General features: G+C 68.8%; 46 protein-coding genes, 6 tRNA genes and 6 pseudogenes (2 of these 58 running past the window's edge). 21 read left to right on the top strand and 37 right to left on the bottom strand.

The genetic code is table 11. The annotated features are described in order from the left end of the window. The 3 genes in view from D5R93_RS08605 to D5R93_RS08615 are tightly spaced (at most 5 nt apart) and all read left to right on the top strand, a layout consistent with a single transcriptional unit that may run on beyond the window. Positions 1-99: the final stretch of an ABC transporter ATP-binding protein gene (locus tag D5R93_RS08605; protein ID WP_243106679.1), read on the top strand. 621 nt of this gene lie to the left of the window's left edge; only the last 99 of its 720 coding nucleotides appear in the window; its start codon lies beyond the left edge, outside the window; its stop codon occupies positions 97-99. Further along, entirely contained in the window at positions 96-869 is a 774-nt protein-coding gene (locus tag D5R93_RS08610; protein WP_120204753.1) for an ABC transporter permease family protein, read from the top strand. Before D5R93_RS08605 ends, D5R93_RS08610 begins: the two co-directional genes overlap by 4 nt. Positions 870-874: 5 nt before the next feature. Then, positions 875-2,596, top strand: a complete 1,722-nt coding sequence (locus D5R93_RS08615) for an FtsX-like permease family protein (RefSeq protein ID WP_120204755.1) — start codon at positions 875-877, stop codon at positions 2,594-2,596. 67 nt (positions 2,597-2,663) lie between these two features. On the opposite strand, the gene D5R93_RS08620 is transcribed toward D5R93_RS08615, so the two are convergent. Further along, the gene (locus tag D5R93_RS08620; RefSeq protein WP_120204757.1) at positions 2,664-4,181 is read right to left on the bottom strand and encodes an NAD(P)/FAD-dependent oxidoreductase; all 1,518 of its coding nucleotides are present in this window, start codon (positions 4,179-4,181) and stop codon (positions 2,664-2,666) included. 178 nt (positions 4,182-4,359) lie between these two features. Then, positions 4,360-5,541: an ROK family transcriptional regulator gene (locus D5R93_RS08625; RefSeq protein WP_120204760.1), complete on the bottom strand. Its 1,182-nt coding sequence runs from the start codon at positions 5,539-5,541 to the stop codon at positions 4,360-4,362. A 215-nt stretch (positions 5,542-5,756) separates the two neighbouring features. On the opposite strand from D5R93_RS08625, the gene D5R93_RS08630 reads away from it, so the two are divergent. From D5R93_RS08630 to D5R93_RS08645, 4 genes are all read left to right on the top strand, one after another. Beyond that, the gene (locus D5R93_RS08630) at positions 5,757-7,955 is read left to right on the top strand and encodes an alpha-galactosidase (protein WP_120204762.1); all 2,199 of its coding nucleotides are present in this window, start codon (positions 5,757-5,759) and stop codon (positions 7,953-7,955) included. 132 nt (positions 7,956-8,087) lie between these two features. Continuing rightward, positions 8,088-8,993, top strand: coding sequence for a carbohydrate ABC transporter permease (locus tag D5R93_RS08635; RefSeq protein WP_119836114.1), 906 nt, complete (start codon positions 8,088-8,090; stop codon positions 8,991-8,993). A 13-nt stretch (positions 8,994-9,006) separates the two neighbouring features. After that, the gene (locus D5R93_RS08640) at positions 9,007-9,990 is read left to right on the top strand and encodes a carbohydrate ABC transporter permease (protein ID WP_120204763.1); all 984 of its coding nucleotides are present in this window, start codon (positions 9,007-9,009) and stop codon (positions 9,988-9,990) included. A 9-nt stretch (positions 9,991-9,999) separates the two neighbouring features. After that, positions 10,000-11,454 carry an ABC transporter substrate-binding protein gene (locus tag D5R93_RS08645; RefSeq protein WP_119836116.1) on the top strand — a complete coding sequence of 485 codons (1,455 nt, stop codon included), beginning with the start codon at positions 10,000-10,002 and terminating at the stop codon, positions 11,452-11,454. Positions 11,455-11,582: 128 nt separating this feature from the next. Here D5R93_RS08645 and D5R93_RS08650 read toward each other — a convergent pair whose 3' ends face one another. The 12 genes and pseudogenes from D5R93_RS08650 to D5R93_RS08705 form a co-directional block, all read right to left on the bottom strand. Then, complete coding sequence (locus D5R93_RS08650; RefSeq protein WP_120204765.1) at positions 11,583-12,101, bottom strand: regulatory protein RecX; 519 nt, start codon at positions 12,099-12,101, stop codon at positions 11,583-11,585. Beyond that, positions 12,101-13,396 (bottom strand): annotated as a pseudogene (gene recA / locus D5R93_RS08655) (recombinase RecA). The gene D5R93_RS08650 and the pseudogene recA overlap by 1 nt, the downstream one beginning before the upstream one ends. Before the next feature lie 225 nt (positions 13,397-13,621). After that, positions 13,622-13,867: a DUF3046 domain-containing protein gene (locus D5R93_RS08660; protein WP_119836119.1), complete on the bottom strand. Its 246-nt coding sequence runs from the start codon at positions 13,865-13,867 to the stop codon at positions 13,622-13,624. Positions 13,868-14,018: 151 nt separating this feature from the next. Then, the gene (locus D5R93_RS08665) at positions 14,019-14,426 is read right to left on the bottom strand and encodes a helix-turn-helix domain-containing protein (RefSeq protein ID WP_279221425.1); all 408 of its coding nucleotides are present in this window, start codon (positions 14,424-14,426) and stop codon (positions 14,019-14,021) included. Between the two features lie 280 nt (positions 14,427-14,706). After that, on the bottom strand, positions 14,707-15,228 hold the full coding sequence (locus D5R93_RS08670) for a CinA family protein (protein ID WP_119836203.1): 522 nt from the start codon (positions 15,226-15,228) through the stop codon (positions 14,707-14,709). A 44-nt stretch (positions 15,229-15,272) separates the two neighbouring features. Continuing rightward, positions 15,273-15,890, bottom strand: coding sequence for a CDP-diacylglycerol--glycerol-3-phosphate 3-phosphatidyltransferase (gene pgsA / locus D5R93_RS08675; protein ID WP_120204767.1), 618 nt, complete (start codon positions 15,888-15,890; stop codon positions 15,273-15,275). Positions 15,891-16,055: 165 nt separating this feature from the next. Beyond that, the gene (locus D5R93_RS08680; protein ID WP_120204769.1) at positions 16,056-19,079 is read right to left on the bottom strand and encodes an FtsK/SpoIIIE family DNA translocase; all 3,024 of its coding nucleotides are present in this window, start codon (positions 19,077-19,079) and stop codon (positions 16,056-16,058) included. A 98-nt stretch (positions 19,080-19,177) separates the two neighbouring features. Then, the gene (locus D5R93_RS08685) at positions 19,178-20,101 is read right to left on the bottom strand and encodes a PfkB family carbohydrate kinase (protein WP_119836204.1); all 924 of its coding nucleotides are present in this window, start codon (positions 20,099-20,101) and stop codon (positions 19,178-19,180) included. Between the two features lie 8 nt (positions 20,102-20,109). Beyond that, a complete protein-coding gene (locus D5R93_RS08690) occupies positions 20,110-21,792 on the bottom strand; it encodes a ribonuclease J (protein WP_120204771.1) in 1,683 nt (560 codons plus the stop codon). Positions 21,793-21,895: 103 nt separating this feature from the next. After that, a tRNA-Glu gene (locus D5R93_RS08695) sits at positions 21,896-21,968 on the bottom strand. A 119-nt stretch (positions 21,969-22,087) separates the two neighbouring features. Beyond that, positions 22,088-22,160, bottom strand: a tRNA-Glu gene (locus D5R93_RS08700). Positions 22,161-22,201: 41 nt separating this feature from the next. Next, positions 22,202-22,273, bottom strand: a tRNA-Gln gene (locus tag D5R93_RS08705). 192 nt (positions 22,274-22,465) lie between these two features. Here D5R93_RS08705 and D5R93_RS08710 point away from each other — a divergent pair. Beyond that, positions 22,466-23,254, top strand: a complete 789-nt coding sequence (locus tag D5R93_RS08710) for a hypothetical protein (protein WP_147392859.1) — start codon at positions 22,466-22,468, stop codon at positions 23,252-23,254. Positions 23,255-23,330: 76 nt separating this feature from the next. Here D5R93_RS08710 and gltX read toward each other — a convergent pair. Beyond that, a pseudogene (gltX, locus tag D5R93_RS08715) lies at positions 23,331-24,819 on the bottom strand (glutamate--tRNA ligase). Positions 24,820-25,084: 265 nt separating this feature from the next. Here gltX and D5R93_RS08720 point away from each other — a divergent pair. Next, complete coding sequence (locus D5R93_RS08720; protein WP_310732072.1) at positions 25,085-26,329, top strand: MalY/PatB family protein; 1,245 nt, start codon at positions 25,085-25,087, stop codon at positions 26,327-26,329. Here the strand turns inward: D5R93_RS08720 and D5R93_RS08725 are convergent. From D5R93_RS08725 to D5R93_RS08745, 5 genes and pseudogenes are all read right to left on the bottom strand, one after another. Next, positions 26,319-27,146, bottom strand: a complete 828-nt coding sequence (locus D5R93_RS08725) for a fumarylacetoacetate hydrolase family protein (protein ID WP_119836124.1) — start codon at positions 27,144-27,146, stop codon at positions 26,319-26,321. The genes D5R93_RS08720 and D5R93_RS08725 overlap by 11 nt on opposite strands. Positions 27,147-27,261: 115 nt before the next feature. Next, positions 27,262-28,795 (bottom strand): annotated as a pseudogene (locus tag D5R93_RS08730) (alanine/glycine:cation symporter family protein). Positions 28,796-29,104: 309 nt separating this feature from the next. Continuing rightward, positions 29,105-30,631 (bottom strand): alanine/glycine:cation symporter family protein, encoded by a 1,527-nt coding sequence (locus tag D5R93_RS08735; RefSeq protein ID WP_120204774.1) that lies wholly within the window; start codon positions 30,629-30,631, stop codon positions 29,105-29,107. A 140-nt stretch (positions 30,632-30,771) separates the two neighbouring features. Continuing rightward, positions 30,772-32,235 (bottom strand): alanine/glycine:cation symporter family protein, encoded by a 1,464-nt coding sequence (locus tag D5R93_RS08740; RefSeq protein ID WP_243107069.1) that lies wholly within the window; start codon positions 32,233-32,235, stop codon positions 30,772-30,774. Between the two features lie 112 nt (positions 32,236-32,347). Beyond that, positions 32,348-33,844, bottom strand: a complete 1,497-nt coding sequence (locus D5R93_RS08745; protein ID WP_119836127.1) for an alanine/glycine:cation symporter family protein — start codon at positions 33,842-33,844, stop codon at positions 32,348-32,350. Between the two features lie 160 nt (positions 33,845-34,004). Here D5R93_RS08745 and D5R93_RS08750 point away from each other — a divergent pair, with 160 nt between their 5' ends. Then, entirely contained in the window at positions 34,005-36,707 is a 2,703-nt protein-coding gene (locus tag D5R93_RS08750) for a DEAD/DEAH box helicase (protein WP_205570031.1), read from the top strand. 148 nt (positions 36,708-36,855) lie between these two features. On the opposite strand, the pseudogene D5R93_RS14120 reads toward D5R93_RS08750, so the two are convergent. Both D5R93_RS14120 and mmuM read right to left on the bottom strand, forming a co-directional pair. Next, positions 36,856-36,948, bottom strand: a pseudogene (locus tag D5R93_RS14120) (homocysteine S-methyltransferase family protein); the annotation flags it as partial. Between the two features lie 5 nt (positions 36,949-36,953). Further along, a pseudogene (gene mmuM, locus D5R93_RS08755) lies at positions 36,954-38,126 on the bottom strand (homocysteine S-methyltransferase); the annotation flags it as partial. Between mmuM and D5R93_RS08760 the strand changes: the two are divergent. Continuing rightward, a complete protein-coding gene (locus tag D5R93_RS08760) occupies positions 38,083-39,423 on the top strand; it encodes an amino acid permease (protein ID WP_119836209.1) in 1,341 nt (446 codons plus the stop codon). The pseudogene mmuM and the gene D5R93_RS08760 overlap by 44 nt on opposite strands. Before the next feature lie 97 nt (positions 39,424-39,520). Here the strand turns inward: D5R93_RS08760 and D5R93_RS08765 are convergent, their stop codons facing one another. From D5R93_RS08765 to D5R93_RS08780, 4 genes are all read right to left on the bottom strand, one after another. Beyond that, complete coding sequence (locus D5R93_RS08765; RefSeq protein WP_120204777.1) at positions 39,521-39,913, bottom strand: YccF domain-containing protein; 393 nt, start codon at positions 39,911-39,913, stop codon at positions 39,521-39,523. 57 nt (positions 39,914-39,970) lie between these two features. After that, positions 39,971-40,384 (bottom strand): hypothetical protein, encoded by a 414-nt coding sequence (locus D5R93_RS08770; RefSeq protein ID WP_120204779.1) that lies wholly within the window; start codon positions 40,382-40,384, stop codon positions 39,971-39,973. A 1-nt stretch (position 40,385) separates the two neighbouring features. Then, on the bottom strand, positions 40,386-41,015 hold the full coding sequence (locus tag D5R93_RS08775) for a hypothetical protein (protein ID WP_182911359.1): 630 nt from the start codon (positions 41,013-41,015) through the stop codon (positions 40,386-40,388). Positions 41,016-41,138: 123 nt separating this feature from the next. Then, positions 41,139-42,059 carry an ATP-grasp domain-containing protein gene (locus D5R93_RS08780; protein WP_120205963.1) on the bottom strand — a complete coding sequence of 307 codons (921 nt, stop codon included), beginning with the start codon at positions 42,057-42,059 and terminating at the stop codon, positions 41,139-41,141. 374 nt (positions 42,060-42,433) lie between these two features. Between D5R93_RS08780 and D5R93_RS08785 the strand changes: the two genes are divergently transcribed. The 7 genes and pseudogenes from D5R93_RS08785 to D5R93_RS08815 all read left to right on the top strand — a co-directional run bounded on the left by D5R93_RS08785 (position 42,434) and on the right by D5R93_RS08815 (position 46,032). Continuing rightward, a tRNA-Lys gene (locus D5R93_RS08785) sits at positions 42,434-42,509 on the top strand. A 40-nt stretch (positions 42,510-42,549) separates the two neighbouring features. Beyond that, positions 42,550-42,625, top strand: a tRNA-Lys gene (locus D5R93_RS08790). A 428-nt stretch (positions 42,626-43,053) separates the two neighbouring features. Further along, positions 43,054-43,386: a hypothetical protein gene (locus tag D5R93_RS08795; protein WP_119836131.1), complete on the top strand. Its 333-nt coding sequence runs from the start codon at positions 43,054-43,056 to the stop codon at positions 43,384-43,386. A gap of 161 nt (positions 43,387-43,547) precedes the next feature. Further along, positions 43,548-44,041, top strand: a pseudogene (bcp, locus tag D5R93_RS08800) (thioredoxin-dependent thiol peroxidase). Between the two features lie 47 nt (positions 44,042-44,088). Beyond that, positions 44,089-44,170: transfer RNA gene (locus tag D5R93_RS08805), tRNA-Leu, on the top strand. Positions 44,171-44,308: 138 nt separating this feature from the next. After that, positions 44,309-44,857, top strand: coding sequence for a cyclophilin-like fold protein (locus D5R93_RS08810; protein ID WP_120204782.1), 549 nt, complete (start codon positions 44,309-44,311; stop codon positions 44,855-44,857). Between the two features lie 71 nt (positions 44,858-44,928). Next, positions 44,929-46,032, top strand: a complete 1,104-nt coding sequence (locus D5R93_RS08815; RefSeq protein ID WP_120204784.1) for a hypothetical protein — start codon at positions 44,929-44,931, stop codon at positions 46,030-46,032. Between the two features lie 90 nt (positions 46,033-46,122). On the opposite strand, the gene D5R93_RS08820 is transcribed toward D5R93_RS08815, so the two are convergent. After that, positions 46,123-46,416 carry an antibiotic biosynthesis monooxygenase family protein gene (locus D5R93_RS08820; RefSeq protein WP_120204787.1) on the bottom strand — a complete coding sequence of 98 codons (294 nt, stop codon included), beginning with the start codon at positions 46,414-46,416 and terminating at the stop codon, positions 46,123-46,125. Between the two features lie 171 nt (positions 46,417-46,587). Here D5R93_RS08820 and rph point away from each other — a divergent pair, with 171 nt between their 5' ends. Together rph and rdgB are read left to right on the top strand one after the other, a co-directional pair. Further along, entirely contained in the window at positions 46,588-47,427 is an 840-nt protein-coding gene (gene rph, locus D5R93_RS08825; RefSeq protein ID WP_243106680.1) for a ribonuclease PH, read from the top strand. A gap of 3 nt (positions 47,428-47,430) precedes the next feature. Beyond that, complete coding sequence (gene rdgB, locus D5R93_RS08830) at positions 47,431-48,123, top strand: RdgB/HAM1 family non-canonical purine NTP pyrophosphatase (protein WP_120204792.1); 693 nt, start codon at positions 47,431-47,433, stop codon at positions 48,121-48,123. Positions 48,124-48,220: 97 nt separating this feature from the next. On the opposite strand, the gene D5R93_RS08835 is transcribed toward rdgB, so the two are convergent. From D5R93_RS08835 to clpS, 6 genes are read right to left on the bottom strand one after another with little or no spacing between them, the layout of a single operon-like run. Beyond that, positions 48,221-48,778 (bottom strand): DUF3054 domain-containing protein, encoded by a 558-nt coding sequence (locus D5R93_RS08835; RefSeq protein WP_341466814.1) that lies wholly within the window; start codon positions 48,776-48,778, stop codon positions 48,221-48,223. Then, entirely contained in the window at positions 48,775-49,572 is a 798-nt protein-coding gene (locus D5R93_RS08840; RefSeq protein ID WP_120204794.1) for an MBL fold metallo-hydrolase, read from the bottom strand. The genes D5R93_RS08835 and D5R93_RS08840 overlap by 4 nt, the downstream gene beginning before the upstream one ends. Beyond that, positions 49,563-50,432, bottom strand: a complete 870-nt coding sequence (gene murI, locus D5R93_RS08845) for a glutamate racemase (protein WP_120205968.1) — start codon at positions 50,430-50,432, stop codon at positions 49,563-49,565. The genes D5R93_RS08840 and murI overlap by 10 nt, the downstream gene beginning before the upstream one ends. A 30-nt stretch (positions 50,433-50,462) precedes the next feature. Then, on the bottom strand, positions 50,463-50,756 hold the full coding sequence (locus D5R93_RS14125) for a DUF2017 family protein (protein WP_243106681.1): 294 nt from the start codon (positions 50,754-50,756) through the stop codon (positions 50,463-50,465). Positions 50,757-50,799: 43 nt separating this feature from the next. Further along, complete coding sequence (locus D5R93_RS14130) at positions 50,800-51,180, bottom strand: DUF2017 family protein (RefSeq protein WP_243106682.1); 381 nt, start codon at positions 51,178-51,180, stop codon at positions 50,800-50,802. Continuing rightward, positions 51,180-51,509, bottom strand: coding sequence for an ATP-dependent Clp protease adapter ClpS (clpS, locus tag D5R93_RS08855; RefSeq protein WP_120205971.1), 330 nt, complete (start codon positions 51,507-51,509; stop codon positions 51,180-51,182). Before clpS ends, D5R93_RS14130 begins: the two co-directional genes overlap by 1 nt. Before the next feature lie 191 nt (positions 51,510-51,700). Between clpS and D5R93_RS08860 the strand changes: the two genes are divergently transcribed. After that, the gene (locus D5R93_RS08860; protein ID WP_259390701.1) at positions 51,701-53,134 is read left to right on the top strand and encodes a nicotinate phosphoribosyltransferase; all 1,434 of its coding nucleotides are present in this window, start codon (positions 51,701-51,703) and stop codon (positions 53,132-53,134) included. Between the two features lie 114 nt (positions 53,135-53,248). Here the strand turns inward: D5R93_RS08860 and D5R93_RS08865 are convergent, their stop codons facing one another. The 4 genes from D5R93_RS08865 to D5R93_RS08880 form a co-directional block, all read right to left on the bottom strand. Beyond that, positions 53,249-55,003 carry a DEAD/DEAH box helicase gene (locus D5R93_RS08865; protein ID WP_479722556.1) on the bottom strand — a complete coding sequence of 585 codons (1,755 nt, stop codon included), beginning with the start codon at positions 55,001-55,003 and terminating at the stop codon, positions 53,249-53,251. 68 nt (positions 55,004-55,071) lie between these two features. After that, a complete protein-coding gene (locus tag D5R93_RS08870) occupies positions 55,072-55,461 on the bottom strand; it encodes a DUF3039 domain-containing protein (RefSeq protein ID WP_182911361.1) in 390 nt (129 codons plus the stop codon). Positions 55,462-55,620: 159 nt separating this feature from the next. Continuing rightward, on the bottom strand, positions 55,621-56,358 hold the full coding sequence (gene nagB / locus D5R93_RS08875; RefSeq protein ID WP_119836142.1) for a glucosamine-6-phosphate deaminase: 738 nt from the start codon (positions 56,356-56,358) through the stop codon (positions 55,621-55,623). 265 nt (positions 56,359-56,623) lie between these two features. Beyond that, positions 56,624-57,237 carry the final stretch of a transporter gene (locus tag D5R93_RS08880; RefSeq protein ID WP_243106683.1) on the bottom strand. The gene runs 1,063 nt beyond the window's last position, so the window shows 614 of its 1,677 coding nt (coding positions 1,064-1,677); its start codon lies beyond the right edge, outside the window; the stop codon is at positions 56,624-56,626.

Here is a 57,237-nt window from a genome sequence, read left to right on the forward strand (position 1 = left end):
ACGCGCGAGACCATACAGGAGCCGACGCAGCGTGCCGTGCTTGAGGCGCTCAGCAGGCTGGAGCCTGACGACTCTGGCGACGAGGAGCACACCTCATGAACCAGGTGCTGCTCTCCTCTGTTGGGGCACACGTCGGTCGGCTGATTGCGACTGGTATCGCGGTCACGCTGTCTGTTGCCTTCGTCGTGACGACTCTGCTCCTGTCCTCGTCCTACAGGCAGACAATGGTTGACGGCCTGACTGCCCAGATGGACCAGGCGGACCTCCAGGTCGCTGTCACCGACGACAGTGCTGAGCTTGCTGACGTCGACGAGCAGGTCGCTACCGCTCTGGACGGTCTGGACAGCCTGGAGGGGGTTGCGGCGGCAGACGCGCAGCGGTCGTCCTATGTGCAGGTCGCCTCCGGTGGGCGACGCGCCAACGCGAGCGTGGAGCCGCTGCTGTCAGCGCAGAACCGGTGGCAGGAGCTGTCGTCGGGGGACTGGCCGAGTGCCCGTGGGGAGGTGACGATGGACGAGGTCAGCGCTGAGGCCCTGGGCGTCACAGTGGGCGACACCCTCCGTGTGACGGACGTGGTCGGCGACGGCGACTCCTCTGACCTTGCCGTCGTGGGGCTCACCTCGACGGCCAACGCTGGTTTCAGCCAGGGGACCCCGACGCTGATCACGACTGAGACGACGTTCGAGGCGCTTGGGCTGCTGGCTGTGACCACGGGGATACTTGTGAGCGCCTCGGAGGGGGTCTCGCCCGGGACGCTGTCGGCCCGTGTCGCCGAGCACGTCGTGTCGGCTCATCCCTGTCAGTCTTCACGCGTGAGGAGGCTGTCGAGCACCAGGTTGCCCAGCTGTCGGGCACCAGCACGCTGCTGACCAGCATGGTGCTCGTGTTCGGGGCGGTGTCACTGCTCGTGTCCGGGTTTGTCATTGCCAACACGTTCCGTGTGCTCGTCGCCCAGCGGACTGGAGAGCTTGCCCTCCTTCGGTGCATCGGGGCAGGCGTGGCCCAGGTGTACCGCTTGATCCTGCTGGAAGCGGGCATCGTGGGGCTGGTCTTTTCAGCCGCTGGTGCCGCCATCGGCGTTGGTGTGGCAGCAGCACTGGTGTCAGCAAGCGCCTCGGGCGGCGCCGGACTACCGCTGTCGGCCTTGTCCGTACCACCGTTGATGGTGGTCGGGTCGATCGCGTGCGGCACCGTCGTGACCACGGTCTTTGCACTGGGACCGGCCCGCAATGCCACCAAGGTACGCCCCATCGTCGCCCTGCGGCCTCTTGAGGCTGTCTCCACGAGACGGGTATCGACTGCGGCGGCCGTCATCGGACCAGGGCTGACAGCTCTTGGCGCAGTCGCAATGGTGTACGCGGCAAGACGGGGATCAATTACTGTGGCCGTGGCTGGTGGCCTCCTCGCCGTCCTTGGAGTTCTCGTGGCCTCGTCGGTCCTGCTTCCAGGGATCATGAGGCTCCTGGGACTGCTCGTCTCGCCCGTGTCCGCGCCCATGCAGCTGGCCGTAGCAAACGTCAATCGCAACAGGCGACGCACCGCCGCGACCGGGGCCGCCCTCCTTATTGGCAGCATCCTGCTCGCGATGCTGACAACGGGCGTCAGCTCGGCACGTGAGTCCGTGGTCGCCCAGATCGACGACCGACGCCCGATTGACCTCGTCGCTGAGACAGCGCCCGGCCAGCCGATTGACACGGAAACGATCGCAGCCATCACACATGTGCCAGGCGTCGTCGCCAGCGCGGAGGTCCTTACAGGGGCCGTGGACCTGGAGAGCGCCTCGAGCGTTGTGCAGCAGGCCGTAGCAGAAGGCGTGGACCAGCAGGCCACGAGCAATGTCGCCCACTCAGAGGTCTCTGTCCCGCAGGCAGGCAGCGTCCACGTGAGCCCGAACGACCCGGCCGCCCGGTACGACAGCCAGCACATCACCGCGCGCGGCGCTGACGGTGAGACGACGCTGGAGGTCGTCGTGGATGAGAACGTGCCTGAAGGCATCGTGCACGTCGCGTCGTCCGACCTATCCAGCATCGACTCCAGCCCAGATGTCACTCGGCTGCAGCTCCGGCTGGAGGACGGGATGAGCTCCACCGACATCCAGTCAGTCATGACTGACATCTCCTCCTTCGACGAGGACATCAACGTCTCCGGAGGCGCCCAGGAGCGTGCGTACTACAGCCAGATCCTTGACACCATGCTCATGGTGGTGCTCGCCCTGCTGGCTGTCGCGGTCGTCATCGCCTTCGTCGGTATCGGCAACACGGCCGCACTGTCGGTGATCGAACGGCGCCGGGAGTCCGCGCTCCTTCGCACAGTAGGCCTAGGCCGAGGACAGCTCATAGCCATGATCTGCACTGAGGCCGGGCTGACGGCCATCGTGTCAACCGCGCTCGGCCTGGTGGCCGGGGTCCTCCTCGGATGGGCTGGCGTCACCACACTCGGGCAGTCAGCATCGGAGGTCGAGATGACCCTGCACGTACCGTGGGGACAGCTGGCCGCCATCCTGGCTGGGGCCGCCGTCGCCGGTACGCTCGCCGCCCTCCTGCCCGCATACGCAGCGTCACGTCGGCGCCCTGTCGAGGACCTAGCGGCTACCTGAGCCTGGTCTCCTCAGCCGCAGCGGGACCGGAACCCGCCCTTCCGCTGCCTTCTCCCGCCTCCCGGTCTCAGCCCGGCTGCTGGCGCCGGGAGGCGATCCGGGCGTCGTTGGCGGTGGCCTGGGCGAAGGCCGCCCCCGGCACCGCCACGGAGCCGAAGGAGGCCAGGTCACGACGGAACACCACGGCGGCGAACCAGTCCATCATGATGCGCACCTTCCGGTTCAGGGTGGGCACGGCGTAGACGTGGTAGCCACGGTGCGCCGTCCAGGCCAGGAACCCGCGCAAGTTGTGTCCGAGGATGCGCGCCACCCCCTTGCCTATCCCCAGGGAGGCCACGGTCCCGAGGTTCTCGTGGGCGTAGGAGGCCAGCGGGGGCTCCTGGCCGGGCGCGGCGGTGAGCACGGCCACCAGGTTGTCGGCCAGGAGCCTGGCCTGGCGCACGGCGTGCTGGGCGGTGGGCGCGCAGGTCGCCTCCGAGTCCTGGCTGGTCACGTCCGGCACGGCCGCGCAGTCGCCCGCCGCCCAGGCCCCGGCCACCACACAACCCTCACGGGCCACCTGGAGCGTGGGCAGGGTGGTCACCCGCCCCCGGACGTCCACCGGCAGGTCGGAGTCAGCCAGGACAGGCGAGGGCTTGACCCCAGCCGTCCACACGATGGTGTCGGCATCGATCTCGGTGCCGTCGGACAGGACCACGTGCCCGTCCACACAGGAGGACAGGAAAGTGTTGAGGCGTACGTCAATGTCGCGCTCCCGCAGCTGCTCCAGCCCGTAGCCGGAGAGCTCCTCGGTCAGCTCGGGCAGGATACGGCGCGACCCCTCCACGAGGATGAAACGGACGTCCTCCTGCGCCACCGAGTCGATGGTGCGCACCAGGGCACGGGCCATGTCCTCCAGCTCGGCGATGGCCTCCACCCCGGCAAAGCCCCCGCCCACGAACACGAAGGTGAGCAGGCGCCTGCGACGCTGGGCGTCCCAGGTGGAGGCTGCGTCCTCGATGCGCGACAGCACGCGGTTGCGCAGGGCCAGGGCCTCCTCGACCTGCTTGAAGCCCAGCGCCTGCTCGGCCAGACCGGGGATGGGCAGGGTGCGCGCCTCGGCGCCGAGCGCCAAGACGAGGTGGTCGTAGCCGATCTCGTAGGGCTGCGCAGCCTCCTGGGAGGACTCCGGGACGGGAGGGGTGACGGTAAGCCTGCGGGAGGCGTGATTGATGGCCGTGACCGAGCCGGTGAGGATGGTGCACCCAGATAGGGAGCGACGGTGGGCGGCGATGACGTGGCGGGGCTGGATGGAGCCGGCGGCGACCTCCGGAAGGAAGGGCTGGTAGGTCATGTACGGCCGGGGGTCCACTACGGCGACCTCCACCTGGTCGGTACCCAGCCGGGCGCGCAGCGCCCGGGCGGTACAGAAGCCGACGTACCCGCCCCCGGCGATAACGACCCGGGGAGGACGGAGGCCGCCCCGGGGAGCAGGCTGGCCCGCCACCACCGGGCGGTTGGGGCGCAGGGTCAGGGCGAGCGCGCTGCCAGCAGCAAGAAGGCCGACGGCGGACAGCGCGAGGGTGGTACGAGTGGTACGGCTCATGCCCCGACAATAAGGGCAGCCTTACTTTCTGACGAGGTGAGTCCACCCTCCCTTGCCGTGGTTCCCGCCACAGAAGCGGATGCAGCCGCCCCCGACCATGACGACCCGGGGCGCAGGAGCAGGACACCGGGCCAGGACGAGCACGGCACCGAGCGTGGGGAGGGCGTCCCTGGCCCCGTCACCGGGCACCTACCAGGTCGGCCCAGCGGTCCACGGCCAGCGCGGCCGCCCCCCGCGCCCACTCCTCGAACTCGAAGGGACGCAGCTGCACCGCCGCCGGGGAGGCCGACCAGTGCCGCAGCCGGGCGACCTCCGCCTCAAAGACGTCCCGGTGGGCCTGGAGCACCGCGACCCCCTCCCCCGACACCACCGTGAGGGCAGGGTCGAGGAAGGCGACGAGAGAGCCGACCAGGCGGCCGGCGGCACGCGCGGCGGTGCGCAGGATCTCCCGGACCTCCGACTGGCGCGCCGTCCTAGGGTCCAGGACCTCCGCCATGGTGAGTTCACGGCCGAGTCGACTGGCCACTGCCCTGGTGATGCCCGACGTCGACGCCACGGCCCTGGCGCAACCCACGTGCCCGACCTCGCACCGTATGTCCGTGGCACCGGGAGAGCTGGCGTGAAGGCTGCCGGTCGGGCCTTCGGGAACGGCGACGGGAAGGTGTCCAATGCTGCCCGCCGCACCGTGTGCCCCAGAGACCACCTCACCACCCACCACCAGGCCGCAGCCGATCCCCTCACCGAGCGTCACCAGGGCGAAGGGGTCGGCACCTCGACCGACGCCGAACCAGGCCTCGGCGTAGGCAAAGGCCCGCACGTCGTTGGCGACCGTGCAGGCGACTCCGGTGGCCGCCGAGACCAGCTCAGCCAGAGGGACGTCACGCCACCCCAGGAAGGCCGCCACCTTGACGACGCTGTCACCCGCGACGGCAGCACCCAGTGATATCCCGATGGTGTCAGGCATCCGCCCCCGCCTGGCTCCCAGACTCGCAGCCACCGAGGCCACCAGTGCCACCACGGCCTCGGGATCCGTGCGCTCCAGAGGGACAGCCTCCTGCTCCAGGACGGCCCCTACCGGCGAGGTCAGCACCGCGTAGAGCCGGTCGGCCGTGAGCTTGACTCCCAGAAAGGTGGCGCAGTCCTCCACCACGGCCAGGGTCCGGGTCGGTCGACCCGGACCTGTCTGCTCCTGAGGAGGCCGCTCGGCCACCTTCCCGGCCTCCAGCAGCGGGCGCACCGTGCGGGTCGTCGTGGCCGCCGACAGCCCCAGGCGCTCACCGAGCTCGGTGCGGCTGAGAGGGCCGGCCGCCACTAGGGCCACCAGGACCCGCGCCCCCAGCGTACGTCCGCTACCTGCCATAGACCTCACGAGACCTCACACCTCACCTCACGCGAACCCTGGTCACTGCCTGACGCTGCCCGCAACAATAGCCGTCAACGTCCCGCAGGCCCAGCACCCCGAACACTGCCCCCAAGCATGGCTGATCTCACAGAGTGACCCAAGGCATCGAGGTGCTAGCCTTTCTTTTCAGCTTACAAGAAACTGGTTCCCACCACCCCTCTGGAAGGACAACGATGACCCTCCACCTGCGCAGTGCGGGCACCTCCCTGGTCCTGGACCTCCCCGAGGACCGTCTCCCGGTGGTGCGCCACTGGGGGCCGGACCTCGGCGACGTCGAGGGCGCCGACCTGGCCGACGCGGCCGCGGCCTCACGTACCAGCCTGGGCAGCAACACCCACTGGATACTCAACGACCTGCCGGTCCTTCCCCTGCCCCACCTGGGCTGGTCCGCCCGTCCGGCAGTAGGGCTGTCCCGCACCGACGGCGATGCCTTCTCCCCCCACCCCACCGGTGTCGCCCACGAGCACTCCCGGCAGGACGGGCCTGCTGGCACTACCGACGTGGTACGCTCCCTCGCCACCGATCCAGTCCACCTCCTCACCCTGGGCACCGAGCTGCGCCTGGAGCCCTCCGGCCTGGTACGCCTGCGGGCCTGGGTCAGTGACGACCGCGAAGACAGCGACGACCGCCCTGCCGGTACCACAGGAGCGGACCTGGTAGTCACCGAGCTCACCCCGGTCATGCCCGTGCCCGACGCCGCGGTGGAGCTCCTGGACACCAGCGGGCACCACCTCCTGGAGCGCCAGCTAGTGCGCACACCCTTCTCCCCCGGCGCGCGGGTCCGCGAGTCCTGGGAGGGGAGACCCGGCCACGACGCCGCTACCTGGCTGGCGGCAGGCTCCCAGGGGTTCGGCTGGCGCAGCGGGCGGGTCCACGCGGTCCACCTGGGCTGGTCCGGTAACAGCCGCCACCTGGCACTGAACACCACCGCAGGCCCCAAGCTGCTCGGTGCCGGGGAGCTGCTCCTGCCCGGAGAGGTGATTCTGGGGCCGGGAGAGACCTACACCACGCCGTGGCTGTACTTCTCCTGGGGGGAGGGACTGGACGCCCTGTCCCACCGCAGCCACGACTGGCTGAGGTCCCTGCCTTCCCACCCTCAGCGTCCCCGCCCCGTGCTGCTCAACACCTGGGAGGCGGTCTACTTCGACCACGACCTCGACACGCTCAAGGAGCTCGCCGACGCCGCCGCCCAGGTCGGTATCGAGCGCTACGTCCTGGACGACGGGTGGTTCGGCTCCCGTCGCGACGACACCTCCGGCCTGGGAGACTGGCAGGTCTCCGCCCAGGCCTGGCCCCAGGGGCTGGAGCCGCTGGCGGAGCACGTGCACCGCCTGGGCATGGAGCTCGGTCTGTGGTTCGAGCCGGAGATGATCAACACCGACTCCGACCTGGCCCGCGCCCATCCCGAGTGGATCCTCTCCGACGGCGCCGGGGGCGCCCCCGAGCACCGTCACCAGCGGGTCCTGGACCTGACCGCCCCGGGCGCCTGGGACTACCTCCTGGAGGCGATCTCCTCCCTGGTGGAGCGCCTGGGCATCGCCTACATCAAGTGGGACCACAACTCCCCCCTCCTGGCCACGGGACACATGACGTCCAACCCCGAGCTGGGAACCCGGCCGGGGGCCGCGGCGGTGCACGACCAGACCCTGGCCTACTACCGTCTCCTGGACGCCCTGCGCGAGCGCTTCCCGGAGCTGGAGATCGAGTCCTGCGCAGGCGGGGGCGGGCGCGTGGACCTGGGTGTGGCAGAGCGGGTCCAGCGTGTGTGGGCCTCGGACTGCATCGACGCCCACGACCGCCATGACATCCAGCGGGGCACCTCGCTCCTGCTGCCTCCCGAGCTCGTGGGGACCCATGTGGGCTCCGGCCGCGCCCACACTACGCTGCGCGACCTCGACCTCGACTTCCGGGCTGGCACGGCCCTGTGGGGCCACATGGGCGTGGAGTGGGACCTCACCGCCGCCGACGAGCCCACGCGCGAGCGCCTGGCCGCCGCCATCGCGCTGCACAAGGAGCTGCGCGGACTCCTCCACTCCGGGCGGACGGTCCACGCCGACCTCGACCAGGACGAGGCCCTGCGTATCGAGGGCGTTGTCGCCGACGACGGCTCCCAGGCCCTGTTCGAGATCGCCTGCCTGGCCCAGCCCCTGACATGGCCCACGGCGCCACGGCCGCTTCCCGGCCTGGACCCGCGGCGTCGCTACCACGTCCGCCTAGCCGCGCCCCCCTACCCAGAGCTGGAGAGGCAGGCCGGGTGGATGGGCGAGGACGGCGTCGTCCTGCCGGGCTCGTTCCTGACCACCACGGGCCTGGCCCTTCCCGTCCTCCACCCCGACCACCTGGTCCTGGTGCGCGCCACCGCCGTGGACTGAGCCCGCCGACACCACTGGACCTACTGACCCTCCCGCACGCGCCGTCCCGGCCCTGAGCACCCGTCCACACTCTTTCCGCACCACCGCCCCCGTCCACAGTCTGTCCATAATCACCGTCGATTTGGAGACCCGATGTCAATCTCGACCCCGGTCGCGCGACAAGCCAGTCGCCGTCCCCGCTCCGACCTCAGGCTGGGCCTGGCCTTCATCGTCCCCGCGACGATCGGCCTGGTCGCCTTCTTCCTCTGGCCGCTGGCCCGCGGTATCTGGCTCTCCTTCACCGAGTACAACCTGCTCACCCCCGAGGAGTTCACGGGACTGTCCAACTACCAGCGCATGGCCTCCGACTCGACCTTCTGGAACGCCGTGTGGGTGACTCTGGAGTACGTCGTCATCAACATCGGGCTCCAGACGGTCCTGGCCCTGGCCATCGCCGTGCTCATGCAGCGCCTGACCCAGTCCACGCTGGTGCGCTCCATCGTGCTGACCCCCTACCTGGTCTCCAACGTGGTCGTTGCCATGCTGTGGCTGTGGATCCTCGACAACACGCTAGGGATCTCTAACGAGCTCATCCAGGGCCTGACCGGTGAGCGGGTGAACTTCTTCTCCTCGGCCCTGGCCATCCCCACCATCGCCGTCATTAACGTGTGGCGCCACGTGGGCTACACCGCCCTGCTCATCTTTGCCGGGCTGCAGTCGATCCCGGGCACCGTCTACGAGGCGGGCAAGGTGGACGGCGCCAGCGAGTGGACCATGTTCTGGCGCATCACGGTCCCGCTGCTGCGCCCCATCTTGGCCCTGGTGCTCATCATGACGATGATCGGCTCCTTCCAGGTCTTCGACACGGTGTCAGTGACCACCCAGGGAGGCCCGGTCAATGCCAGCCGAGTGCTGCAGTACTACATCTACGACATGGCCTTCGACCGCTTCCAGTTCGGCTACGCCTCCGCCATGGCCGTGGGGCTGCTGGTGGTCCTGGCCGTCATCACGGTCGCGCAGTACCGCATGACCCGCGCCAACGAGACGGACCTGGACTGAGAGGGGCACGACGATGAGCACCAGCACCACCAGCACCACCACCGTGGCCGAGGCCTCCAGCGGCAACCGGGAGCGCCGCACCTCGCAGGCCGCAGCACCTGGCACCGTCGCCGCCCAGCAGCGGCGCCTCAACCTGGGACGCGCACTGGCCTGGGTCGCCATGTCCCTGATCATCATTATGACGATCCTGCCCTTCTACTGGGTACTGCGCACCGCCCTGTCCTCCAACACCGGGCTGGCCTCGGACCCCACCTCCGTGCTGCCGGTGGACACCAATCTGCGCGGGTTCGCCCGGGTCTTCGGCATGCAGTCCACTGAGGAGGCCATCGCTGACGGCGGCTCGGGCGCCTCGATGAACTTCTGGCTCTACCTGCGCAACTCCGTCATCGTGGCCACCCTGGTCACCGTCTGCCAGGTCTTCTTCTCTGCCATGGCGGCCTACTCCTTCGCTCGCCTGCGCTGGCCGGGCCGCGACACCGTCTTCTCAGTCTTCCTGGCCGCGCTCATGGTTCCCTCGATCTTCACCCTCCTGCCGAACTTCGTGCTCGTCAGGCAGCTGGGACTCATCGACACCCTGCTGGGTGTGGCCATGCCGACGATGTTCATGACCCCTTTTGCGGTCTTCTTCCTCAAGCAGTTCTTCATGAACATCCCCCGTGAGCTGGAGGAGGCTGCCCTGCTGGACGGCGCCTCAAAGATCCGCGTGTTCTTCCAGCTGATCCTTCCCATGGCAAGGGCCCCGATCACCACGCTGGCGATCCTGACCTACATCACCGCCTGGAACGACTACTTCTGGCCCCTGCTGGTGTCCTACACCGACTCCTCCCAGGTGCTGACCGTTGCCGTGGCCGTCTTCAAGTCCCAGACCCCCCAGACCGGTCCCGACTGGTCCGGCCTCATGGCAGCCACCCTGGTGGCAGCCCTGCCCATGCTGCTGCTGTTCATGGCTGCGGCCAGGCGCATCGTCAACTCCATCGGCTTCACCGGGATCAAGTGAGGAACAACGATGACCTCCACATTCTTCAGACACACTGGCTTCGCACGCACCGACGCCTCCGGCAGCGCCGCAACACCGTCGCGCCTTCTGCTGACCCGGCGCACCGCACTGTCAGCCCTGGCCGCCTCCGCCACCGCCCTGACCCTGGGCGCCTGCGCCCAGGGATCTTCCAGCACAGGAGCCAGCACCGACTCCAGCACGATCGACTACTGGCTCTGGGACGCCAGCCAGCTGCCCGGATACCAGCAGTGCGCAGACGTCTTCGAGGAGAAGACCGGGATCAGGGTGCGCATCACCCAGCTCGGCTGGGACGACTACTGGACCAAGCTGACCGCAGGCCTCCTGGCGGGAACCGCCCCGGACGTCTTCACCGACCACATCGCCCGGTTCGCCCAGCTCGCGGACCTGGACGTCCTGGTCCCCCTGGAGGAGCAGCCCGCCTGGGCCGAGGTTGACGAGTCGGCCTTCCAGGAGGGTCTGATCGACCTGTGGAAGGGCGAGGACGGCCACCAGTACGGCTGCCCCAAGGACTGGGACACCGAGGCCGTCTTCTACAACAAGGACATGGTGGCCGAGGCCGGCCTGACCGAGGAGGACCTGGCGACCTGGGAATGGAACCCTGATGACGGGGGCACCTTCGAGAAGGTCCTGGCCAGGCTCACCGTGGACCGCAACGGCGTGCGCGGGGACGAGGAAGGCTTCGACCCTGCACATGTCGCCACCTACGGCATCGGTATCCAGGACTCCGGCGGCTCTGACGGCCAGACCCAGTGGAGCCCCTTCACCGGTTCCCTGGGGAGCTGGATGTACACCGACCAGGAGACCTGGGGCACCCGCTACCGCTATGACGACCCCGAGTTCCAGAAGACCATCGACTGGTACTTCGGCCTGGTGCGCAAGGGATACATGAATCCCAACGGCGCCTTCTCCGACGCCACTGGCACCGATGTCCAGATCGGCTCGGGAAAGGTGGCCCTGGCGATCCACGGCGCCTGGATGTTCAACACCTTCGCGGGCCTGGACGTCAGTATCGGGATCACCACGACCCCCAGGGGACCCAGCGGCACCTCCGCCTCCCTGTTCAACGGGCTGGGAGACTCGATCGTCAAGCAGTCCACGAAGATCGAGGCCGCCTCCAAGTGGGTGGCGTTCCTGGGCACCGCTGAAGCGCAGGACATTATCGCCGCCCAGGGCGTGGTCTTCCCGGCGATCGCCTCGTCCACCCAGAAGGCTGTGGCCGTGTTCGAGGAGACGGGCCTGCCCACGCAGCCCTTCACCCAGCACGTGGAGGAAGGCACCACCTTCTTCTTCCCCCTGACCTACTTTGGCTCCGACGTCACCGCGATCATGACGCCCGCGATGGAGGACGTGTGGGCCAACGGGGTCCCGGCCTCCTCCCTCACCGGGTACAACGAGCAGGTGAACCTGCTCTTCGAGACCTCCACGCACGAGGACGAGGGGTAGCCGACAGCCGGACTGCACCTGACGCCACCACTGGGCACCGCCACGGTGCTCACGCGAGAGGCAGCATGCAGCTCGCCCCGGTAGCCCCTGAAAAAGGGGCACCGGGGCGAACGCATCTCAGGGCACCCTTACGCGAGCTCCTCCTCAGAGTCGTCTCCGGCCTCCGGAACCGCCAGGGCGACGGCACGCAGGCTCAACTCGCGGCCGTACCCCTTGCGTCCCAGGTAGGCGATGAGACGCCGCCTACACACGGCAGTCGGAAGATCGGTCATGGTGGCCGCACGCCTGCGTGCCAGGCGCAGCGCTGCCGCCTCCTCGTCCTCAGGCGTGATCTGCTCCAGGGCGCAGGAGACGGCCGCCTCCTCTACACCCTTGCGCCGCAGCTCCTCGGCGACAGCCCGCCTTGCCACGCCTTTCTCTGCGAACCGCGTGCGAGCCAGGGTGGCGGCATAGGCCTGGTCGTCAACAACTCCCGCCGCCTCCAGCCGGTCCAGGACCTCTGCGGCGACAGAGGGGTCCACGTCCTTGCGCTCCAGCAGGGAGGCCAGGGCGGCCCGGGGCACCGCGCTGCGATCGAGGCGGCGCAGGACGATATCACGGGCGGCCTCGACCTCCTCGGTACGGGAGTCCGCAGTAAGCCACGGCATCAGAAGCCGCCCGCGTCCTCGCCGAAGATGGTCTCTGCGGCCTCTGCGGGGCCCGTGGAGGGCTTGGCGGCTGCTGCCGTCACAGCCTCCGTGGCCTGTCTGCCACCGCCTCTGGTGGCAGGACCCTTGGCCCGTCCTGCGGGCTCCCGCGAGGTCTTCCTGCCCCGCCCCCGCGCTCGCGCCGTCTCAGCGGGTGGGTCAGTCTGGGGCGAGACGGCTGCACCCCCGCCCGCGGCCTGAAGGGCGGCCTGTGCCTCCTCCTGGGCGGCCTCCTCACGAGCCCGGCGCCCGGGCTCGCCAATGCCCAGGGCAGCCAGGATCTTCTCCTCGATCTCCGCAGCGAGCTGGGGTTATCCTTGAGAAAGGCTCGCGCATTCTCCTTGCCCTGCCCCAGCTGGTCTTCCCCATAGGTAAACCAGGCACCGGACTTGCGCACTACCGCGTGCTCGACCCCCAGGTCCAGCAAGCTCCCCTCCCGGGAGATCCCCTGGCCGTAGAGGATGTCGAACTCAGCCTGCTTGAAGGGCGGGGCCATCTTGTTCTTGACAACCTTGACCCGGGTCCGGTTGCCCACGGGCTGGTCACCGTCCTTGAGGGTCTGGGTACGGCGCACGTCCAGGCGCACCGAGGAGTAGAACTTCAGCGCCTTACCACCGGTGGTGGTCTCCGGGTTACCGAAGAAGACGCCGATCTTCTCCCGCAGCTGGTTGATAAAGATCGCCGTGGTGCCTGTCGAGGACAGCGCTCCGGTGATCTTGCGCAGTGCCTGGCTCATCAGCCGGGCCTGCAGACCGACGTGGGAGTCCCCCATCTCCCCTCGATCTCAGCCTTGGGCACCAGGGCGGCCACGGAGTCGATGACAATAATGTCCAGTCCTCCCGAGCGCACCAGCATGTCGGTGATCTCCAGGGCCTGCTCACCAGTGTCAGGCTGGGAGACCAGGAGGTTGTCGATGTCCACCCCAGGGCCTGGGCGTAGACCGGGTCCAGGGCGTGCTCGGCGTCGATGAAGGCCGCGTTGCCACCGGCAGCCTGCGCGCTGGCCACGGCGTGGAGGGCTACGGTCGTCTTCCCCGAGGACTCAGGCCCGTAGACCTCGATAATACGGCCCCGGGGAAGCCCCCCCACACCCAGTGCCACGTCCAGGGCGACCGAGCCGGTGGGAATGACGGACACCGGTGGACGCGTGTCGTCGCCCAGGCGCATGACGGAGCCTTTGCCGAAGGACTTGTCGATCTGTGCGAGTGCGGTGGCCAGGGCCTTGGAACGGTCCTGGGTCTGGGTGGCTGCTGGCATGTGCTCTACCTCGGGTAGTCGGGCGGCTCTCAGCCGCGGCGGGCATGGCTGGTCATTGCTGAGGTCCCCTCGCCGGGGCTCGCAGACGACGGTATGCCTGACCACTGACACGTAAGGCTGCCCCTGGACATCCTGTGGAGCCATGAAGCAGCAGCGTCGTCTGTGGAGAAGAGTACCCGAACACGTGTTCGACTACGAGGCGTCCCAGACCGGCGTGTCAACGCGTCACAGAGTCTCGTCATAGAAGCGGGACCGCCTCCGGGAGTCGTCACGCAGCACCCACCGTTCCGCGTCACTTCGCTGTGTCTCGTCACACAAAGCGTGCCACACCCTCCGGGGAGCGACGCCGTCAGCCAGCGCCTCCACACAGGTCGCCCCCAGACCGGGCAGGACCAGGTCCTGCGCCAGGGAACGACCGTAACTGGAGCCGAAGACCGTCTCCACCGCCTCCCAGAACTCCGAGTGCCTCACCTAGGCCTCCCGCCACCAGCACGTCCGCGAGCCCCCGGACCGCGCAGACCCTCCCGGAAGACAGCGGCAGGTCCCCGGACCGCGCTCAGCGGCTCGGGGACCTGAGAACGCACCAGCGCGCAGCGGCGGGGAGGAAGGACCCAGGACGAGGTCAGCGCAGGGAGGCACTCTGCTGACGGATCAGCTCATCAGGGACAGTGTCAGGGATGACGACGCCCTCAGTCAGGGCGATCCTGTCAGAGACCTCACGCAGCACCGTGGACAGCGGCGCCCCCAGTGCCTGGCAGATCGAGGCCAGCAGCTCAGATGAAGCCTCCTTCTGCCCCCTCTCCACCTCGGACAGGTAGCCCAGGGACACACGCGCCTGGCTGGAGACCTCACGAAGAGTGCGACCCTGGTGCTGACGCACAGAACGGAGCACCTCGCCGATCTCCCGGCGCAGGAGAACATTGTCTTGCTTGGTCGTGTCCACGGCAGCAGCATAGCCCGTTGCGGACACGCCCTGCATCGGCATCTTGCTGAGCGGACGGGTGGTGCGGGTGCGAGTCACGTTGTTCATCATCTGGCACAACCATTCGCGTCGTGGATTCATTCCCGTCTTCGTCAACACAGCCTCCGAAGACGTCACAACGATCCTCACTGCCCTTCCTGAAAGAAGTCTTAAAAACCTCTTAGCCGCACCCTTGTCGTACAGTTGTGCACCTGTGTGCGGGACACCCCCGGCAACTGGCCCCTGTCAGCCCGGACCTAGACCGTGCACCTGCGCACAGGAGGGCGGCGCTGATCGGGGACGAGCCGCGCGGGCGGCCCAGCCCCTCCGTGCGCACGCTCCCGGAAGGTCAGCCCTCCTTGGCCTGCCGACCGCCCTCACCCGGCACACCAGAGGTCAGGAGCTGCGTCACCATCTCCAGTGCCCTGAGCGTCGTCGTGCACCGCACCTGGGTCCGCCCACCCGGAAGGTGCAGCTCCTGGAGCCGCGTACCCCAGCCGGAGACCACCGCAAGGTGGACCGTACCCGCCTCGTGACCGTCGGCACCGCCCGGTCCTGCGACACCGGTTGTGGCCACACCGAGGTCGGCACCCATAAGGCGCGACACCCCCGCCGCCATCTGCTCGGCAACGACACTGTCCACCGGGCCGACCTCGGCCAGGCGCACCGGGTCAACGCCGAGGACCTGGCTCTTGACCCTCATGGCGTAGGCTACGACGGCACCGACGAGCACACGAGAGGCGCCAGGCACGTCAGCAAGAGCAGAGGCCACCATGCCTCCGGTCAGGGACTCCGCCACCGCCAGGGTCAGTCGCCGTCGGCCAGCCTCGTCCAGCAGACGCTCCGCAGCCTGTCGCAGCTCCTCAGTCATCTCCTTAGTCACGTCCTTAGTCATGCCTGTCGTCATGGCTCCGCTCACCCCTGTTCCACCTGCGCACGGGACAGGGCCACCGCCTGACGCACGTAGTCCAGACCGGTCACCACCGTGACCACCAGGGCGGCGGCAATAACCCCGTAGAAGACCTGAACAAGGAGCCCAGCCACGAAGGCGGGCAGGAACAGATCCCAGGGAGCAAGCAGCCCGATCACCCCGGCCATCTGAAGGGTCGTCTTGACCTTGCCGCCACGTGATGCCGCCATGACAGCACGACGCAGCATAAAGAAGCGCATCACTGTGATCCCCAGCTCCCGCAGCACGATCAGCGCGGTCACCCACCACCACAGAGTTCCGTCAGCGCTGAGAAGGACGAAGGCCGACAGCGTCAGGGCCTTGTCCGCCACCGGGTCAGCCAGCTTCCCGAAGCTGGTTACCAAGTTCCGGGACCGGGCCAGCTGCCCGTCAAGACGGTCGGTGCCGGCCGCGACGCAGAAGACCAGGAGGGCAGCCACCCGCGCGGCACCTCCTGGAAGCAGCATGAGCCAGACGAAGACTGGGACAAGAAGCAGTCGCAGGATGGTCAGGACGTTGGCGATGTTAAGCAGGGGGACCTGCTCAGACTGCGGGTCGGGGCCCGTGGCCGGGGTAGCGCTCATCGGGGACAGCGTAGCCTCCCTCACTTCGCAACGGGGCCGAACGCCCCCGGCCCGGGCAGATGAGGCAGAAGGCGACAAGGCGTCGAGCACCACACCCGCCAGCGCGCCTGCTACGGCACCCGCCGGTACCCCGTCAGTAGCTCCAGGAGCTCCGGGCCAGGGCACCTACCACGAGGGACCACGACCGGTCAGAGACCAGGCGTCCTCAGAGTCCTCCTCGACAGAGTCGTCCCACGGCTCCGCCTCAGGAGCACCCGAACCTGCCTCCAGGGGATCCGTACTGTAGCGCCGAGGAGAGGAGGACGTGGCCCCACGTCCCGCCTCCTGCACGTCCCGGGAGGCGTCCTGCCCGGAATCCTCAGCCCCCACGGCCTCCGCGGCACTGCCCGCTGACTGGGTACCACTCCCGGGAGCGGCGGCGTCGCCCTTGATCCACGCCAGGGTCTCCTCCAGCTGCTCCGGGGCCACCAGGACCTCACGGGCCTTAGAGCCCTCGGAGGGGCCGACGACCTCACGCGACTCCAACAGGTCCATGAGCCGTCCAGCCTTGGCAAAGCCCACCCGCAGCTTGCGCTGCAGCATCGACGTCGAGCCGAACTGGCTGGAGACGATGAGCTCGGTGGCCTGCAGCAGCAGGTCCATATCGTCACCGATCTCCTCGTCGATCTGCTTGCGGGCCTCTGGGACGACGACGTCCTCGCGGTAGTCGGGCGTGAGCTGGGCCTTGACGTGGTCCACGACCTGACGGATCTCAGACTCAGTGACCCAGGAGCCCTGGATACGCACCGGTGCCGAGGCCCCGGGACCCAGGTAGAGGGCGTCACCCTGCCCGGTCAGGGTCTCAGCACCGTTCTGGTCCAGGATGACGCGCGAGTCCAGCTGGGAGGCCGTGGCAAAAGCCAGTCGAGAGGGCACGTTGGACTTGATGAGGCCGGTGACCACCTGGGCCACAGGACGCTGGGTGGCCAGGATGAGATGGATGCCCGCAGCCCGGGCCAGCTGGGTGATGCGCTGGATGGAGGCCTCCACGTCCTTGGGCGCGGTCATCATGAGGTCAGCCAGCTCGTCAACGACGACCAACAGGTAGGGGTAGGCGCTGATCTCCCGCTGGGAGCCGGGCAGCGGCTGTATCTCCCCGGCCCTCACCGCCTTGTTGAAGTCGTCGATGTGCTTGTAGCCGAAGGAGGCGAGGTCGTCGTAGCGGGCGTCCATCTCCCGCACCACCCACTCCAGGGCCTCTGCCGCCTTCTTCGGGGAGGTGATGATCGGGGTGATGAGATGCGGGATACCCTCATAGATTGTCAGCTCCACCCGCTTGGGGTCCACCAGCACCATGCGCACCTCCTCAGGAGTGGCACGCATCATGATCGAGGTGATCATGGAGTTGACGAAGGAGGACTTTCCTGACCCCGTCTGGCCGGCGACCAGCAGGTGAGGGGTCTTGGCGAGGTTGGTCACCACGTAGTCGCCCTCGACGTTCTTGCCCAGGCCCACCACCAGGGGGTGGGCCTGCCTCCTGGCCGCCGAGGATCGCAGGACGTCACCGAGGTTGACCATCTCACGGTCAGAGTTGGGGATCTCGATACCGATGGCACTCTTGCCCGGGATCGGGGTGAGCAGGCGGATCTCGTCAGAGGCCACCGCGTAGGCGATGTTCTTCTCCAGGCCGGTGATACGCGAGACATTGACCCCGCGACCGCGCTGGACCTCGTAGCGAGTGACCTGGGGGCCCCGGGTGTAGCCGGTCACGGTGGCGTCAACGTTGAACTCGGCGAAGACGGCGCTCAGGGCCTCGACAATGCGGTCATTGGCCTCCGTACGGGTGGCGTGTCCCGGCCCGGCCGACAGGAGGTCCTCCTCGGGCAGGCTGTAGGTGGAGCCGTCAGGCAGCGCCATAGAGCCTAGGGCTATCTGGTCGGCCAGATCCTCCGGGGGCTCTCCCCCGGCTCCCGTGACCTCGGGGGTCTCGACCGTGACGGCGTCAAGGTCGGTCGGTCCCGGGTCCGGGGCGGCCAGCTGGCTCGCGGAGCGCACGGAGGCTCGGCCCCCACGGCCACCCCGGCCTGCACCTGTCCGGGAAGCCGCCTGTGGTGAGGTACCCACGAGCGTCGTCGCCGAAGTTTGCGACCCCGCCAGCGCGTCGTCAGCCCTGGCGATGACCTGGGTCCCGGCAGGACCGTCATCGTCAGGACCGTCATCAGGGGCGAGGGAGCCTCCCGGGGAGCCGGGTCCAGGCAGTACCGAGGTGGACCCTCTTGCCTGCTGCCCTCCCCCACGGCCGCTGCCCGGCTGGAGATCATGCTCCACCGAGCGCCGACGGCGACCGCTTCCGCGCGGGCGCTGCCTAGTCTCCCCCGGCGTCTCCCCCGGCTCCTTCTCCTCTTCCGTCTCTAGGGCGGAGCGGAAGGCCTCATCACCGTCGTAGGAGTCCAGGACCGTCGTCTCGGCCGCCCGGGCACCTGTCCTGGCACCACGACCACGTCCTGCACCGTTACGCACGCGTCCCAGGGCGCGCCGGGCCAGCGAGTCCGCCCCCGTCCCGAGGCCGCCGTCCGCGGTGTCCTGCTCACGGCGCTGCTCACGGTAGGCGGCTGCACGCTCACGCAGCTCGGCCACCGTCGTCCCGGACAGGACGAGGGCGGAGAAGGCAGCCAGGAGGACAAACAGCAGGAAGGCACCCACGGAGGAGAACAGCACCACCAGGGGGTAGCCCACCACCCAGCCCAGCAGCCCGCCAGCGTCCTCCAGCCCGGCGATACCGTCGACAAGACGGGGGTTTCCTGTTCCTACCTGGATCATGCCGGTGACGGCCACAAGGAGCCCCAGGCAGCCCACCGCTACCCTGGCGTGGACCGCTCCAAGCCGGTAGGAACGCAGCATAGCCGTACCCAGGGCCGCTAGCAGCAGCGGCACCACCAGGCTCAGGACCCCTACGGGACCGGCGGCAACGTGGTGAAGCACGCCGCCGGCGGTCCCTGACACGCCAAACCACTCGCGCAGGCCCAGCAGCACCGCCAGGCCGATAATCGCGAAGCCCCAGGCTGTGCTCCAGTAGCGGCCGCCCGCAGGACCACCAGGCTCGTTCCCGGCGGGACCAGGAGCGGAGGCACCCCGGCCTGCCCCCCGGCCCTGGGACGCGGAGGAGGACGCTGCGGAACGGGAGCTGCTCACGGTTCGACGAGTGGCCATGGTGCTCAGAAACTATCGAAAACTGGTCGGGTATCGGCCTGCCACGCCGCCAGCCACCGGTGCGACCACTCACGTCCTGACCGGCAGCCTCCGGCGGGTCAGCCCTGACGCAGCAGGGCGTCGATCTCCTCACGTCGCGGCGCTCGTGCCGGGCCGACGCGTGCCACCGCCAGCGCCGCCGCCGCGTTCGCCCGGTAGGCAGCAGCCACCGGGTCCAGCCCGTCCATAAGACCCACGACAAGAACCCCCGTGTGAGTGTCGCCCGCTCCTGTCGTGTCCACGACGTCACGCGCGAAGCCGGGGACCTCGGCACGATCCTGCCCCACCGGCCACAGCACGCAGCCGCTCCCCCCGGTGCGCCACACCAGGAGGGCATCAGGACAGGCTTCCCGGATCTCCTCGATGGCACCCATCCGGGCAGCCAGCCGCGTCATCTCCAGGTGGTTGCCGGTCAGCAGGGAGGTACGGCGCAGCAGGGGAAGAAGCACCTCGTCAGGGATGTCCGGCTGGACCGGCCCGAGGTCGACAACCAGGCTCACCCCAGGGGGCAGAGCCAGGAGCCAGTCCACCAGGACCGCGCGGCTGCTGGGGTGCACCAGGTCGTAGCCCGTGGCATGGACCCAGTCCCCACGCATCAGGTCGAGGCGCTCCAGGTCCTCCCGCTGCGGCTCGGCCTCGACCCCCTCAGTGGTGACATAGGTACGCCGCCCCGAGGGCTCGATCAGCGTGGTGCAGGTGCCGATGTCCCCGACAAGCTCCTCGACAAGGAGCTCGATACCGTCGACCCTCATGGACTCGCGCACTTGGGCGGAGTTGGGTCCGGTCCCCAAGGTAGCGGCCAGGGCGGCAAACGTCCCCTGGCGGGCCACGGCAGACACGACCGTGTAGCCACCGCCCACCATCGGCCCCGAGGAGACACCGGTGACCGCACCTCCCGGAGCAGGGAAGCGCCCCACGTGCAGGGGCAGGTCGATCAGGACCGAGCCGGTGGAGATGAAGCAGGCTGGACGGAGCCGAGTCATGGTGGACGTCACGCCTCGATGACCACGGGGACGATCATGGGCCGCCGCCTCAGCCGCCGCCCTACCCACCGGCCCAGCGTGCGCCGCATAACCTGCTGGAGCGAGTAGGCGTCAGCACGACCGCCTTCCAGGGCCTGGGCCAGGGCCTCGGTGACGTCGGGAAGGACGTCGTCGAAGACGGCGTCGTCCTCAGCCATCCCCCGAGCCTGGATGTGGGGGCCCGCGAGGATCGTCCCAGTCTTGGTCTCCACGACCGCGTAGACCGACACGAACCCCTCCTCCGCCAGGATCCGGCGGTCCTTGAGCTCGGTCTCATCAATCTCCCCCACCGAGGCGCCGTCAACGTAGACGTAGCCGCACGGGACCTGTCCCGCGATGGCGGCCCTGCCGTCAACGAGGTCGACGACGACACCGTCCTCGCACAGGACCACTCGCTCCGGGTCGATTCCCGTCTTGACCGCCAGCGCGCCGTTGGCCACCAGGTGCCGGATCTCGCCGTGGATCGGCATGACGTTGCCGGGGCCGACGATGTTGTAGACGTGGAGCAGCTCCTCGGAGGAGGCGTGGCCGGAGACATGGACCTTAGCGTTACCCTGGTGGACGACCCGGGCACCCAGACGCATCAGCTGGTTGATGACACGGAACACCGAGTTCTCGTTGCCGGGGATGAGGGAGGAGGCGAAGACCACGGTGTCACCCGGCTCGATCGTCACCGAGCGATGCTCGGAGTGAGCCATGCGCGACAAGGCCGCCATGGGCTCGCCCTGGGAGCCTGTCACCATGAGGACACGCTCGTCAGGAGGCAGCGTAGTGACGTCACGGGGGTCGATCAGCACCCCGTCGGGCACCTTGAGATAGCCGCGGGCAGAGGCGATTCCCATGTTGCGCACCATGGAGCGTCCCACCAGTGCCACCCGGCGGCCGTGGAGCGCGGCGGCGTCAAGGACCTGCTGGACGCGATGGACGTGACTAGCAAAGGAAGCAACGACAATCTGCCCCTGGGAGTCGGCGAACACCCCGTCGAGCACCGGCCCGATCTCCCCCTCGTGGCCGATCATGCCGGGGACCTCCGCGTTGGTGGAGTCCACGCAGAACAGGTCTACGCCCTCCTCCCCGAAGCGGGCGAAGGAGCGCAGGTCGGTGACACGCCCGTCGATAGGCAGGGAGTCCATCTTGAAGTCACCGGTGACCAGGGCGTTGCCTGCGCTGGTACGGATCATGACGGCCATGGCGTCGGGGATGGAGTGGTTGACGGCCACGAACTCCAGGTCAAAGGGGCCGTAGTCGGTGCGCTCGTGCTCACGGACCTGGTGCAGGACCGGACGGATGCGGTGCTCAGCCAGCTTGGCCTCCACGAAGGCCAGCGTGAGCTCGGAGCCCACCAGGGGGATGTCCTCACGCAGCCTCAGCAGGTAGGGCACCCCGCCGATGTGGTCCTCGTGACCGTGGGTGAGGACCAGGGCGACAATGTCGTCGAGCCGGTCCTCAATGGAGGAGAAGTCCGGCAGGATGAGATCGACACCGGGCTGGTCCTCCTCGGGGAAGAGCACACCGCAGTCAACCACGAGCAGCCTGTCCTCGACCTCGAAGACAGTCATGTTGCGCCCGACCTCCCGAGTCCCCCAGGGCGGTGACACGCAGCGCCCCTCGGGAACCGGGTCGGGAGCCTTCAGTGCAGGAAAGTTCGTCACCTCGGAAGTGTAAGCCAGCCGGGAAGGTCCACCGAGCAGAAGAGCCCGGCACAGGTACGTGCCGTACCTGTGCCGGGCTATGAGGCAGTTTGAGCCTCCTGGGTACCCCCAGCCGGATTCGAACCGGCGCCGCCGCCGTGAGAGGGCGGTGTCCTAGGCCACTAAACGATGGGGGCAAGTCAGTATGAAACTGTGGTCGGAAGACACAACGAGTCCGCGCCCAGCACCACGGCGCATGACCGCAGTACCTCTGACTACGGCAGTTGACCGTAGTCGAGCATGTGCTCTGCCTCCGTACCCCCAGCCGGATTCGAACCGGCGCCGCCGCCGTGAGAGGGCGGTGTCCTAGGCCACTAAACGATGGGGGCAAGTCAGTATGAAACTGTGGTCAGGAGCCGAGGAGGCTCCGCTGGGGTACCAGGACTCGAACCTAGAATAACTGAACCAGAATCAGTCGTGTTGCCAATTACACCATACCCCACAGGGGAACCTCCCGAAAGCCGGTTGCTCCCGTGCAGCGGGTAGTAATGTACACGTCTGGTAACCCAGCGGCCAACTCGTCTCGGCGTGAGTGCAGCCACAGCGGGAGTGCGGCCCCTGGCCTCCTCCCGACTTCCAGGTGTCACCTAGAATCACCTCCGTCACACCCACTAGTCCCACTCCAGAGGTTCCCGTGAACACACCCACTCCCCCCTCAGGCCTGCGACGGTCCCGCCAAGCTCGTACCGCCGCGGCGTCGATGCTCCTGGCGACCACGCTGGTCCTGGGCGCCTGTGGCTCCCTGGGCGGCTCCGACAGCAGCACCCGGGCCGGCTCCGCTACCTCCGCCTCCCCGCGCTCCTCAGAGGAGACCCCAGCAGCCGAGGAGTCCCCGACCCGCTCCGGAGCGGTCGTGACCCGGCAGCCCAGCACCTCCACACCGACACCTGCTGCCACCACGCAGGCCCCCGCCGCCCCCACGCAGTGGCCCAACCCTGACGTCAAGTTCTACAACGAGGACGAGTCGATCTGGTATCAGGACGACAGCGTAGCCAATTCTGAGTCCGTCGGGGACGAGGACAACATCGAGGGGTACCGCACCAACAACCACGCCTGCATCGGCTACGTCGCCCGGGAGTCGGGCGAGGAGCTCTTCTCTCCTGACGGCAACGACAACTCCCTCAGCAAGAGGCAGATCGAGACCAAGGAGGGCGCGCTGGAGGACTACTCCGCCGACGACCCCGTCGTCGTGGACCTGGTCAGGGACGACGAGGCCACGATGGAGGGCTACGAGGCCACCTTCACCGCGACCTACGGGTCCGACCCGGTCGAGGGCCACCGCTTCGCCAGGACCGTGAGCCAGCAGGGCTTCATGTTCTCCGCCATGGTGATCTGCGACTCCGGGGCCGGCCTGACCACCGAGCAGTGGCACACCATCCTGTCGGGGCTGCGACTGGAGGGCATCGACGCCACACCGATGTGAGCCTCCCGGCTCAGTCAGGCGTCCTAAGCCCTGCGCCTTAATTAGCCCCGGAAATTAGCCCCGGATGCGCCCAGGTTCAGCCCAGACGCTCCCTCAGGGAGCGCAGACGGCTCAGGCAGGGGCGGCCCCAGGATCTCCATCGACTCGAACAACGGCGGAGAGACCTGACGCCCGGTGACGGCCACACGCAGGGGGCCAAAGGCAAGACGAGGCTTGATGCCTTCTCCCCCGGCATGCCCGTGCCTTCCACGATCGCCTCGCGCAGCAGCTCTTCGATCCGTGCTGCCGTCCACTGCCCGGGCTCCAGGCTCGCCAGGGCGGCGATCCCTGCGTCCAGGACGGCAGGCGCGGAGTCCCTGAGCCTGGCCACGGCCCTGTCATCGGTCAGCCTGGCGGTCAGCTCCTCATCACTAACAAGCAGGAAACCAAGCATCTCCCGGCTCTCGCGCAGCAGCTGGATGCGAGTCTGGATCAGCGGCGCCGCCTGATCTAGCACGGCCTGTTCCCGCGCGGTCAGGTCGGCGTACACCGGCGCGCTGACCAGCGGGGCCTGCGCCACCTCGCCAGCAGGGTCTGGATAGACGTCAGCGAGGTAGGGCACCAGCCGGTCACGGAACTCCTGCGGCGGAAGCAGCCTGATCTGCTCAGCGTTGATCGCCTCACACTTCTTGAGGTCAAAGCGCGCCGGGTTGGGGTTGACGTCACGCACGTCGAAGGCCTCGACCAGCTCACGGGAGGAGAAGACGTCGCGGTCGGCGCTGAGCGACCATCCCAGCAGGGCAAGGTAGTTGAGCAACCCCTCGGGCACCATGCCCCTGTAGCGGTGGATAAGCAGGTTAGACTCAGGGTCACGCTTGGACAGCTTCCTGCTGCCCTCCCCATGACGTAGGGCAGGTGGCCGAACTCGGGCACACCCGGGGCCCGGCCGATGGCCACAAGGGCACGGTAGAGAGCGATCTGGCGCGGTGTGGAGGACAGCAGGTCCTCCCGCGCAGGACGTGGGTGATCCCCATGGCGGCGTCGTCCACAGGGTTGACCAGCGGGTACAGCGGCTCCCCTCCAGCACGGACCACGACGTAGTCAGGCACGCTTCCAGCCCTGAAGGTGATGGGACCTCGCACCAGGTCGGTGAAGGTGATGTCCTCCTCAGGCATGCGCAGACGCAGCACGGGGCGACGCCCCTGGGCACGCAGCTCGGCCTTCTGCTCCGGCGTGAGGTCCCGGTCGTAGCCGTCGTAGCCGAGCTTGGGGTCCTCCCCCCGCTCGCGGTGGCGGGCCTCGATCTCCTCCGGGGTGGAGAAGGACTCGTAGAGGTAGCCCGCCTCCAGGAGCTCAGCGGCAACCTGGCGGTAGAGGCCCATACGCTGGGACTGCCGGTAGGGCCCGTGCGGGCCGCCCCGCCCCACCCCCTCGTCCCAGTCCAGGCCCAGCCAGGTCAGGGAGTCCAGAATCGCCTGGAAGGACTCCTCGGAGTCGCGTGCGGCGTCAGTGTCCTCAATGCGCAGCACGAAGGTGCCGCCCGTGTGACGGGCGTAGGCCCAGTTGAACAGACAGGTACGCACCAGACCCACGTGCGGGACCCCTGTGGGCGAGGGGCAGAAGCGGACACGGACAGGGGCATCGTCCCCGGAGGTGGGGTTGACGGAACCAGCCATGGCGGTAGCGGCTTCCGTGTCAGTCATGTCAGTCACCTCTGGCGCGTCGGTCGTCACGCTGGTCGTCTCGGTCACGGGAGCCTAGCCTAGCGGCGCACCGGCCACCCTAGTGCACCTGTACCTCAGGAATCCTCTCCGGGCCGGTAGACAGCGGTAGAGGCGGTAGAGTCGGAGCATGTCCGGTATGTCCGAGCCAGCATCCGTCCCTGCCCCGGGCTCAGCCACGTCGCTGACGCGCTCCTTCGACGCCCTGACCCCGGAGGTCATGCGTGAACGCGGCTCCCTGAAGTGGACCTACTACCCTGGTGACATCATCGGCGCCTGGGTGGCGGAGATGGACCTGGGCACGGCCCCGGCGGTGGCAGCAGTAATCCAGCGTTGCGCGCAGGAGGGGACTATCGGCTACCTGCCTCCAGAGACCGCGCAGGCTGCCTGCCAGGAGGTGGCTCGCTACCACCGCGAGGCCTTCGGGTGGGACGTGCCCGCAGAGGAGGTCAGCCTTCTGCCGGACGTGCTGTCAGCTCTCAATGCGGTCATCGCCTTCCACACCCGGGAGGGGTCTCCCGTCATCGTCCCGACCCCGGCCTACATGCCCTTCCTCAGCATCCCGGGCCACCACGGCCGCGACTGCCTACAGGTCCCGGCGCTGGAGCGGCGCAACCATGACGGCTCCCCTCGCTGGGAACTGGACCTGGACGGGATCGAGGCCGCCATGCGGCAGGGAGCCGGGCTTCTGGTACTGTGCAACCCCTGGAACCCTGTGGGGCGGGTCCTGTCCGCCGAGGAGCTCAGCGCCGTCGCCTTCCTGTCCTCACGCTATGGCGTACCCGTGTTCGCCGACGAGGTCCACGCTCCCCTGGTCCTAGACCCCTCCCTGACCCACATCCCCTACGGCTCCCTACCAGACACGGACCCGGCCCTCACGTACACGGCCACCGCCGTGTCCAAGGGCTGGAACATCCCGGCGCTTAAGTGCGCCCAGCTGATCGCCTCAGGGCAGGCCCGGGCACGGTGGGAGGCGGACCCCCGCAGCGCGGGACTGTCGCACAGCGCGTCGCTCCTGGGGGCGCAGGCAGTCCTCGCCGCGCTTCGTGACGGCCAGGACTGGCTAGCACAGGTACGCCGCTACATCCGTACCAACGCCGAGCTGGTGCGCCAGGGGCTGGACACCGCAGACGGCCTGGAGGTCACCCTTCCGGAGGGGACCTACCTGGCGTGGCTGGACTGCCGCGGCCTGGGGACGGACAATCCGGCGCGCTTCTTCCGCCGCCGGGCAGGAGTCGCCATGAACGAGGGCGTGACCTTCGGGGACGCCTGGGACGGCTTCTGCCGCCTCAACCTGGCCACCGGCCGGGCCATTGAGGCGGAGACCGTCCGCAGGATCGTCACGGCGGCCCGGCAGCGCCCGGTCAGCGCCTGACGACCGGGTTGGAGAACGAGCCGATCCCCTCGACCTCCACCTCCACCCTCTGCCCTGCACGGATCTCACCAACCCCGGCGGGCGTGCCGGTGAGCACCACGTCGCCGGGCAGCAGCGTGAAGACAGTGGACACGTAGGAGACGAGCTCGGCGATGCTGCGGACCATGTCCCTGGTCCGTCCCTCCTGGACCAGCACACCGTCCACACGGGCGCGCACCACCGTGTCCGCCGGGTCGAAGGCAGGCTCACGCCCCGGCTCCGGGACCTCGATCCACGGCCCCAGGGGGCAGGAGGTGTCAAACCCCTTGGCCCGGACCCACTGGGGCTCGGTGCGCTGGCAGTCACGCGCAGTGACGTCGTTGGCCACCGTGTACCCCAGGACGACGTCGGGCACGTCCTGGACGGAGACGTCCTTGGCTAGGGTCCGCACCACGACCGCCAGCTCTGCCTCATAGCTGACCTCACTGGTCCACCCCGGAAGGACGACCGGTACGTCAGGACCAATGACGCTCGTGTTGGGCTTGAGGAAGACGACCGGAGTCTCCGGCGGGCCGGGCTGCCCCATCTCCAGGGCGTGCTCACGGTAGTTGCTCCCGACACCAACCACCTTGGAACGGGGGATGACCGGGGAGAGAAGACGGGCGTCGCGCAGCTCCACCACCTCCCCCGTAGCCTCCGGCAGGGAGAACAACGGGTCCCCCCTGAGGACCAGGAGGTGGCCGTCACAGTCCCCGGAGGGAGTGGTCTCAGTGTCCGGAACTCCCTGGACGATGCCGTAACGCGGCTCGTCACCGGTAGAGAAGCGCGCAATCCTCATAGGGAGAGCCTAAGGCCTGCCAGGAGGCTGCCTGCCCCATCCCACCTGGTGGTGTTGTCGGCAGGTGCCGACTGCCCCTGCCGGAGCCACGGGCAACCTGCTACGGTCACGTGGGTCAGGCCTTGTCCTCGGGCTGCGCCGTCGCCAGCGACTCCGGCACGTTGTCCGGGGTGGACCACACCTGGCCCGGAAGGACTCCGGGCAGATGGGGGTTGCTTGTGGACACGAAGCGGATCTGCCTGGCCTGCCCCTGACGTACCGCCGCGTTCTGGGCCTCCCAGTCCCGCAGCGCCCCAAAGGCCCACCGTCCCAGGAGGATGACGGCGACGATGTTGATGACGGCCATAACCCCCATGGCGATGTCCGACAGGTTCCACACAAGCTCCAGGCTGGCCACAGAGCCACTGAACGTGGCCACCACGATCATGGACCTCAGGAACAGGTGACCGGAGGTGCGCGAGCCCCGACGTAGGAAGTCGACGTTGATCTCGGCGTAGGTGTAGTTACCCAGGAGGGAGGAGTAGGCGAACACGAAGATGACGACCGCCATGAGCCCCTCGGCCCACGGGCCCAGGACGGCCGCGACCGACTGGGCTGTCAGGGTGTTGGCGTTGAGTGTGTCCGCCACCGCGGGGTCAGGGCTGTAGACCCCTGACAGCAGCACGATGAGGGCAGTAGCCGTGCACACGACCATGGTGTCCATGAACACCCCGAAGGACTGGATGAAGCCCTGGTTGACCGGATGAGGAGTCGAGGCGGTAGCAGCGGCGTTGGGTACCGACCCCTCCCCCGCCTCGTTGGAGAACAGGCCCCGCTTCACCCCGTTGATCACCGCTGCGGTAATACCACCCGCCGTGCCGTAGAAGGCCTCCTGCAGGCCGAAGGCACCCTGGAGGATCATGCTGAACGCCCCCGGAATGGCCCGGATGTTGACAAGGAGGATCACCACGGCAAGCACCGCGTACAGCAGCGCCATGACCGGGGCCACCCACTCGGTGATACGGGCCACGCGTCGAATCCCCGGAAGACGACCGGGCCGGTGATCGCGACCAGGACCACGGCGGTCAGCCACCTGTTGACCCCGAAGGTCCCCTCCAGCGCGCCAGAGATGGCGTTGGCCTGGGTGGCCTCGTAGGCGAAGCCAAAGACGAAGGTAATGATGACGGCAAAGACCGACCCCAGAACCTCGACCCCAGCCCCCGGGAGATGTAGTAGGCAGGACCGCCCCGGAAGGTTCCGTCGGGGCTGGCGACCTTGTACATCTGGGCCAGGGTGGACTCGACGAACCCTGTCGCCATTCCCACCAGGGCCACGACCCACATCCAGAACACCGCACCGGGACCGCCCAGCGTGATAGCGATGGCGACACCGACGATGTTGCCCGTCCCCACCCGGGAGGCCAGCCCGACGGTGAAGGCCTGGAAGGCGGAGATACCACCCGCGGTGTTGCTGCGGGATCTGGCGATGGTCGCGATCATGCGCCCGAAGAGACGCAGCTGGACACAACGCGTGCCCACGGTGAAGTAGATACCTGCAGCGAGGAGCAGCCACGCCAGGACCTGGGTGTAGAACCGGTCGCTGACATCAGCCAGGAAGGCAGTAGGCGCGTCAAGGACGCTGGCGCTGACGACGAACTGGCCACAGGGCATGGTGCCTCCAGGGGTGCCGGCACGCGCACCCGACCCACCTAGCAGCCGAGACAGCCGATCCCCGTAGGAGAAGAGGCCCTGGCACCGGGGAGGTCGGGCAGGACAGTCCCCGGTCGTCCCGGAACCAGCGAGGCGGGAGCAGGTGGAACGTGATGTGGACGAAGATCCCGGGAGGATAGAAGAGTGCCTGTTTCGTCCTCGTAACGTCTCCGTGCGGCGGTCTCGGGAAGAGACGGCAGGAGCTCGTCCCCCAGTCGGCTGCCCCCAGCACCAGGGCTCTAAGACGGTACCCCAGGCTGGCCCGCGCCCCTAGTCAGCCTGAGGTACCACCGGGCTCCTACTGCCCTGGCCCTGTGCTGCCAGGGGCCACGCACCAGTGGTGAGAGGTGCAGGCAAGTAGGGGGAGTCGGCATGGAACTCGGGCTGCGTCAGGACCGCCGGACCAGGCACGTCTTCGCTCCTCCCCGGGGACGGCCCGACAATCCGGGCGCCGCGCTGAGCCTCCCAGTCCCGCAGCGCACCGACGACCCACCGCCCCAGCAGAGCCAGGGCGGTCAGGTTGAGGATGGCACCCATCCCCAGAAGGACGTCCGCCAGTGTCCACACGGTGGTCAGAGGCTGGACCGCTCCCAGGGCGCCACAGCACACGGCGGCGACCTGAAGGCAGTAGGAGGCCAGGGGGGAGCGTGTGAGGTAGTCCAGGCAGACCTGGGCGTAGGAGAAGGCTCCGATGATCGTGGTGTAGGCCAGGACCATGACCAGGACCGCCATAGGCCACCGAGTCCACTCCCCCACCAGCCCGGCCACGGCGTCCTGTGTCAGGTGCCCAGCGGCGTCGTCACTGGTCGCTCCCGCGATGTCAACGCGCCGCCCGGCCACGAGGATGACCAGGGCGGTCGCCGTGCAGACCACGAGCGTGTCCACGACGACGCCGAAGGCCTGGATAAGACCCTGCTGGACCGGGTGGGAGACGGTTGCCGACCCTGCGGCACACGCGGAGCCTCCCAGGCCCGCCTCGTTGGAGAACAGTCCTCGGCGCACACCGTTGAGGACGGCGGCCATGATCCCGCCGGCCACTCCCGCCAGCCCGGGACGCAGGCCCAGGGCGTGGGCAAAGATCGAGCGCAGGGCCTCCCAGGCCTCACCGGGGTGCGTCAACAGGATCACCAGGACGAGCAGGAGGTAGGACAGGGCCATAAACGGGGCCAGGTACTCAGCCACCCGGGCCATGGCACGCAGACCTCCCAGCAGGACGGGTGCCGTCAGGGCCGTGACCAGGAGCGCGCCGACCCAGGCGGGCAGGCCGCTGGCAGCACCCAGGGAGGCGGTGATGGCGTTGGCCTGCACCATGGGCATGGCCAGACCGTTGGCGACCATGAACACGACCGCGAAGATCCCGCCCATGACCGGCAGCCCCAGCCCCAGCGACATGTAGTGGGCCGGGCCTCCACGGAACGTCCCGTCGCCACGGCGCACCTTGAAGACCTGCGCCAGGGTGGACTCGGCAAAAGCGGTGGCCGTGCCGAGGACAGCTACCAGCCACATCCACAGAACCGCGCCCGGACCTCCCCAGGCCAGGGCCAGTGCCACCCCCACGATGTTGCCGGTGCCCACCCGGCAGGCCAGCCCTATGGCGAAGGCCTGGAAGGAGGAGATACCGCCTTGCGCCCCTGACCGTGATCCCGCCACAGCACCGGCGATACTGCCCGCGTGCCGCAGCTGGACCGCCCGGGTACGGACGGTGAAGTACAGGCCCACGGCCAGCAGCAGCCACACGAGCACCGTGGAGAAGAGGAGGTCGGAGGTACTGGTCAGGAACGACTGAAGAGCAGACATGATTCTCCTGGTTCTTCCGAGTGGGCTCTCCCGAAGCGGTCCCCGGGTCGTAACGGTGGCTACCAGGCCTCAGGAGCAGTGGCGCGGCTGGTGGTCCTGCGGTCCAGTCGGCAGGCCCTGCGCGCCATGAGGACCGGGGCCTACCGGAGGGGGACCTCGGCCCCCGGCTCCTCAGGCTCCCAGACACCCTCGACGACGTCACCGGGCAGGTAAGGGTTGGCGTGCCCGGAGAACACCGGGTCCCGGCCCTGCCGACGCTGGGCCTCGAAGTCGCGCAGCGCCCCCAGTGCCCAGGGCGCCAGCCACACGATAACCACCAGGTTGAGCAGGCCGAGCAGCCCCAGGGCGATGTCAGTCAGCGCCCACACCACGGGCAGTGTCAGCACGCACCCGGTAAAGGCCGCAGCAGTCAGCAGCACGCCAAAGGCCTGCTCGGCACGGTGCTGGCCGCCCAGGAAGTTGACATTGACCTGGGAGTAGGAGTAGCAGCCCAGGACGGTAGAGAAGACGAGGACGAAGATGAGCACCACCATGGGCCAGGTCGTCCACGACCCCAGGTGCTCCACCACGGCCTGCTGGGTCAGGACCGCCCCCACGAGGGAGTCGTTGCCAGGCTGGTAGGTGTCGGTGGCCAGGAGGATCAGCAGCCCGGTCGCCGTACACACCACGACCGTGTCCACGAAGACCCCGAAGCCCTGGATGAGCCCCTGCCGCACCGGGTGGGAGACCGTGGCCGTGCCGGCGGCGTTAGGCACGGTCCCCAGGCCGGCCTCGTTAGAGAACAGGCCGCGGCGCACACCGTTGACGAGCGCGGCGACCATGCCACCTGCGGTCCCGAACAGTGCCTGGTCGGCCCCGAAGGCGCCGCGCACGACAGAGACGAGCACCCCCGGGACCTCAGCGATATTGGCCACGATGACCACGAGGGCGACGACGACGTAGATCAGCGCCATGACCGGGGACAGCCACTCGGTCACCCGTGCCACGGACCTCAGCCCGCCCAGGACCACGGGACCGGTGAGCAGCACCAGGCAGACCCCGACCATCCACGGCTGGACGGAGGGCACGGTCGCGCTGACCACCCCCGCCAGGGCGTTGGTCTGGACCATGACCACGGTGCCGCCCACCGAGACGATGCACATGACCGCGAAGACGCTGCCTAGGAGCCGAGAGCCCAGGCCGTTCTTCATGTAGTAGGCGGGCCCGCCCCGGAAGGTGAAGTCGCGTCCCCTCTCCTTGAAGACCTGGGCCAGCGTGGACTCGGTGAAGCCCGTGGCCATGCCGATGACGGCCACCACCCACATCCAGAACAAGGCACCCGGCCCTCCGGCGACGACGGCGATCGCCACCCCGGCGATGTTGCCGATGCCCACCCGGGCCGCCAGTCCGACGGCGAAGGCCTGGAAGGAGGAGATCCCTCCGCGCGCACCCGTGCGCGAGCGCACCACGGAGGCCAGCATGGTGCCCCAGTGACGCACCTGGACGCCGCGGGTGCGCACGGTGAGGTAGATGCCTGCCCCCACCAGGAGGACCGCCAGGACGTAGGTGTAGAAGGTGTCGCTGACCAGCTCGAGGACGGTGGCAACCTGCTCCTCCAGGTTCACCGGCTCCTCGGCCTGGGCCGCCAGGGCCGGGGCCAGGACGTTGGGAAGGGCTCGTGTCACGGTCGAGGCTCCTTTCTTCTGTCTGCTGTGTCTGCTGCGGTGGCAGGGGGGCCTACCGGGAGTGCTGCGCAGCGTCGTCGGCTGATGCCTCGTCCCACACGTCCCCAGGGAGGGGGCCGGGCAGGTAGGGGTTGTCCCTGGCGACGAGAACGGGGACGGCTACGCCCGCGCGCTTCTGCGCCTCCCAGTCCCTCAGCGCTCCCAGGCCCCAGCCCGACAGGGCGAGGAGGGCGACGAGGTTGGTCACTGTCATGACCGCCATGGCGATGTCAACGGCGTTCCACACCACCTCCAGGGAGAGCAAAGCGCCCACCGTGGCGGACAGGACCGACAGCAGCCGCACCGCCCACGTGGCCCATCTCCTGCCCCCGGTCAGGAAGGACATGTTGGTGTCGGAGTAGACATAGGCGGCAATGATCGAGGAGTAGGCGAGCACGAAGACCAGCACAGCCATGGGCAGTACCGTCCAGGCTCCCAGCTCGTGGGCGACCGCCATCGTCGTGAGGGAGGAGGGGTCCGCTCCCGGTGCCTCCCACACCTGCGGGCCCGCGATGAGGATGACGAAGGCGGTGGCGGTGCACACCACGATCGTGTCGATGAACACGCCCAGGGACTGGATGAGGCCCTGGTGGACGGGGTGAGTGACCGTGGCCGTGGCAGCGGCGTTGGGAGCAGTGCCCTGGCCTGCCTCGTTGGAGAACAGCCCCCGCCTGGTGCCGTTGATGACTGCGGCCAGGATCCCGCCGCCCAGGCCGCCTACCAGGGGGCGGGGCGAGAAGGCGGAGGTGATGATCTCCCCGATGACGGTGAAGAACTGGCCAAGGTTGGCCAGACAGATGATGAGCACCATAACGATGTAGACCAGCGCCATGACCGGAGCCATCCACTCGGTGACACGAGCCACGGCCCGAACGCCGCCAAGCACCACCATGGCGGTGAAGACGAGGACGAGGGCGGCGATGACCAACTGGGCGGCACTGAGGCCGCCCAGGCCAGGAAGCGCCGAGCCGCCCGGCCCCACCGCTGACAGCAGCGTGCCAGCGATGGCGTTGGACTGCACCGAGGTGATGACAAAGCCACAGGTGACCACTGTGATGACCGCGTAGACGCCAGCCAGGACCCGGTTTCTCATCCCTCGGGCCATGTAGAAGGCGGGCCCGCCGCGGAAGGAGCCGTCGGGGTCGCGCACCTTGAACAGCTGGGCCAGGGTCGCCTCGAAGAAGGCGGTGGCCATGCCGACCAGGGCCACCACCCACATCCAGAACACGGCGCCCGGCCCTCCCAGCAGCAGGGCGGCGGCGACGCCGAAGATGTTGCCTACCCCGACCCGTGCGGCCAGGGAGATGGCGAAGGCCTGGAAGGAGGAGATTCCCCCGTGCGCGCCTGAGCGAGAGCCGAGGACCTGGCGCAGCATGCTGCCCAGGTGGCGGACCTGGACCACACGGGTACGCACGGTGAGAACCAGCCCGGTACCGATGAGGACCCACATGGTGACGTGAAGGGTCACCCAGTCGGCAACAGCCTGGAGGTCAGCAGCAAGAGCATCCATGAGACACGTAGGCCTTCCGGGTCGCGGCAGGGTACCGGCGCATGCTCTCACACCGGGTCAGGCCTAAGGAAACGCGACGGTCACGTCCTGGACGGGCCAGGGCCGTCACGGACCACCGCTGCTCACAAGGGCCAGTCAGGTCCCGTGAGACGATACTGGCATGACAGCCCCGGCCCTCAACGTCATGCTCGACTCCCTCATCCCGGCCGACGACCCGCAGCAGGCGCCCGAGCCCGAGGAGGTCTACCTGGCCTTTGCCGAGTGGGCCGAGTCGACAGGCCGCCCCCTCTACCCGCACCAGGATGAGGCGCTGTCCCAGATTCTTGAGGACCGCCACGTCATTGCTGCCACCCCCACGGGCTCAGGCAAGTCCGTCATCGCCCTAGCCGCCCACACCGCCTCCCTGGCCCGGGGCGGGCGCTCTTACTACACCGCCCCGCTCAAGGCCCTGGTCTCCGAGAAGTTCTTCGAGCTCGTAGGGCTGTTCGGTGTCGACAACGTCGGCATGGTCACCGGAGACACCTCCATCAACGCCGACGCGCCTGTCATCTGCTGCACCGCGGAGATCCTGGCCAACCAGGCGCTGCGCGAGGGCGAGGACATGGACGTCGACTGCGTCATCATGGACGAGTTCCACTACTACGCCGACCCGCAGCGAGGATGGGCATGGCAGGTCCCTCTCCTGGAGCTGCCCCGAGCCCAGATGGTGCTCATGTCAGCGACCCTGGGGGACGTCAGCTTCTTCGTGCGGGACCTGGAGGCGCGCACCGGCCGCCAGGTCGCTGTCGTCGACGACGCCGTGCGCCCCGTGCCCCTGGAGATGGACTACGTCGTGGAGCCGGTCGGCGAGCTCCTCCAGCGGCTCGTGGGCCAGGACAAGGCGCCGACCTACGTCGTCCACTTCTCGCAGAAGGAGGCCGTGGCGCGGGCGACCTCGCTGCTGAGCACGGACCTGGTGCCCAGGTCCCGCAAGGAGGAGACCGCCCGGGCGCTGGGCGACGTCCGCTTCGCCAAGGGATTCGGGACCACGCTGTCTCGGCTGCTGCGCAGCGGGATCGGGGTGCACCACGCCGGGATGCTTCCGCGCTACCGCAGGCTCGTCGAGCGCCTGGCCCGCGAGGGGCTGCTCGCCGTCGTCTGCGGGACCGACACCCTGGGAGTCGGCATCAACGTACCTATCCGCACCGTGGTCCTGACCTCCCTGGTGAAGTTTGACGGGTCCCGAGAGCGTCATCTCACAGCACGGGAGTTCCACCAGGTTGCTGGACGGGCCGGACGAGCAGGCTTCGACACCCGCGGCTACGTGGAGGTCCAGGCCCCGGAGCACGCCATCGACAACGCCCGGGCGCTGGCCAAAGCGGGCGACGACGAGCGCAGACGGCGCAAGGTCGTGCGCAGGAAGGCCCCTCCCGGCCGGGTGAGCTGGACGGAGGGGACCTTCGAGCGGCTGCGCGACGCTGCCCCGGAGACGCTGACCAGCCAGTTCCAGGTCACCAGCACCATGGTGCTGGCCCTTATGGAGCGACCCGGCGACCCGGTAACCCACATGGCCGCACTGCTGGGGCGAGCCCACGTGACACCTGCGCAGCGGCGCGTGCACGTGCGCCGAGCACTGGACATCTACCGGTCCCTGCGCACCGCAGGGGTGGTGGAGCACGTCTCCTCCGCCCAGGCCGCCGCGGACGGGCGGCCCCGCCTGCGCCTGGCGGTGGATCTTCCCTGGGAGTTCGCCCTCAACCAGCCCCTGGCACCCTTCGCCCTAGCTGCCATGGACCTGCTGGGCGTAGACTCCCCCAGCCACACGCTGGACGTGGTCTCAGTGGTGGAGTCCACGCTGGAGGACCCCCGTCCGCTCCTGTACGCCCAGCAGAAGGCCGCCCGGGCAGAGGCAGTGGCAGCCATGAAGGCCGAGGGCCTGGACTACGAGGAGCGCATGGCGGCCCTGGAAGAGGTCACCTGGCCGCGTCCCCTGGCTGACTTGCTGACCCCTGCCCTGGAGATGTACCGGACCGCCAACCCGTGGGTAGCCGAGTACGAGCTCTCCCCGAAGTCCGTGGTGCGGGAGATGGTGGAGAACGCCATGACCTTCTCCGACCTGGTGGCCCGCTACGACCTGGGGCGCAGTGAGGGCGTCATCCTGCGTTACCTCACCGACGCCTACCGGGCGCTGCGCCAGGTCGTGCCCGAGGAGCACCGCACCCCGGAGGTGCTCGAGCTCGTCGAGTGGCTGGGCGAGCTGGTACGGGCAGTCGACTCCTCCCTTCTGGACGAGTGGGAGGCGCTGGGGGCCGCCCAGGCAGGGGCGCTGGAGACGGCGGCGCAGACGCAGGAGACGGTCATCGTGGGCCCGGGCTGGCGGCTCGGGGAACCCTCGGCGGGTGTGGAGCGACCCTTCGGCGCCGATGCTGACGGCAAAGTTGCCCTCACCCGCAACCTGCACGCCTTCCGGGTGGCGGTCCGCCGTGAGATGTTCCGCCGCGTGGAGCTAATGGCTCGTGACGACGTCGAGGCGCTGGGACGCCTGGACGCCTCCTCCGGGTGGGGTGAGGACCGGTGGGACCAGGTGCTGGGCCGCTACTGGGAGGAGTACGACTGGATCGGCACCGACACCTCCGCCCGCGCGGCCGCCCTGGCTCCTCTGGAGGAGGATCCGGACGAGGCTGCGCTGGCCGCTGCGGGTGTCAGCGAGAGGCTGCGTGAGGCCCTGGAGGTACAGGGCCGACAAGTGTGGCTGGCCACGCAGGTTGTCGACGACCCCGAGGGGGACCACGACTGGCGCCTGACGGCCCTGGTCGACCTGGCCGAGTGCGATCGCGAGGAGCGGGCCGTCGTCCACCTGCTGCGCGTGGGTCCGCAGGGCTGAGCAGGCACGCCCGGACCCAACGGGCGCCCCGGCAGGTCATCACCGGAAGATCATCACCGGAAAAGATCATCACCGAAGTCATCACTGTCCTCGGTGCTGCCCGGGCGGCCCCGATCGCTCCGGCCAGGACCGCGGTGTCATCGGGCGTCGTACGGCAGCACCCGCCAACCAGCCGCACTCCTGCCTCGACCCACTCCGGGACCAGGGCGGTGAAGCGTCCCGTTCCCGGACAGGCGTCCACGTCTTGGTCACCGGGTCGTAGCTGTCGCCCGAGTTGGGGTAGGCCACCAGCGGCTTGGCCGTGGAGCGACGCAGCACGGGAAGCGCCCGGGCCACGGTCTCGGGCGCCACGCAGTTGAGGCCGACGGCCACCACCGCCGGATGGGTGTCGGCCCATGCGGCAGCCTGGGCCAGAGGCGTACCGTCAGCCAGGTGGGCGCCGTCAGGCCGGACCTGGAAGGAGACCCAGCACTCGGCACCGGGAGCGGTCTGCGCCAACACCGTGGTCACGAGCCGGGCCTCGTCAAGACGGGGCATGGTCTCCAGGGCAAAGACGGTGAGCCCCTGGGCGGCAAGGGCCTCAATGCGCGGGCGGTGGACCCGCTCCAGCTGGCTCTGGCTCACCTCGTAGGCGCCGGTGTACTCCGACCCGTCAGCCAGGAACGCGCCGTAGGGGCCCAGAGCACCAGCCACGAACGGGCGCGGTCGCTCTCCAGGTGCTGGGTGGCCCGCCCCTTCGCCCTCTTCCAGGGACGTTCCTCCTCCCTGGGACCGCCCCGGTGCTGACCCGAACGTGCCCGCAGGCCCGCCACGGGCTGTCGCGGCCTGGCCCGCCGCAGCCAGGGCCAGGCGGGCCGAGGAGGCGATGAGGTCACGCGCACCGGCCTCGTCGTAGCCCACGTCAGTCAGCGCCGGGACGCTCGCCTGGTAGGAGTTCGTCTCAATGACGTCGGCTCCGGCAGCAAGGTAAGCAGCGTGGACCTCAGTGACGGCACCGGGGGCGTCCAGCAGGGCCTGGGCCGACCACAGCGTCCGGCTCGTGTCCACGCCCCTGGCCTGGAGCTCGGTACCCATGGCACCGTCGAGGACGAGGGTCCCGCTGGCGAGCGCCCCTGCCAACGAGGAGGCGACGGGCACGCGCGGCCCCGGTCCCGTGGGAGGCGTCGGACCAGCCAACCTGCCCGCGCCGGGAAAGCTGCTCATACCACGAGCATAGCGCGGCCCGTTCACCCTGTGAGAAGCCCGGGCGCCGCGTTGCGAGCAGGAATACCGTCCGCCTATGGCCTCCACCGATTCTGTCGTGACGAGCCCCCACACCGCTGCCCCGTCGGCGGCCGCACCCGGCCCCGCCCACGTGACAGCCCTGGAGCGCCGCATGAGCAGGCGACATCTCATGATGATCAGCTTCGGCGGAGTCATCGGGACCGGCCTGTTCCTGTCCACCGGCTACACAATCAACCAGGCCGGCCCCTTCGGCACCGTCCTGGCCTACGCCGTCGGAGCCCTCATCGTCTACCTGGTCATGATGTGCCTGGGCGAGCTGAGCGTGGCCATGCCCTTCACCGGGGCCTTCCACGTCTACTCGCGCACCTACATCGGTCCGGCCACCGGGTTCGTCACCGCCGTCCTGTACTGGCTGACGTGGACAGTCGCCCTGGGCAGCGAGTTCACCGGCGCGGCCATGATCATGAACGGGTGGTTCCCGGCCGTGCCCGTGTGGGTGTGGGCAGCGGCCTTCATCACGCTGGTGCTGGTGCTCAATATGGTCTCGGTCAGGGTCTTCGCCGAGGCGGAGACCCTGCTGTCAGGCGTCAAGGTCATCGCAATCATTCTGTTCATCATCATTGGCGGGGCCGCCGTCGTAGGCCTGCTGCCCTACGAGGGCGCCACCTCGGCCCCACTGCTGTCCAACCTGACCTCAGGAGGGCTCTTCCCCAACGGCTTCGCGGCGGTGTTCACCACAATCCTCGCCGTCAACTTCGCCTTCTCCGGCACCGAGCTGATCGGGATCACCGCCGGGGAGGTCAAGGACCCGGCAGCCACGATCCCCCGAGCTATCCGGGCCACCCTGGCGCGGCTGGTCGTCTTCTTCATCGGCTCCGTGCTCGTCATCGCGGCGCTCATCCCCTGGAGGCAGGCAGGTGTGGAGGAGAGCCCCTTCGTCACGGTCCTGTCCCGGATCGGCGTCCCCTTCGCCGACGACCTTATGAACGTCGTCATCCTCACCGCCATCCTGTCAGCGGCAAACTCGGGCCTCTACGCCTCGACACGCATGCTGTGGTCCCTGGCGAACGAGGGAACCCTGCCTGCGCTCCTGGCCCGGACCAACCGGTACGGGGTTCCCGCCCTGGCTATGGCCCTGTCCATGGTCGGGGGCCTGGCCGCGCTGCTAACCTCCGTCTACGCCGCCTCCACCGTGTACCTGGTGCTGGTCTCGGTCTCGGGCCTGGCAGTCGTGCTGGTGTGGGTGACCATCGCGGCCTCGCACTACCAGTTCCGCCGCCGCTGGCTGGCTGAGGGTCACAGCCCTGAGGATCTGGCCTACAGGGCACCGGGCTACCCGTGGGTGTCCCTGGGTGCCCTGGTGCTGTCCGCGGCGTCGTGCCTGCTCATTGTCTTTGACCCCCTCCAGCGTCCGGCGCTGGCGATTACCGCCGTCTTCCTGGCAGTCTGCTACGCCGGGTACTGGGCAGTCTCACGCAGGATCAGCCTGTAGGCCCTGCGCACACGCTATGTCGCAGGCGGCTGGCTCTCACAGTGGTGCGGGCAGGTCCCCCGTACGGCCTCAGCGCAGCCCGAGGACGAGCACGCGCTCACAGCCCGAGGCGTAGGCGGCGGGAGTCCACGACCCGCTTGCCGAAGGGGAAGCAGGTCACCGGGATGAGCTTGATATTGCCGACAGCCAGCGGGAGGCCGATGATGGTGACGGCCTGGGCTGCCGCTGTGGTCACGTGCCCCACAGCCAGCCACAGGCCTGCGACCAGGAACCAGACCAGGTTGGCCAGCCCGCTCATGGCACCCGCTCCCGGGACAGGGACCACCTCCCGCCCAAAGGGCCACAGCACGTAGCCAGCAATCCGAAAGCAGGCGATCCCAGCCGGCAAGGTGACCACCAGCAGGCAGGCGAGGAACCCAAAGAAAAGGTAGCCCACAAAGAGCCAGAAGCCTCCGAAGGCGACCCAGATAACGTTGAGGACGGTACGCACACCCGCATGTCTAGCACGATTGCGGACGCAGGGCCTCCGTGGGCGCAGCGGTACCGGTCAGCCTCCCATGAGTGCCTGACCGGCCAGGCCACAGGCGCACGCACAGATCAGGGAGGCCAGGGTCCCGATGATGAACCGCTCCGCGGCCCCGGGGCTTTCTTGGAGGTCCGCCCAGCGCCCCAGGCCCTTGACGGCAACGACGACAACAACCATCTCAGCGTGACCGCTCAGCAGTGCCCCGGTCGTGGCCAGCCGTTCCAGCATCCCGATCCAGGTTCCACCGCGTAGTACCAGCGGAGCCGTGCTGTCCACCTCCGCCCTGTCCAGGACGGGGACATGGTGTCCGTCCAGTGAGGCGGCACGTCCCGCAGGAGGCTCCGGAACGCGAGCCACGCGCAGCACGCCAACGACAGCACCCCACCCTCCTAGGACCGAGATGACCAACGTCACGAGCACGACCACAGCAGGCATCTCATGTACCTCCTACGTGCGCCGGCACCGGGCTGACACGCGGGTCGGCAGACCGGTCAAGGGTGTTAAGAAGTGCCAGGAGAACCGGGAGAGCCTCCTTCTCCTCCGCCAGGCCCGAGGCGATTCGCCGCTGCGAGAACGCCTGTTCCGTCACTGCCAGCCTTCGTGCCGCCTGCTGCCCGCTCACACCGCTCTCGACCAGGTCCACCGCCTCCCACTGCAGGCGGGAGCGTCGGGCCAGGAGGAGGGCCTGGAGCCGCAGGACCGCCTGCGCCCGGGCAGCCGCCTCCGGGTCCTCGCCACGCACCGCCAGCGGTACTCGGGACCTCTTGGCAGCATCGACGGCCTCACGCGCCGCCACGAAGGCCGCACCGCTCCCTGAGCGCGCGCCTCCGTCGGCACCCACGCGGCCGGCCCCTCCACCGATTCCGACGTACCAGCAGCCAGCACGTATAGCAGCGCGTACAACCGTGTACAGGGCCGCTGCGTCAGCGGGGACTCCCTGGACCTCGTCGCCTGCGGTCCGCTCAAAGGGGGCGATGACGCACACGTCGGAGACGGAGCGCAGCAGCGCAGGCACAGCGTCACCGGTAGAGCGGGAGGCCTTTTGGTCCATGGTGACGACAAGCACCTGTCAAGGGTGGCACCCCGCCCCGCACTGGTCAAGGCGCTCACCTTGATACACCTAGATCAAGGTGAGCGCCTTGACCAGGGGCTCACGTTGACGCGGACGGCCAGGGCAGCCTCCCGAGCCTTACCAGAAGACCCGCTGGGCGATAGCGTCCGCGAAGCCGTCCAGCGCCTCCGACGAGGTCCCCAGGTAGAGGGCGGCGTCAATGAGCGAGACCTCCATGAGGTAGAAGCCGCCCCTGCCGTCACTGACGACGTCCACCCGGTTGAAGAGCAGCTGGACGTCACGCCCGGAGGTCTCCTTGATGAGGGTGTGGATGGCCTTGCGGACACGCTCCCCCCACAGCCACTCCTGCTCGCTGGGGTCACGGGCGGCGACCTCCTCTCCGTGCACCTCGTCGGTGGCGCGGAAGGACGGGTGGAGCATCGGGTCCTTCTCCACCGCGTGGGAGAGCACCCCGTTGAAGTAGACCAGGGACACCTCCCCCTGCCGGTCCACCTCCTCCAGGTAGCGCTGGACCATCACCGAGCGCCCCCGGCCCAGGTGGTGCACTGCGTCGCTGATCGCCGCCGACCGGGAGCCGGCGTCAGTGGCCGTGTAGCGGCCGGTCCCGCGACCTCCAGAGGAAATTGCGGGCTTGACCACAAAGTCCCCGTAGGCGGGAAACCTGGTGTGGACCTGGTGCTTGGAGTAGCCCGCACCCGGCTCCAGCCAGGTGGTGGGGATCGTGGGGACCCCCAGCTCCGCCAGGCGGACGAGGTAGTGCTTGTCAGAGTTCCACGCGACGACGTCAGGCTGGTTGAGCAGCCGGGGCACCGAGCGGGTCCAGGCCAGGAAGTCCGCGTAGGTGCGCGTAACCGCGTAGTCACGCACGCTGCGCAGCACCACCGTGCCCGAGTCCCCCCAGTCCACCTCCGGATCGTCCCACACGGCGACCCTCGGCTCGATCCCGCGCTGACGCAAGGCGTCGGGCAGGCCGCGGTCGTCCTCGTCAAGCTCGGGGTAGTCCTTGGAGGTAGCCAGGGTCACGACGGGATCAGTCACGTGGCCCACGGTACCGCAGCAGCCAGGCTCACGACGGCGCACCACCCCGGGCAACCCGCAGTCCCTGCCAGCCTCCACCTGTCTCCCACCGAACCTCTACCACCACCTCACCAGCACTACCGCTGCGTCCAGAAACGCCCCACGCTCCCCGCTCCCGAGACCGGCCTGGGGCAGTCTCGGCCAGCACCCTCGGCCAGCATCTGCCAGCGCCCGCCCTCCGGGGTCGAACAGGAAGCCGCTACGCGGGGATCCGTGGGCAGCGGCACCACCAAAAGCGCCCCGTCACCTGAGATATCTGGCACAGTGGGGCGGTTTCAGACCTCTCTGGCTGGACTGACACCGGCCCACCTCGTAGAGTCTCCCTCTGGCACCAGGCACCGTTAGCTCAATTGGCAGAGCAACTGACTCTTAATCAGTGGGTTCAGGGTTCGAGTCCCTGACGGTGTACCAGACCCGGCCTCGGCCGGGACGCCAGCCCGTGCCTGGCTGCGCACCGCTAGCTCAATTGGCAGAGCAACTGACTCTTAATCAGTGGGTTCAGGGTTCGAGTCCCTGGCGGTGTACCACGGCGGACCACAGGGACTTCCCGCTCTCCGGGAACTCCCAGGCCCCTCATCACGAGGGGCAGGCCCCGCCCGCCTCTGGGGACGGGTGCCGCCACGCCCCAGGGCTATCAGCAGGGGCAGGGACCAGGTCGTCGGCCAGAGTCTGTCGGCAGGCACCCAGCCTGCCCGTTGGCACGGCAAGCCGCCCCGGCGTGCAGACGGTAGCGCCCGAGCTGCCGCCACTGAGGCCGTCAACCCGGCCCGGGACGAGCGCCCTCCACAGGCTCCGGCCGTGGCGCGTCGTCAGGGCGCCAGCCAGGCAGCAGCACTGCGGCGCCCTGAGAACGTCATAGCCCAGTAGTGGCAACAACGACAGTCCCGCCCGCACAGCGCGACACCGCGACGACTCAAGACAATGACAGGACGTTACAGGACGTTAAGGAGCACAGATGAGCACGCAGACAATCAGCAGCACAGCACCAGCCCGTACAGCAGGCTTGTCGGGAGCACCTGCCCGCCAGATCAAGCCACGACATGACGCCGCCTCGGCCATGACGTGCGCCTGCGCCCTCGGGACCCCTCTGTGGGTCCGACGTGAGCAGGCCGAGCGCGAGCTCGACGCCGCGCAGGCTGAGGTCGCCTCCCTGCCTGTCGGAACCTCCCCCTCCCGCCTGGAGCGCGCCCAGGAACGCCTCACAGCCGCCCGAGGAGCCCTGGAGAACCTGAGGTACCCCGAGACCGACGGCGACCGCGAGAAGAGCCCGGCGGCCCTGGCCGCCTGAGTCCCGCCGGGAGCGGTCCTCCCACATCCTCAACCATATCCTCAGCCGTCTCCTGAGAGCGAACTCCGTAGGTCCGTGCGTGGCACGCAGCCGCTCAGGGCGGCTCCCGGTGAGAGGATCGTCCACATTGTGTGCGCCAAAGGAGGACCAGAGGAGGACTCATGCCCCACCTGTCAGCCGGAGACGCTGCTCCGGGCTTTACCCTGCCCGACGCCACAGGACAGAATGTGAGCCTCAGCGACCTGCTGTCCCGTAGCGATGCAGGGCTGGTTGTCTACTTCTACCCCAAGGCGTGCACGCCAGGGTGCACCAAGGAGGCCTGTGACTTCCGCGACTCGGTAGAGAGCCTGGGGGTGCAGGTTACCAGGTGGTCGGCATCTCTCCTGACTCCCCTGCCACCCAGGCCAGGTTCTCTGAGCGCCACAGTCTCCCCTTCCCCCTGCTCTCCGACGTCGACCACTCGGTCATGGAGGCCTGGGGGGCCTGGGGCGAGAAGAAGAACTACGGCCGGACCTACACCGGCGCGATCCGCTCGACTGTCGTCGTGGCACCGGACGGCAGTGTCGTCCTGGCGCGGTACAACGTCAGGGCCACCGGCCACGTCGCGAGGCTGCGCGCCGAGCTGGGTCTGGACCAGCCCAGCGCGTCGGACTGAGACGGCCTTGCGCACCCCCGCCCACAGGAAGGTAGAGTGCGGGTCGAGCGCGAGTGGCGGAACTGGTAGACGCCCCAGGTTTAGGTCCTGGTGCCTTCGGGCGTGAGGGTTCGAGTCCCTTCTCGCGTACTGTGGATACGGTGTGAGGGCACTCCCCCCGCGTCCCAGCGCTGATCGTCCCAGCGGCGATGCCGACCGGGCGGTACCAGGCAGCAGGGAGGCGCAGGGTGCTGCCCGGATCGCAGAGGTCCCCTGGGAGAGGACAGCATGGTAAAAGAGCACGCACGGCGCACCGTCCTTGCCAGCACTCTGGCGTCGCTGGCCTCGTTACCCCTCTCCGTGTGCGGGTGTGCCCCGGTCTCGGACAGCGGCCAGGCGGCAGGAGCGCGGACCGGCTCAGGCACCTCCCCCAGGATCATCACCAGCCCGGCGGCAACGGCCTCGCAGGGGGAACACACCCCGATCATCGTCCGCGTCAACGGGACCGCCTACCCGGCGCACCTCAACGGGACACAGACAGCACAGGCGCTGGTGGCCCGACTCCCCCTCACCGCCTCCTTCCGGGACTACTCCCCGTATGTGGCAAAGAAGGTCGCGGACCTGGACGAGCCGCTCGACCACGACCAGATGCCCAACGACGACCCGGTGGCTGGTGACATCGTCTACTGGTCATACAAGCAGCAGATTGCCCTCTACTGGAGGGCGGCGTACCGGTACATCGATACTCACGTCATCGGTACCTTCGACTCCTCGGAGGGGGTGTCGGCCGTCCAGGCACTGACCCCCCAGGACGAGGTCGTCATCGCCCTGGCATAGAACAGCCCGCTGAGGGGCTCGCAGTGACCCGTCGGCCCTCCTACCCAGGTCTGTCGTGAAAAGGACCGCACATGACACACGCGTACTCTCCCCACAGCTACCCAGGCGGGGTCACTCCCTTCTCCCTCACCAACAGGGGCGAACGTGGCGCAGCATGGGCACTTCTCGCAGTCGGGACTCTTGCTGCCCTCTTCGACCTGTGGTGCCTGCTCGTGATGGTCCCTGACGGCATGCCTGTCTCTCTCCTGTGCGTCGTAGCCCTTCCCGGAGTGATACTGCTGTGCGCGGGCGTGCTCGGGCTGCGAAGACGACTAGGACTGACCGCCGACGCAAGGGGACTGACCCTGCTAACCCCCCGGAGTACCCGCTACCTGGGCTGGGACCAGGTACGCGGCAACCTGCACGTCGTCGTCACAGGCAGCTCCCTAGGCAGGACAACGGTAGGTGTCGCCGTCCTTGTCGACGGCGCACCCGTGGAGCTGCCCTGCACCACCGTCAGCGGGAGCAGCCAGGAGGCTGCCAGCCAGCGTGCCCAGACCATCATCAACGAGGTCCTCGCTCGCGATCCTGGTCCAGGCTACGTCGCACGCGGGGAAAACCGCGCTCAGGACGCCCAGGCGGCCTGCAGCCACGCCTCCCGCCCCCCGAGGCTCGTCCTTGAGGAGCCGGACAGCCTGCAGGAAAAACGGGCTACGGTCAACATCGTCGGAGCGTGCACCTCAGGGACGTTCCTCGTGCTGGGCAGCGTCTTCCTCATTGAAGGAGGTACCGATGCCCTGGGCACCGTCATGGCCGCCCTCTTTGCCGCAGCCGGAGGGCTGAGTCTCGTCGCATGCCTGGCGCGCTACCAGCGGGGCAAGGCCCCGCACCGTACTGTGGTGGACTCCTCCGGAATCACCGTCTACTCCGGGAGCCGCACACAGGTGCTGTCCTGGACGGAGGCCAGAGGGCACCTGGCCGCCAGTGCGGCGGAGATACACGGAGGCAGGGTGCGGCTGGGGTGGGTCGCCACTCTGCGGTTCCAGGACGGTCACCGTACCGTGCGCCTGGTCGGTGCCAGTGTTCAAGGACACAGCAGATCCGCTGCTCTGGAGGCCGCCCGGACGCGCCTGGCACACATCGCCTCCTACGATCCGGCCAGCATCCGCTCACCCCTGTCAGCCCCGCAGCGCTGACACGCGGCCGAAGGCGGCGGCCCGGCGCACCTGTAACGACCAGCGTCGGCAGCCCGGGCCGCACCCGCCTGATCCGCCGCCCCTGCGCGTCTAGTCGTCGTGCTGGACGACCTCGAAGCCCAGGACCTCAATGCTCATCCCGCGGCGCACGTCGTCACTGTGATCGGCACCAGAGCGCGCCGCCAGCCAGGCCTGGTAGTCCTCACGGGAGTCCCACCTGGTCACCACGAAGTAGCGGTCCTCCCCGACGACGGGACGCAGCAGCTCAAAGCTCTGGAACCCCTTCGAGGTGTCCACGGCCCGCTTGCGCGCCGCAAAGCGCTGCTCGATCTCAGCCTCCGCACCCTCAGGATAGGTCAGGGCGGTAATGTTGACATAGGTCATGGCTCTTCTCTCCTCACTGCGGCAGAGCCTCGGTGCTCTCGGCGCCTCCACCGCGACGACTCCGTGTGAGGCTATCCTATGCTGCCTACACCAAGGTCGGGCTGTCACCAGGCTGGGGACAGCCGCCCTGCCGCAGACCCCGCGCCCGAGTGCCCAGGTACCCTGTTCCGCGTGACCAACACCAGCACCTCCCGCTCCTTCACCCGCCGTGACGGTCGTTCCACCGACCAGCTGCGCCCCGTGACCATCACCCGCCACTGGCTGGACCACGCCGAGGGCTCCGTCCTCATCACCTTTGGTCGTACCCGGGTCCTGTGTGCCGCCTCCTTCACCGAGGGCGTGCCACGCTGGCGCAAGGGCAGCGGCGAGGGCTGGGTCACCGCCGAGTACGCGATGCTGCCACGAGCCGGTTCGGAGCGCTCGGGACGTGAGTCGGTACGAGGAAAGGTGGGGGGCCGCACCCACGAGATCTCCCGGCTGGTCGGGCGCTCTCTGCGCGGCGTCGTCGATGTCGCCGCCCTGGGTGAGAACACGATCACGCTAGACTGCGACGTCCTCCAGGCGGACGGCGGTACCCGTACCGCCGCCATCACCGGCGCTTACGTAGCCCTGGCGGACGCCGTGTCCTGGGCCACCTCCAAAGGCCTCATCAGTGCCCGCCCCGGCAGACCGGTGCTGTCCGACTCCCTGTCCGCGGTCTCGGTCGGCATTATCGACGGCGTGCCCTGCCTGGACCTCCCCTACGAGGAGGACGTGCGTGCCCACACTGATATGAACGTGGTCCAAACCGGCTCAGGACGCTTCATCGAGGTGCAGGGCACTGCCGAGCACGCAGCCTTCGACCGCTACGAGCTGGACGCGCTGCTAGACCTGGCGACCGAGGGGAACAGGACATTGGCCCGCCTCCAGAGCCAGGCGCTGGAGGGACCTGCCGACACGCCCCGCACCGTCTCCTCCCCGTCCCCCTCCTCCGCGTCAGACCACCACGTCCTGACCGTCCCCGGAGCCTGAGCCATGAACCTGGAAGCCTCCCTCCGGACCGAACGCGTTCCGGCCCAGGCACGCCTGGTCCTGGCCACGCACAATCCCAGCAAGCTGGCGGAGCTCCACGACATCCTGGCCCCCCTGGTACCCGGCCTGGCCCCTGGGGCGATCATCTCCGCAGCCGCCCTCAAGGCCCCCGAGCCCGTCGAGAACGGGCTCACCTTCGCGGACAACGCCCTGCTCAAGGCGCGCGCCCTGGCAGCGGCCTGCCGTCTTCCTGCCGTGGCTGACGACTCCGGACTGTGCGTGGACGTGCTCGGCGGCGCCCCTGGGGTCTTCTCCGCCCGCTGGTGCGGGCACCACGGCGACGACACCGCCAACCTCACCCTCCTGCTCAACCAGCTGCACGACATCGACGACCCACACCGCACGGCTCGCTTCACCTGCGCCGCGGTGCTGGTCGTACCCGAAGAAGCAGCGGGCGCAGCCGCCCAGGAGCGGGTCGTCACCATGGAACGCCACCTGGAGGGCAGGCTGGCGCACGAGCCTCACGGCCACAACGGCTTCGGCTACGACCCGGTCTTCGTCCCCGCCAGCGAGGACGCGCCCGGCGGCGCAGGCCGCACGACGGCACAGATGGAGCCCGCTGAGAAGAACGCCGTGTCCCACCGGGGTCAGGCCTTCCGCGCCCTCGCCCCTGTTCTGGCACCACTACTGGCCTGAGGGCCAGGTGTCGGCCTTCGCCGTCACCCAGGCACGCCTCCCGCCCGAACGTCCTGCGTAGCACCGCACCGGCTTACGATTACGACGCCATGCCGGGCTACACCCTGCCCTCCCCCTGGTCGGCCTCCTGCTCAGAGATCCTGCGGGCCAAGGGGGCGGGAACCAGGGAGTCGTGGGCACGCACGTACCCGTAGAGCCAGCGCCACCCTCCCAGGAAGACCAGGAGGAAGGTACCGGTCATCACCGCCCAGGAGACGTGCCTGTCCAGGGGAGCGGCCCCCTGCCCAGCCACGTGCAGCACCGTCCAGACGACCCAGGTCGCACCTGCGACGATAAGCCCCTCGGGAGCAGCCATCTCCAGGTGGTCGCCACGACGGTGACAGGCGAGCCAGGACACGGCCCAGCCGACCGCCGCCCCGCAGGCTGCTTGCCACAGGGGCGCGGCAAGGGAGAGGACGGAGCCGAGCGCGTCGGTCGATGCCGCACCGAGCAGGGCCACCAGCGACACCGCCAGGAGGTCTGCCGGGACAACCAGCCACCAGCGGGTAGACCGCCCCCGGATCCACGGACAGTCCACCCCGTCAGGCAGGACCGGTGTGTAGGACAGCCGTCGCGCACTCGCGTCAGCCTCCCCAGCGACCTCCTGGTTGCTCACAGCTGCCACCAGGCCCCTGCGGTGGCAGCCTCCAGGGTGCCCGTGAACACGGCCGCCGCCTCCTGCAACGTCACTGCGGGGTCGGTCCAGGGCTGGATGTGGGTGAGCACAAGCCGCCCCGCCCCTGCGTGCGCCGCCAGCTCACCAGCCCGCCGTCCGGTCATGTGCATCCCGGTTGCCGTGTCCCGGTGCTCCACGAACGCCGCCTCCGCCAGGAGGAGGTCCACACCCTCAGCCATGGCGTCCACGGAAGGGCACCGGTCGGTGTCACCGGTGTAGGCCAGGGTCACCCGCTGCTGCATGGAGGCCTCGCTGGGGCCCTCCACACGGAAGCCAAAGGCCTCCACCGGGTGGAGGGCGGGGAAAGGAGTGATCGTGAGAGGGCCCACCTGAACTGGGAGGCCGGGCACTGCCGTCTGGAAGACGAACTCGGTACCGTAGGCCTCCCCCTCCCCGGTCCCGTCAACGCCTCGCAGGCGGGGCAGCAGGTCGGAGGGTCCCAGGCACAGGACAGGGCCGAGAGGGCCGGAGGGGTTCCAGCGCCGGTAGACGTGCATCCCTACCAGGTCCACCATGTGGTCGGCGTGGCAGTGGGAGATGACCACCGCGTCCAGGTCGGCAGGGTCAACGTGGTGCAGCATCTGTCCCATGGCGCCGGGGCCCAAGTCCATGACCACGGAGAAGGTGCGCACGGCTCCGTCACGACCAGGACCCTGTGCCTGAACCAGGTAGGAGGAGGCCGCCGAGTCAGGCCCCGACATGGAGCCCGTGCAGCCGATGACCGTCAGGCGCATACGCAGTCCTCCGCAGCAGAATCACCACGACCTGCCTCGACAGCAGGCAGGTCGGCCGACAGGGCTGTCGCCGCGTCCCCGGCCTGCTGGACGTGTCCGACCTCAGGTCCCAGGAACCGCCGTGCCAGGACAGCAAAGCGTTCCGGGTCCCCTGTAGCCCTGAAGGTGTGCCGGGCAGGACCAGCCTGGGGGCTGCGCAGAAGGTCACGGGAGGCCAGGGCGCGGTAGACGTCCTTGGCGGTCTCGTCCGAGGAGGTAACCAGGGTCACATCATCTCCCATGATGTAGGAGATCGGCCCCATAAGCAAAGGATAGTGGGTACACCCCAGGACAAGGGTGTCCACGCCCGCAGCCTTAACCGGCGACAGGTACTCCTCAGCCACCTCCAGGACCTCCGAGCCCGCGGTCACGCCGCGCTCAACAAGCTCCACGAACCGTGGACACGCCTGACTGGTCAGGGTGACACCCGGGACCACCCCCATGGCGTCCCCGTAGACACCGGAGTCGACAGTGCCCTGCGTGGCGACCAGCCCGACCCGGCCGTTGCGTGTCACGTGCGCCGCAGCCCGGGCAGCGGGGTGGATCACCTCGATGACAGGCACCCCCCGGCCCTTGGTGTAGCGCTTGCGAGCCGTGTGCAGGACGGCGGCAGATGCCGTGTTACAGGCGATGACAAGGAGCTTGACCCCTGAGTCCACCAGCTCATCCATGACCCGCAGCGCCAGGCCCCGGACCTCCTCAATGTCACGGGGACCGTAAGGACCGTTCGCGGTGTCTCCGATGTAGAGGACCTGTTCTCCGGGCAGCTGGTCGAGGACGGCTCGCGCGACAGTCAGACCACCAACCCCTGAGTCAAACATGCCGATGGGAGCATCATTCACGTGGTGAGACTATTCGGGCACCGTCCCCTCAAGCAGCACGGATACCAGTGATTCCTGCCACCAGGTCAGCATGTCGTAGACGAGGGCGGTGCCTCGGTACCACCGCTGGTGGAAGGCCTCCTCCCGGGGAGGCTCCTCGTAGGCCCTCGCACGGACCTCCTCGGCGTCCTGCGCCGAGGCGATGCCCAGGCGGTGCGACAGGACCAGGCGGATGTCATTCATCGCACCCAGCCAGTCGGCCTCCTGCCCGAGCGCGACGACGACCTCACCTTGCCGGGAGGGGGCACGAAGCTCCCGGGCCACACGGGCCAGACGCCCAGCCTTGTCCTGACGAAGCCGGCCCGGGTCAGCGCCCGGACCTCCACCGCGGTGCCGGGGTCCTCAGAGGCCTCAGGCAGGAGGACCTCCAGCAGCTCGACGACCTCAGGAGAGACACCCGTGCGCTGCGGTGAGGTCGTGGCGGGTTCAGAGGTGGCGGGCACGGCGCCTCCCCAGGTACACCGGGCCCGCCAAGCTCACGATCTAGCGCCGCCAGCAGCTCGTGGTCACGCTCGCTCTCCCGGGGACGGGTCCCGACCTCGGTCGTCGGCTCCTGGCCGGACCCACCCGCCCCGTCCTCAGCCTCCAGAAGCGCCTCGGTCTCCAGGGCGAGACGGGCCAGCAACTCACGCTCCCAGTCCGCCATCCTGCTGGCGTAACCGCCCTCAACAGCTCTGAAGACCCGCATCACACCTCCTCCGACGCCTCGCCAAGCGCGTCGTCCCCGCCCAGGAGCTCGATGGTGGCGCGCAGGCCGTAACCGTGCATGGCAGTGACATCCACCTCCATACGCTCACGCGCACCACGCGAGACCACCGCCCGTCCGGCGGTGTGGACCTCGAGCATCCTCGCGTGCGCCAGCGACACGGGGAAGCCGAAGTAGGAGTGAAAGACCCAGGTGACATAGCTCATGGTGTTGACCGGGTCGTCATGGACCACGGTGCACCACAGGCGCTGTGAGCGGGTACGAGGCTCTCCCACTGTCTCCGGCTCGGCTACCGGCAGCGAGGCGGTCATCGAGGCGGTCATGGCGTCATGCTACCGGGCGCCCGACACGCAACGAGCCCGCTCGGCGGACAGGTCCTGCGACCCCGCACCCCAGACCAACCGCCCGCAGCGGGTGCGCACCCTGAAGGACGACCGCCCCCCAACCTCCTCACGCCAGGATGTCGATGCCGTGAAACGCGAAAGCAGGATAGGTTGCTGCCGTGACAGCATCGCGGACCACCCACGGCAGTGCTCCCAGCACTGCTCACAGCACCTCCTTGCTGACCGACATGTACGAGCTGACCATGCTCCAGGGCGCGCTGCGCTCAGGTGTGGCAGACCGTCCCAGCGTCTTTGAGCTCTTCGGACGACGCCTGCCAGGGTCCCGTCGCTTCGGCGTCGTCGCAGGTACGGGCCGTCTGCTCGACGCTATTGAGGCGTTTACCTTCACCGACGACCAGATCAGCTTCCTCCACCGCACTGGGATCGTCGACGATGACACCCTTGACTACCTCCGCGGCTACCGCTTCTCAGGCACGATCCGGGGCTACGCCGAGGGCGAGTGCTACTTCGCGGGCTCACCGCTGCTGACCGTGGAGGGCAGCTTCGCCGAGGCCTGTATCATTGAGACACTGGCCCTGTCGATCTACAACTACGACTGCGCAGTCGCCTCGGCAGCCTCCCGCATGACTATGGCGGCGCACGGACGTCCCTGCATCGACTTCGGGGCACGACGCACCCACGAGCACGCGGCTGTCGCCGCAGCCAGGGCGGCTGTCGTGGGTGGCTTCGCGGGAACGTCAAACCTGGAGGCCGGCCTGGTCCACGGCATCCCCACCTTCGGGACGTCAGCGCACTCCTTCACGCTGGTCCACGACACCGAGCAGGAGGCCTTCGCCGCCCAGGTCGCCTCCCTGGGCACAGGGACGACCGTCCTGGTCGACACCTATGACGTGGCCGCGGGGGTGGAGCGGGCCGTGGCAGCAGCACGTGCCGCAGGCGGCGAGCTCGGAGCGGTACGACTGGACTCCGGCGACCTGGTGGCGGGCGCCTTCCAGGTCCGCTCCCAGCTGGACGCCCTAGGTGCGACCAGCACCAGGATCACTGTGACCAGCGACCTGGACGAGTACGCCATCGCGGGTCTGGGAGCCGCCCCCGTGGACTTCTACGGTGTGGGCACTCAGCTGGTCACCGGGTCAGGGCACCCCACTGCCGCCCTGGTCTACAAACTCGTCGAACGTGAGGGGCGCCACGGCAGGAGGCAGGAGGTCGCCAAGCGCTCCTCCGGAGGCAAGGCAACCGTGGGAGGACGTAAGTGGGCCGGCCGGGTGCTGGACGACAGCGGTACGGCGGTGGAAGAGCTGGTGGTCTCCTGCACCGCGCATGAGCAGGGCGAGGCCGCGCTGAGGCAGGCAGGGGCACGTCCGCTACAGGTCACGCTGGTGCGCGACGGCATGATCGTGGAGGAGCACCGCGGCACCGCCGCCCTGGAGGCCGCTGCCCAGAGGCACCAGGCCTCGCGTGCCGAGCTGCCCTACGACGCGTGGCGCCTGAGCGAGGGAGAGCCGGCCCTGCCAACACGCCTGGTCAGCCTGGAGGACCTGCCCGCACAACCGGCCTCAGCCGCGCTGGGCGAGCCACCCGTACGCCCCTGAGTGGGGGCGGCCTCGCGGGACGCAGTCCGCAGCCGTCCTCTCAGGGTGCCCGCCGAGACCCTGCCGGGTCGGTCCTGCGGCCGGTACCGTCACTCTGTCGGCCGCCGGGGGACGTCAGCGCCGTCCGACGAACCACCGGCGCAAGGTCTCCACCCGCTGCTCGACCTGCTCGGTCGAGGCTGCAGCCACCTCGGGGCCGCCGCACACCCGCCTGAGCTCGGTGTGGACGACGCCGTGCGGCTGTCCGGAGCGGCGCGCCCAGGCTGAGACTAGCTGTGACAGCTCCTTGCGGGCTGCGGCCCGGCGACGCGCGTCCTCTACCCCGGAGCCCCCCGCCCTGCCGCGGTCTGCGGCAGCCTTGCGTTTCTGCGCGGCAATCTGCCTGTCCTGGCGCTGGCGCAGCAGCACAGTCACCTGCTCAGGATCCAGCAGCCCGGGCAGCCCCAGGTACTCCTGCTCCTCAGCCGAGCCCACCATGGCACCGGTCCCGAACTCGCCGCCATCAAAAAGGACCCTGTCAAACTCCGCCTGGGACCCCATAGCCTCGAAACCTGGCAGAAGGTCGGCGGAGGCGTTCTCCACCCGGTTGGCCTCGGCCAGGAGCCTGTCCTCCGGGCTGAAGGCAGGGTCCTGCGACCCGGCGTCCGCCTCCGGCCGGCTCAGGACGTGGTCACGGGCTACCTCCACCTCGGCTGCCAGTGCCAGCAGGGGCGTCACCGAGGGGAGGAACACCGAGGCGGTCTCCCCCCGTGCCCGGGAGCGGACAAAGCGCCCGACCGCCTGGGCGAAGAACAGGGGCGTCGAGGTGGAGGTCGCGTAGACACCCACAGCCAGGCGCGGCACGTCCACGCCCTCGGAGACCATACGTACTGCCACCATCCAGCGGTCGGTGGAGTCGGAGAAGGCCTCGATACGGCTAGACGCCCCGTCGTCGTCAGACAGCACGACGGTGGGTGCCTCCCCGGTGACAGCCCGCAACTGCTTGGCGTAGGCACGCGCGCTGGCCTGGTCCGAGGCAATGACCAGCCCGCCCGCGTCAGGCACCTGGCGACGCACCTCGCTCAGCCGCTGGTCGGCAGCAGCAAGGACAGCGGGAACCCACTCACCGGTCGGGTCCAGGGCAGTACGCCAGGCCTGTGCCTCCATGTCCTTGGTCAGCGGCTCCCCCAGGCGGGCCGCGACCTCGTCCCCGGCCTTGGTCCGCCACCTCATCTCCCCGGAGTAGGACATGAACATCACAGGGCGTACCACCCCGTCACGCAGTGCCTCGGCGTACCCGTAGGAGTAGTCCGCCTCAGAGCGCATGGCGCCCTCAGCGTCTTGCGCGTAGCGCACGAAGGGGATGGGGGCCGTGTCGGAGCGAAACGGGGTCCCCGTCAGGGCCAGGCGGCGTCTGGCCGGGCTGAAGGCCTCCCGAATCGCGTCCCCCCAGCTCAGCGCGTCACCGCCGTGGTGGATCTCGTCGAGAACGACCAGGGTCCGGGAGCGGTCGGTCCGGGCACGGTGCAGGTTGGAGTTAGCCGCGACCTGGGCGTAGGTCAGGGCGACACCGTCAAAGTGCGCACCCAGCGCGGCCTGCGAGTTGGAGTAGGAGGGGTCGATGCGAATCCCGACCCGGGCAGCGGCCTCAGCCCACTGGAACTTGAGGTGCTCGGTGGGGCAGACCACCGTGATCTTGTGGACGTCCCCGGTGCTGAGGAGCTCCGTGGCGACGCGCAGGGCGAAGGTTGTCTTGCCAGCGCCGGGAGTGGCCACAGCCAGGAAGTCCTGAGGCATGGCGCTCATATAGCGGTCCAGCGCCGCAGCCTGCCACGCGCGCAGCGAGCCAGCGGTCCCCCACGCAGCACGGCGAGGGTAGGCCGGGGACAGGTTCTGGGCAGCAGACGTCGATGCCCGTGCAGGGACGTGGTGGGAGCCGTGACCGCGCGGGGCGGGGGTCACTGACCACCTCGCCCGAAGGGGAACCTCGGCCGCCGTGGCCCCTTGCCCCCACCAGCGTCACCGCCATCACGCATCTGCTCGTAGATGGCCTTGCACGTCGGGCACACGGGATAGTTTGACGGGTCACGGCCAGGCGTCCACACCTTGCCGCACAGGGCCACGACCGGCCGTCCCGTGACCGCAGCCGCAGTGACCTTGTCCTTACGGACGTAGTGGGCAAAGCGGTCCGCGTCGCCGTCATCAGTGGACTGGAGCTCCTCACGTTCCAGCACCGCCGTCCCTGCGCCCTGCACGGGCTCACCGGCAGGGTCGGACGGCGAACCAGGACCTGCAGGGTCCGCACTGGCGCGGGCAGCAGCAGAAGGGCTGACCAGGAGCTCACTCATGGGCCACAGTCTAGGCCGGCCCAGCACCGCCCCGGGCACGACGCCGTTGTGTTGCAACTCTCCCCAGGCTCTCACGCTGCCCCACCTGCCCCGTACCCACCTGGCCCTCCTGCCCCGTACCCACCTGGCCCTCCTGCCCCGGTAGCACAGGGCTGGATCCTAGCGGCTGGTGAGGAGACTAGCGGCAGCAGGGTCCACCAGGACCAGGGCGTCGTCGTGACGCTGCATCACCGTGGCAGGCCAGTCGGTGCTGACCTCCCCCTCCACGAGCTGGGCGACAGCCTTGGCTTTGCCCTCGCCGGTGGCGATGAGTACTAGCGAGCGCGCCTCCATGATGGTGGCCAGGCCCTGGGTGATGCAGTGGGTAGGCACGGCGTCGATGTCCCCGCCGAAGAAGCGGGCGTTGTCACGGCGGGTCTGCTCGGTCAGCACGTCCACGTGGGTGCGCGAGTCCAGAGGACCACCCGGCTCGTTGAAGCCGATGTGGCCGTCGGAACCGATCCCCAGGATCTGCAGGTCGCAGTAGCCGGCCGCCGCCATATCCTCCTCGTACTGCGCACAGGCCGCCTGGAGGTCCTCAGCCAGGGCGTCAGGGCCGTGGAGCGAGCCCGGACGCATGTCCACGCGGGAGCGCAGGTTGACCTCCATAAAGGTGGCGTAGCGCTCCGGGTGGCCTGCTGGCAGCCCGACGTACTCGTCCAGCATGAAGCCGGTGACCTGCGCAAAGCTGAGGCGGCCTGCGGCGCAGCGGCGGGTCAGCTCGTCGTAGAGCGGCAGCGGGCTGGAGCCCGTCGCGGTCCCCAGGACGGCGTCCGGCTTGGTGGTCAGCAGGGCCTCAATCTTGTCCGCGGCTCGCTCGGCGATGGCCTCGGCGGTGTCCAGGATGACAAGCTCCACGGTGGTGTCCTCTCTGAGGTGTCTTCTGTTCTGATCTGGGGCGTCTGTTCTGAGGGTCTGGGACATCTGGTTGTCGACGGTAGCTGGCCGGGACGGGCGCGCCCGCCTGCGGCGGCGCGACAGCCACGACAGCACACTCACGGCAGCCATGACAGTCCATGACACGTCACTGTACTCCGCAGGGTCCTCAGGTCAGGCAGCCCCGGCAGATGTCGGCGTACCGCTCACGTCTCCTGGGAGTGCCGGGGCCAGGAGCGGATCGTCGTCAGGATCTCAGGCCCGCGCCGGTCGAGTCGGCGCCCGCCCAGGGTCGTCCCTGCCGCGACAGAGCCTGCGCCCCACAGCGCCCCCACCACCAGGACCAGCCAGCCCCACCACGGGAGGCACCGGACAGGACCGCCCCAGGGCCACCCCGAGCACAGGGCCGCAGCGAGGAGGATGACAAGCACCCGAGCGTCTGGGCTAGCGCTGTGATGACGATAGTTCCCGAGGTACGTGACACCAGAGGGCTCTCACCCGGGGCGTTCGTCTCGTAGGGCATGAGGACGCTGGCCAGGCAGGACCAGCCCAGGGAGCACCCGTGCAGCGCCAGGCAGGCTCCCACCAGGGAGGCGGCCGCGTCCCAGCGGCCGGTCCACCAGCACAGCCCGACCGCAGCGACAAGGACGACCGGCGCCTGCCAGGACAGGGCACCGACGGCCCTGCCCAGAAGGTCCTGCCGACCGGGCAGACCCGCACTGAGGTGGCTCCACAGTGCCGTGGAGTCCCCACCTAGGTCGTTGTGGACCGTCCACCCCATCATCAGCGCCAGCGCGGGAGCCGCCATGAGGAACAGACCGGGGGCCTGGCCAGCAGCAAGACTGACGCTGAGGCCTTCGG

Source organism: Actinomyces lilanjuaniae (assembly GCF_003606385.1).
Lineage (GTDB): Bacteria > Actinomycetota > Actinomycetes > Actinomycetales > Actinomycetaceae > Actinomyces > Actinomyces lilanjuaniae.

What these genes read in the sequence shown, in the direction of transcription:
- D5R93_RS08645 (WP_119836116.1), top strand. Translation starts at nt 10,000, where the DNA reads ATGACCTCCACATTCTTCAGACACACTGGCTTCGCACGCACCGACGCC.
- D5R93_RS08770 (WP_120204779.1), bottom strand. Translation starts at nt 40,384, where the DNA reads ATGCCTGCTGTGGTCGTGCTCGTGACGTTGGTCATCTCGGTCCTAGGA.
- clpS (WP_120205971.1), bottom strand. Translation starts at nt 51,509, where the DNA reads ATGACCGCCTCGCTGCCGGTAGCCGAGCCGGAGACAGTGGGAGAGCCT.
- D5R93_RS08625 (WP_120204760.1), bottom strand. Translation starts at nt 5,541, where the DNA reads ATGGCAGGTAGCGGACGTACGCTGGGGGCGCGGGTCCTGGTGGCCCTA.
- D5R93_RS08815 (WP_120204784.1), top strand. Translation starts at nt 44,929, where the DNA reads ATGACACACGCGTACTCTCCCCACAGCTACCCAGGCGGGGTCACTCCC.
- D5R93_RS08635 (WP_119836114.1), top strand. Translation starts at nt 8,088, where the DNA reads ATGTCAATCTCGACCCCGGTCGCGCGACAAGCCAGTCGCCGTCCCCGC.
- D5R93_RS08630 (WP_120204762.1), top strand. Translation starts at nt 5,757, where the DNA reads ATGACCCTCCACCTGCGCAGTGCGGGCACCTCCCTGGTCCTGGACCTC.
- D5R93_RS08610 (WP_120204753.1), top strand. Translation starts at nt 96, where the DNA reads ATGAACCAGGTGCTGCTCTCCTCTGTTGGGGCACACGTCGGTCGGCTG.
- D5R93_RS08735 (WP_120204774.1), bottom strand. Translation starts at nt 30,631, where the DNA reads ATGTCTGCTCTTCAGTCGTTCCTGACCAGTACCTCCGACCTCCTCTTC.
- D5R93_RS08745 (WP_119836127.1), bottom strand. Translation starts at nt 33,844, where the DNA reads ATGGATGCTCTTGCTGCTGACCTCCAGGCTGTTGCCGACTGGGTGACC.
- D5R93_RS08680 (WP_120204769.1), bottom strand. Translation starts at nt 19,079, where the DNA reads ATGGCCACTCGTCGAACCGTGAGCAGCTCCCGTTCCGCAGCGTCCTCC.
- D5R93_RS08615 (WP_120204755.1), top strand. Translation starts at nt 875, where the DNA reads ATGGTGCTCGTGTTCGGGGCGGTGTCACTGCTCGTGTCCGGGTTTGTC.
- D5R93_RS08650 (WP_120204765.1), bottom strand. Translation starts at nt 12,101, where the DNA reads ATGCCGTGGCTTACTGCGGACTCCCGTACCGAGGAGGTCGAGGCCGCC.
- D5R93_RS08670 (WP_119836203.1), bottom strand. Translation starts at nt 15,228, where the DNA reads ATGACTGAGGAGCTGCGACAGGCTGCGGAGCGTCTGCTGGACGAGGCT.
- D5R93_RS08840 (WP_120204794.1), bottom strand. Translation starts at nt 49,572, where the DNA reads ATGCGCCTGACGGTCATCGGCTGCACGGGCTCCATGTCGGGGCCTGAC.
- D5R93_RS08725 (WP_119836124.1), bottom strand. Translation starts at nt 27,146, where the DNA reads ATGAGGATTGCGCGCTTCTCTACCGGTGACGAGCCGCGTTACGGCATC.
- D5R93_RS08720 (WP_310732072.1), top strand. Translation starts at nt 25,085, where the DNA reads ATGTCCGGTATGTCCGAGCCAGCATCCGTCCCTGCCCCGGGCTCAGCC.
- D5R93_RS08795 (WP_119836131.1), top strand. Translation starts at nt 43,054, where the DNA reads ATGAGCACGCAGACAATCAGCAGCACAGCACCAGCCCGTACAGCAGGC.
- D5R93_RS08750 (WP_205570031.1), top strand. Translation starts at nt 34,005, where the DNA reads ATGACAGCCCCGGCCCTCAACGTCATGCTCGACTCCCTCATCCCGGCC.
- rdgB (WP_120204792.1), top strand. Translation starts at nt 47,431, where the DNA reads ATGAACCTGGAAGCCTCCCTCCGGACCGAACGCGTTCCGGCCCAGGCA.
- D5R93_RS08665 (WP_279221425.1), bottom strand. Translation starts at nt 14,426, where the DNA reads ATGAACAACGTGACTCGCACCCGCACCACCCGTCCGCTCAGCAAGATG.
- D5R93_RS08620 (WP_120204757.1), bottom strand. Translation starts at nt 4,181, where the DNA reads ATGAGCCGTACCACTCGTACCACCCTCGCGCTGTCCGCCGTCGGCCTT.
- pgsA (WP_120204767.1), bottom strand. Translation starts at nt 15,890, where the DNA reads ATGAGCGCTACCCCGGCCACGGGCCCCGACCCGCAGTCTGAGCAGGTC.
- D5R93_RS08640 (WP_120204763.1), top strand. Translation starts at nt 9,007, where the DNA reads ATGAGCACCAGCACCACCAGCACCACCACCGTGGCCGAGGCCTCCAGC.
- D5R93_RS08820 (WP_120204787.1), bottom strand. Translation starts at nt 46,416, where the DNA reads ATGACCTATGTCAACATTACCGCCCTGACCTATCCTGAGGGTGCGGAG.
- D5R93_RS08760 (WP_119836209.1), top strand. Translation starts at nt 38,083, where the DNA reads ATGAGCAGGCGACATCTCATGATGATCAGCTTCGGCGGAGTCATCGGG.
- murI (WP_120205968.1), bottom strand. Translation starts at nt 50,432, where the DNA reads ATGTTTGACTCAGGGGTTGGTGGTCTGACTGTCGCGCGAGCCGTCCTC.
- D5R93_RS08810 (WP_120204782.1), top strand. Translation starts at nt 44,309, where the DNA reads ATGGTAAAAGAGCACGCACGGCGCACCGTCCTTGCCAGCACTCTGGCG.
- D5R93_RS08870 (WP_182911361.1), bottom strand. Translation starts at nt 55,461, where the DNA reads ATGAGTGAGCTCCTGGTCAGCCCTTCTGCTGCTGCCCGCGCCAGTGCG.
- D5R93_RS14130 (WP_243106682.1), bottom strand. Translation starts at nt 51,180, where the DNA reads ATGCGGGTCTTCAGAGCTGTTGAGGGCGGTTACGCCAGCAGGATGGCG.
- D5R93_RS08685 (WP_119836204.1), bottom strand. Translation starts at nt 20,101, where the DNA reads ATGACTCGGCTCCGTCCAGCCTGCTTCATCTCCACCGGCTCGGTCCTG.